Here is a 52,983-nt window from a genome sequence, read left to right on the forward strand (position 1 = left end):
GTTACCGATGTCCCCGGACTTCGACTGTTACCGAAGTCCCCGGACTTCACAGTGTGTCCCCCTCCACCGTCCGTATGACGTCCTGCGCCTACGGACGCTTGACCCGCTTCGGCTCGGTCGGGAGCTCCAACGGGGCGGGTCGTTGGTCGAGCTTGTCGAGACCCCCGGACCCTCCCGCATCGGCGTCCAGCCAGCCGTCGTACTCGTCGACCAGCAGCTCGAGCACCGGCTCCGGGGCGTCGGTCAGCACGGCCCAGGGGTGGTCCTCGTCGTCGTCCTCACCGGCCAGCCGCTCGCGCGCCGCGCGGGCGTCGTACCCGTGCCCGACCAGGCGGGCCACGGCCGCCCGGGCGTCGTCCTCGTCGAAGAAGATGCCGCGCACGGTCACGCCTCCGTCAGGGATCGCCGCCGCTTGGGTACCTCACCCGGAGGCCGGGACCCACCCGATCGCGAACAGGAGCACCTCATGGACATCACGTACGTCATCCTCCACCAGCACGGCGAGCAGCGACGGATGTTCGCGATGCTCGACGAGTGGCCGCGCGAGGACACCGAGGGGCTCGCCGCCGTCTGGAAGCGGCTGGAGATCCTGCTGGAGACGCACGCCGAGGCCGAGGAGCGGTTCTTCTACCCACGGCTGCTCGAGGTGGGCACGGGCCACGCGGACGCCGACAGCCCGCAGGACGAGGTCGAGGACTCGGTCGGCGACCACAACGAGATCCGGGACGCGATCCGCAGCGTCGGCCGGGCCGAGCCGGGCAGCTCGGAGTGGTGGGACGCGGTCACCGAGTGCCGGATCCACAACGACGACCACATGGCCGAGGAGGAGCGCCGCGACCTCGCCGACTTCCGGCTGCACGCCTCCCGGGACCTGCGGCACGAGATCGCGATCGAGTTCCTGCGGTTCGAGGCGCAGCGGGCGGCCGAGGGCGTGCCGCCGCAGGACAAGGACCCGGAGGAGTACATCAGCCAGAACAGCTGAGCACGCCGTCCCGGAGGTGGTCGAGGAACGGCCGGTCGGGCTCGAGCCAGTCGACGCTGTCGAGCTCGGCGGCGCCGAGCCAGCGGAGGGCGTCGTGCTCGTGCGGGCGCGGCTCACCGGCGACCAGCTCGGCCACCGCGACGGTGAGCACGTGCCGGTCGCCGATCGCGACCTCGCCGGGCAGCCAACCGGTCAGCGCGACGGTGCAGCCGAGCTCCTCGGCGATCTCCCGGACCAGAGCCGCCTCCGGGGTCTCACCGGGCTCGACCTTCCCACCGGGGAACTCCCAGCGCCCGGCCGCCTCGGCGGGGAAGGTGCGCCGCGCGGACAGCACCCGGCCGTCCCGGACGATCGCCGCGCCGACGACCGAGCTCACTCGATGCCCAGGACGGTGCGCAACCCGGCGTCCACCTCGTCCATCTCCGCGTGCGTCAGGTGTCCCACCAGGTCACCCAGGCGCTGGGGGTCCACGGCGGCCGTCTGCTCGACGAGCACCCGGGTCCGGTCACCGCCCAGCTCGACCTCGGGGCGGAAGCTCGCCGGGCGAGCACTTCGGGAGGTCGGGGCCACCAACCACGTCGAGAGCGGCAGCGCGTCGGACTGCACGACGACGGCGTACCGCCGGCCGCGCTGCTCGTGCCCATGCGAGCCGCGCGGCGCCCGGAGCTCGAAGACGTCACCACGCACGCAGCGACTCCATGTCCTCGAGCACGGCGCGCGCCTCCGCACGGTCCCCCTCGTCGGCGGCCAGCGCCTCGGCCTCCGCGCGGAGCCGGGCGGCCCGCTCGCGACGCGCCGCCTCGAGGATCGCCTCGCGAATCGCCCGCGAGCGGTCCCGTCCTCCTTCGACGAGGGCGGACAGCGCGGCGTCGACCTCGGGATCGGTGCGGAAGGTGATCGTCGCCATGCGATCCACGGTAACACTCCCTGTCTTACAGATCCGTGTGACACCTACGGTCGACTAGGGTCCCCTGGATGTACTTGTCCCGCACCGCCGACCTGGAAGCCGAGATCGACGCGCTCGCGGCGCGGTACGGCGAGCGGGTCGGCCTAGACGCCGTCCTGGGCGACCTGGACCGGCGGCTGCGCCGTACCCTCGCGCCGGGCCTGGCCGTGCACCGCGCGTGGGCCTGGGACCGCCGGGACCGCGCCGACGACCGGTGGTGGCCGCAGGGCATCTCCGTGACCGGGCGGCGGGTGGCGGTCTCGTGGTACGCGAAGCACGGCGGCGCCCGGATCTCGTTCCTCGACCTCGACCGGCGGCGGTACCGGCACGTCCCGCTGGTGCTGCCGACGGCTGGCGACCACGAACCGCTGCGCGTGCACGCCGGTGGCGTCGCCTGGCACGGCACGCAGCTGTACGTCGCGGCCACCCGCGCAGGCCTGTGGGTCTGCGACACCGACGACCTGCTGCGCGGGCCGGACGGCTACCTCCTGCCGGTGCGGTACCGGCTCGAGGCGTCCGAGCCGTTCCGGTTCTCCTTCGTCGGCCACGACGGCGAGCGCCTGGTCGTCGGCGAGTACGACAACACCGGCGGCACGCGACGGCTCGGCCACGTCGCGCTCGACGGCGGCCCGATGGAGGTGCACGAGGCCGGCGTGCGGCGGGCCCAGGGCGTCGTCCGCGTCGGCGGCCGGTGGTACGTCACCGCGTCGCACGGGCCCTGGAAGCCGGGCTCGATCTGGAGCGGGCCGGCGGGCGACCTGCGTGAGCACCGCTGGGCGGTGCCGATGGGCTGCGAGGACCTCGCCCACGACCCGGCCACCGACCTGCTGTGGACGGTCACCGAGCACCCGCACCGCCGGTGGGTGGTCGCCGTCCGGCGCCGTCGGCTCGGTGGTTGAGGAAGGCGCTCTGGCGCCTGTCTCGAAACCAGGACGGTCCAGACAGGCGAAAAGCGCCACCGTGGCGGTGGCGCTTCCTTACCCGGGGTGTCGAACCGGATGCCCTAGGGTGAGACAGGCGGTCCGGACCATTCTCGCGCAGCGGCAAACAGAGAATGGCCCGGACCGCGTCTGTGTGTCCCGACTTGTTGCTTCAGTTGTGCACGGGGGTTGCGGGAGCAGCGCCCCCGGGGGAGCCGGCTCCGGGACAGTCACTCAGCTGTCCCGAAGCCGACCCGTGGAGACCTAGCAGGTCACTTGATGTAGATGCTGTTGTGCGCAGCCTTCGTCGTCTCGGTCTCGGCGACGCGGACGACGTACTTCGTCGTCTTGTTGCCGTTCTTGTCCGCGAGGACGAACGCGAAGTTGCCACGCTCGTTCAGCTTGTGGCTCGCGACCTGCTTGCCGTTCACGAACACCTTGGCGACGAGGCCGGAGGCGAAGGACTTCGCGTTGGCGAAGACCCGGTCGTCACCGTTGGCCAGGTTCTTGCCCCGGACCTTCAGCGCGATGTAGCGCTGCTTCGGACCCGCGAAGGTGATCGAGTCCGACACGGTCGTGACCTGCTGACCGTCGGTGATCACCGCGTTGACGTTCGCGGTGCCCTCCGAGTTGCCGATGACCGTGTAGAAGGCCTGGCCGTTGGCGTTGGTGAACCGCTCGACGTCCGAGGTCTGGTCGCCCGGACCGTTGACGACGAACCGGACGGACAGACCCGGGATCGGGTTGCCCTCCTGGTCGACCGCGGTGACGGTCTCGGTGACGGCAGAGCCGACCGGGACCCGACCCTCGGGGTTCGAGGTGATGGTGAACGTCGACGCGGCGAAGTCCACCGCGTAGAACTCGGCGTCGGCCGAGCCCGTGACGACCTCGTTGTTCGGGGCGAACACCGGAGCACCGTTGCCCGTGGCGGTGGTGTACCGGTAGGTGTCGGTCGTCCACGAACCGGTGACGGTGTAGGTGCCGGCACGGCTCGAGGTGACGGTGAACTCACCGCGGTTGTCGAAGTCCGACTTGACCTGACCGACGTTGTTGACGCCGTTGACGTCGGCGTCGGGGTCGTCGGTCGTGATGGTCACGTCCTCGCCGCCAACGAGGTTCCCGAACTGGTCGGTCGTGAAGACGTCGTAGCGGATCTCGCCGTTGACCGGGGCCGGGTCGGTCGGACCGGTCTGGCGGTCGGCCGGGGACTCGACGATCTTGACCTCGCCACCGTTGATCGGGTTCGAGGACGTCCAGTTGGCGGTCTGCGACTTCGTCGCAGCACCGTCGGTGGCGGCGATGGTCGAGGTGACCGCGCCGTCGTCGTCGAAGCCCGTGTCACGGCCGATCGCGACGAGGACGGTCGCCTCGCCGGAACCGTCGGTGGTGACGGTCAGCTTCTGGCCGTTGTCGGTGCCCAGCTGCTTGTAGGCGCCGGCGTCGGCGCCCGAGGCCGGGGTCCCGGCCGGGGTGCCGTCGGTGAAGTAGCCGTGGTCGAGCGTCAGCGTGACCTGGCTGTTGGTCACCGGGTGCGACTCGTCGGCGCCCGTGGCCGGGTCGTCGGCGGTCTTGACGGTGAGCTTGTAGGCCTGGATGTCACCGGGCTGGAACAGGCCGTCCGAGTTGACGTCCACGTCGCTGAGCGGAACCGCCACGAAGGTGACCGTGGCCGGGGTGACGTCGGCCACGAACTGCACGCCGAGCGTCGCCGGACCCTCGTCCGGGTCGTCACCGTCGGTGGTGCCCGGGACGGTGTTGGCCGTCAGGGTGCCGGTCTCGTCGGTCGCCGGGGTGTTCGCCGGGTCCTTCACCGTCACGGTGAAGGTGCCGTCCGCGCCGGTGGTGACGGTGCGGGTGGTGCCGGTGGTGCCGTTGGCGAGGACGATGCCGGAGTTCTCCGCACCGCCGCCGTTGGCGTAGTCGACCTTGACGCTGCGGCCCGGGAGACCGGTGCCGTCGGGCAGGGTCAGCGAACCGGTGGCGTCGACCGAGGTGCCGCGCTGGGCCTGGGTCGGGTTGCCGTTCGTCCACTTGAGAGTGGAGTCGCCGGCCTTGACCGTGAGGACCTCGGACTCGGCGATGGCGCCGTTGCCGAGACCGTCGGCGTCCACACTGGCGTGCAGCACGTAGGTGCCGTTGGGGTCGGTCTGGCCGGTCGGGAAGACGATGTTGGCCTTGCCATTGACGTCGGTGACCGCGGTGCTGGTCGCCGTGCCGGCCGGGAAGCGCTGGGTGGCCGGCGAACCGTCGAACGGGGTCTCGACCCAGTAGTACCGGACCGTACGAACGCCACCGATGTTGTTGCCCTGCTGGTCCTTGACCTGCACCGTGATGTCGTCCGTGCCGACGCCGTCCGAGTCGTTCTCGTCGATGTCGAACGCGGAACCGTCACGCGAGGTGGCGGCCAGCGTGGTCGGAGCGGCCGCGTACTGCGTGACCGTGACGGTGTCCGACTTCTTGTCGCCCAGCTCGGGCTCGTAGGGGTTCGAGTCGTCGGCGTTGGCGTAGTAGTACGCGGAGCCGGCGTTCTGCGAGAAGGTCGCCTCACCGTTGGCGTCGGTGTACTCCGCCGGGCCGCCGTTGGAGCTGAAGACCTGGGCGCCCGCGATCGGCATGCCGTTCTGGTCGGTGACCTTGACCGTCACGGTGGCGGCGGAGCCCGCCGGGACGTTGGTCCGGTCGGCGGTGGCGGTGACCGTCGTGATGGCCTGCTTGTAGAGACCGAAGGCCTCCGCGTCGTCGGTCGTCTCGGTGGCCCGGACGAGGAGCTCGTCGTTGGCACCGTAGTCGTAGCCGGTGATGTCCATGACGCCGGTCCAGGTGCCGTGGGTCGGGCTGGTGCCGGTGGTGGTGGAGGTGCCGGTGCCGCCGGCCGCGAAGGCGTGGGCGGACGGGTCCCAGAACTCGAGGGCCGGGGCCGACGTGATGCTGGAGCCGGTGCCGGACACGATCACGTTCTGGTCGGTCTGACCCTCGGTGGTGTACTGCTGCTGGAAGACGCCGACACCGGTGCCGTCGGTGATGTTCACCGTCGGGTCGTTGTTGTCCACGTCGACCAGGGTGGTGGCGCTGTCGACCACGGTGGTGCCGTCGGCAGCGAGGCCCTGAGCGCGGAGGGTGACGCCGGTCGCGCCGGCGAGGCCGTTCGCGGCCCACTCGGTCGAGAACGCGCCGTTGTCGTTGCGCGAGACGGTGTCGATGGTGGTGAAGTCGACGCCGTTGAGCGAGTAGCTGTAACGGACCGTCGAGATGTTGGCGCCCGCGATCGACTCGAGGCGGACGGTGGTGTTCTGGCCGTCGTTCTGCGTGGAGACGGTGGCCGTCCCCGGCGCGGCGAGCTCGAGCGTGTTCGCGTCGGTCACCGAGCTGTTCAGAGAGACGGCCGAAGCCGAAGTGGCGAGGAACGGAACGCCCGTCACCGCCAGGGCGGAGACGGCGGCAGTCGCCAGTCCCCGCTTCATGCCGCTGCTGATCATGCTGATTTTCCTTCCGGAGTGAGTGAGCGGGGAGAGTGTCCCCCGGCTCCTTTACATGAGGCCCGAGCCTCGTGCGGGCACTCGTACACGGATCCCGAGCGCCGAGGTAGAAACTAGGGCTGTTGCCTGGGTCACGGCGTTGTTGTTGCAGCCGCCTCGGAAACCTGCAATAAATGGTCACAGGTGTCACACCTGTGGTGGGGAGGGGCGCCGCCAGATCGGGGGATCATGTCAGTGGAGAGCACCCCGCCGCCAGGCCGGCGGCGCGGGCGGCCGCAGCGGCTTCCCGAGGACCCGCACCCGCTCGCCAGCGGCGTGGTCGGGTGCGACCAGCGCATCGCCTGGCTGCTGACGGTGTCCCGGGTCCTCGGCCCGGACCCCGAGCTCGCCCGGCGGGACGGCTTCATCGCCGCGCTCAAGGCGCGCGGGATCCCGGTGGACGCCTCCCGGGTCAGCCGGTGGGCGTCCGGCCTCCAGCCGCTGCCCAACCGGGTCGCGGCGACGTACGAGGACGTGCTCGGGCTCACCGAGGGCTCCCTGGTCGCGGTCGCGGGCGGACTGCGCCGCACGTTCGGCACCGGCCCGTCCCCGCGGGACAGCGCCGCACGCGAGGAGGAGCTGTCCGACGCCGAGCTGGACCAGCTCATGCAGCTCACGGAGTCGGGCGGAGGCACCGGCGCCGACTGGCTGCGCCTGGCCGACCACTTCAACCGGTTCGACCGGGTGTTCCTGCGCGAGGCGGAGTGGACGGCGCTGTGCCGCCGCCTGGTCACCGAGCTCGGCTCCGCCGTCGGCACCGCCTACGTACGCCGGTACGAGGCCGCCGCCGCCTTCATCCGGCACCCCAACGCCCGCCGACACCTGATCATGGCCGTCGGCCAGTTCGTCACCCACCCCGACACCCAGGTCGTCGCGCCCGTGCTCAACCTGCTCAGCGAGGTGCCGGACTCGGCGGCCGCGGCGTTGACGCTGCGCATGCTGGGGGCCGACAGCGACAACAAGTACCTGCGCCGGGCGGCGTCGTCGGTCGCGGCCACCAAGCTCGCGCGCGGGCACTTCGACGAGGCCGCCCTCCCCCGGCTCGAGTCGCACGTGCTGGGCGCGCTGCGCCGCGGCGAGTCGCTCGACGGGCGCCTGGACGCCTTCGACCTCGCCGTGCGGCTCCCGGGCGAGTCGTGGCAGCGGGTGGCGCCCGGCCTCCGGACCCGCCGCGCCTTCCAGCTGGTCGAGCAGGCGCGCGCAGGCGACGAGATGATCCCCGCGGCGCGTGCCGCATCGGTGGTCGCCGAGCTCGCCCCCGCGGTCCAGCACGAGACGCAGTCGCACCAGGCGCAGGAGCCGGACCAGATGCTCCGGCGGCTGCTGCGCGAGGCGCTGTTCCACTCCCACAAGCCCCGGCGGCACCACGCGGCGCTGCTGGTGGCCGCGTCGCCGTACGCGCCGGCCGCGGCCCACCACCTGCTGCAGCTGGCCTGCGACCCCAACGACCTGCTCGCCGCACGCGCCTGGACCGTGCTGATGCGGGTCGGCGACCACAGCCTGTGCGACGCGGTGGTGCGCCGAGCCGTGGAGGACGAGCGTCCGTCGGTGCGCGCGCGGGCCCTGGTGAACGTCGGCCTCGACGGCGACCTCACGCCCGAGCACACCGGCGCCGTCGCCCAGCGCTACGACGCCGCCCGCTCGATCGAGCGACACGCCACGCTGTTCGCCCTGGGCATGGCCGGCGCACCGGAGCTGCCCGACTTCGCCAAGTCGGACGACGCGGAGACGGCCCGCGCCGCGCAGTGGTGGCTCGACCAGGGGCCGGCCATCCACGACCGCGACGTCAGCTGACGGGCCGCGGCTGGCGCGCGAGCTGGCGGCTCTGCGCGACCAGGCGGCCGGCCGAGTCCCAGACCTCGCAGTCCTCCTCGAACATGCCGCCGGCCATGTTGCGGGTCGCGTGCCGGACCTTGAGCCAGCCCGGGGCCGGCCGCGCGCGCACGTGCGCGGTGAGCTCGAGGGTCGGAGCCCACCCGGGCATGCCGAGGTCGAAGGTGACCGGCGGCAGCGCGTCCACGACCATGAGGAGGGACACCGGGTCGGGCTCGCGGTCGTCGACCAGCCGGAACCACGCGCTCAGCACGCCGTCGCCGCTGGGCTGCCCGACCGCCCATCCGATGTGGTCGGGGTGGAACCGCATGTCGAACCGGTCCATGAGCGGCGCGATCGCCCGCACCTCGGGCGGCGCCATGGTGTTCGGCACGCACTGGTCCGGCGGCGGCAGGTCCGGCTCCTCGGCCGTGGTCCGGACGTCGTCGCCGAGCCGGTCGAGGTCGGCGTACGTCGCCAGCGCGGCGATGCGCGTCTCCTCGCCCTGGCGCAGGTCCACCGCCGCCGTCGCGACGCTGCCTCCCTCGCGGCGCACGTCGACGTGCACGGTCGCCTTGCCGGGCTCGGCCGCGGACAGGTAGTACGCCGAGATCGCGATCGGGTCCGGCTTCGACGGGAAGGTCTGCCGCACCGCGTTGCCGGCCACCGCCAGCAGGTAGCCGCCGTTGAGGCCGCCGCCCACGCTCCAGCCTGCGTCGAGCTCGGCGACCCACGTGGTCTCGTCCTGGTGGCTGAGCGCGATGTGCTCGTCGAACTCGTGCGTCACGCCGCGACTCTAGAGTGGCCGCCATGACGGAGCGGCACCCCCGGTGGGTCTACGAGGCGGGCGACGAGCCCGATCCTCGGTTCTCCCTCGCGAACGAGCGGACCTTCCTCGCCTGGGTGCGCACGGCGCTCGCCCTGCTGGCCGGTGGCGTGGCGCTGCACGCGCTGAACCTTCCCGAGACGACGTGGGTGCGGACGATGCTGGCGGTCCTGCTCGTCGTCCTGGGCGGTCTGGTCACGCTCCTGGCGATGGTGCGGTGGGCCCGCGTCGAGCGGGCCATGCGCACCCGGTCGCCGCTGCCGGCGTTCAGCCTCGGCTACCTGCTGACCGGTGCCGTCGTGGTCGGCGCGCTGCTGCTCGCCGTGGCGTTCCTCTAGCCCTTGCCCTTCCCCTGGGCACCCTTGCCGCAGGTGAAGGTCGCGGCGACGTGCGGCCCGGGACCGTCCACGCCCGTCGTGTCGGCGTCGACGGCCGCCTCGGTGCCGTTGCCCGCCGCGTCGACGCCGTTGTCGGCGCCGGTCGTGTAGGTCGCACCGTCGACGGTGAGGTTCGCGCTGGTCGGGACGTCGTCCTTGCCGGCGTAGACGGTGATCTGGTTCTTGCCGTCCGCGCCGTGGTACATCGTCGGCCCGGCCTCGTTCGACGACCGGCCCTCGCCCTGCCACGACGCCGTGACGGCACCGGTCACGGTCACGTCGACCGTGCAGGTGCGCTCGAACGGCTGGTCGTCGGCCGATGGCGAGTCGGAAGCGGACGGCGAGTCGTTGCTCTCGGGGTCGTCGCTGCCGCTGCAGGCGGCGAGCGAGGTCGCGGCGAGGAGGGCGGTCACGGCCAGCATGAGTCGTCGGGATCGCATGCCGGCGAGTCAAGCACGCGGTCCGAACCACCCGTCCCCGGGGGCAACCGGATTCCGTCCTCGCACGTCTCTCCACTAGGGTCGGGCACTCCGCCTCGATCCCCGACGTTCTCGGAAAGACCTACCAACGTGCGCCGTCGACCGACTCGGAAGGCCCTCGCCGCAGTGCTCGGCGTGGTCCTCGCCGGCGTCTGCGCGGGCCTGCCGGTGAGCGCCGCGCACGACGGCGCCGACGACCGCCGAACGGGCACGTCCTCGGCGCCGTACCGCTTCGTGGCGGCCCCGGACATCTTCAACCAGGACATCGGCGACGTGCGCGGCCAGGTCGGCTGGCAGCCGGGTGACCCGAACTCGTGGACGCCGCTCTTCGCGCAGGCGTACGACACCGCGCCCGACGGCGGCCCGCGGTTCACCGACCGGCCGGTCGGGACGCAGTGGGAGGACACGGCGTACGCCGCCCAGCTCAGCCCCGACGTCCTCCTCGTCTCGCTCGACGTCTTCCACGTGACCCGGGCCCACGTGCGCACCGAGGTCGTCGGCGGCCAGCTCGCCTGGCTGCAGCGCGTCCTCGCCGACGCCCGGTCGCGCGGCGTGCCGTGGGTGATCGTCCAGGGGCACGTGCCGGTCCTGACACCCGTCCGGATCCGCAACAGCTCCGGGCTGACCCTCGAGGACGGGGAGCGCTCACCGCTGTGGCGCACCCTGTCGCGGTACGGCGTCGACCTCTACCTGTGCGGCGAGGTGCACGACACCTCGATGCGGCAGGCCGGCGGCGTCACCCAGATCGCCAGCGGCACGCCCATCTACCTGCGCAAGGCCAGCTACCTGACCGCCGACGTGTACGCCGACCGCATCGACCTGACCGTGCACGAGTTCGAGGGCGTGCGGCTGAGCGCGCACCCGATCTGGCAGGGCAGCAGCCGCAAGACGCAGGGCGACATCGCCTACCCGACCGCCAGCAGCGTGGTCGGCACGATGACGCTGACCGCCGACGGGCGGGCGGTCGCGGCCACCGGCAAGCTGGCGCCGTACCCGGGTTAGTCAGGCCAGCGCCTGCGCCGCGCGAGCGAGGTCGTCGACGCCGCGGGCGAGCTCGTCGGGACAGTCGGTGGCGAGGTCGAGGTGGAACCCGTACAGCGCAGAGTCGACCAGCGTGACGACCCTGGCCACCCGGCGCGGCGTGGCGCCGCTCCGCACGAAGTAGTCGCGGAGCGCCGCCGCCCAGCGCGCGTTGCTGGCCCGGGCCTCGCTGAGGTAGGGCTCGCTGCCGAACAGGCCCGTCGCGGCCGCCTGCACGTAGACGTCGAGGCAGCTGTCGAGCGGCGCCTCGCCGTACGCGTCCCAGAGCCGGTTGACCGCCGACCGCACCGACGGGGCCGCCGGTAGCGCCTCGATGCAGGCCATCGCGCGCTCGCTGGCCCGGACGACGACCGCGGAGACGAGCGCGTCCCGGCTGCCGAAGTGATAGATCAGCATCCGGTCACTGGTGCCGATGGCCGCCGCCAGCGGCCGCAGCGTGAGGCCGATCAGGCCGTGCTCGAGAACGTGGTCGGTGACCTGGTCCAGCAGCTCCTCGCGGCGACCCATGCGACCTAGCGTAGCGAGTGCTACAGTTGTAGCGACTGCTACATGAGGAGGACGTGTGCTGGCCGGCGTGCTGCTGATGGTCGCCATCGGCATCGAGGTCGTCTCGACGGCGCTGCTGCCCAAGGCGGACGGCTTCACCAACCCGTTCTGGAGCGGCGTCGTGCTGCTCGGGTACGCCGTCTCGATCTGGCTGCTCATGGTGGTCGTGCGCACCGTGCCGGTGTCGGTCGCCTACGCGATCTGGTCCGGCGTCGGCACCGCGATCGTCGCCGTGGTCGGCTACCTCTTCCTCAGCGAGCAGCTCGGCTGGGTCAAGGTCGTCTCGCTGGCGATGATCGTCGTCGGCGTGATCGGCCTCAACCTGGCCGGTGCGCACTGAGAGGTGGCCAGAAGTCTCGACTCGACCGTCAGAGGGCGCGGGCGGCGGCGCGGCCGGCGGTACGGCCCGAGAAGAGGCAGCCGCCGAGGAAGGTGCCCTCGAGCGCGTTGTAGCCCATCATCCCGCCGCCGCCGAAGCCGTTGACCTCGCCGGCGGCGTACAGGCCGGGCAGCGGCTCGCCGGAGGAGGTCAGGCACCGGCCGGAGAGATCGGTCTCCAGCCCTCCGAGGGTCTTGCGGGTCAGGATGTTGAGGCGTACGGCGATGAGCGGGCCGGCCTTCGGGTCCAGCAGCTTGTGCGGGGTGGCGACCCGGATCAGCTTGTCGCCGCGGTACTTGCGGGCGGCGTGGATCGCGGTGATCTGCGCGTCCTTGCTGAAGTCGTTGTCGATCTCGCGGTCGCGCTGCTCGATCAGGTCGCGCAGCTCGGCCTCGACGATGAGGGGCTCGTCGCCGATCCGGTTCATGCCGCGCACCAGCTCGGTGAGCGTGTCGGCGACCACGAAGTCCTCCCCGTGCCGCTTGAACGCCTCGATCGGACCGGGCGCACCGGACTTCACCCGCGACAGCAGCAGCTTGACGTCCTTGCCGGTGAGGTCGGGGTTCTGCTCCGATCCGGAGAGCGCGAACTCCTTCTCGATGATCTTCTGGGTCAGCACGAACCACGAGTAGTCGTAACCGGTCGTGCGCAGGTGGGTGAGCGTGCCGAGGGTGTCGAAGCCCGGGAAGTTCGGCGCGGGCAGCCGCTTGCCGGTCGCGTCCAGCCAGAGCGAGGACGGGCCGGGGAGGATCCGGATCCCGTGGTTGTCCCAGATCGGGTCCCAGTTGCGCACGCCCTCGACGTAGTGCCACATCCGGTCCGGGTTGATGAGCCGGGCACCCGCGGTCTCGGTGATGCCGAGCATCCGGCCGTCCACGTGCGCCGGCACGCCGGCGACCATCGTCCGCGGCGGCGTGCCGAGCCGCTTCGGCCAGGTCTTGCGCACCAGGTCGTGGTTGCCGCCGATGCCGCCGCTGGTGACGATCACGGCCTGCCCGCGCAGCTCGAAGTCCGCGACCTCGGCCCGGCTGCTCGCCTTGCCGCGCTCGACCGAGCTCGGCTCGAGGACCTTCCCGCGTACGCCGACGACCGTGCCGCGCTCGACGACCAGGTCGTCGACGCGGTGCCGGAAGGCGAACCGCAGGCGCCCGGCGGACGCGTGCTCGCGGCAGCGCCGCTCGAAGGGCGCGACCACGCCGGGGCCGGTGCCCCAGGTGAGGTGGAAGCGCGGCACCGAGTTGCCGTGCCCGTCCGCCCGGCCGTCGCCGCGCTCGGCCCACCCGACGATCGGGAACACCCGGTGCCCCATCTCGCGCAGCCAGGCGCGCTTCTCGCCGGCGGCGAAGTCGACGTACGCCTCGGCCCACCGGCGCGGCCAGCGGTCCTCCTCGCGGTCGAACTGCGCGCTGCCCAGCCAGTCCTGCATCGCGAGCTCGCGGGAGTCCTTGATGCCCATCCGGCGCTGCTCGGGGCTGTCGACGAGGAACAGGCCGCCCAGGCTCCAGAACGCCTGTCCGCCCAGCGACTGCTCCGGCTCCTGGTCGAGCAGGACGACCCGCTTGCCGGCGTCGGCGACCTCGGCCGCGGCGGTGAGGCCGGCGAGCCCGGCGCCGACGACGATGACATCGGTCTCCACGGGCGGAGATCCTCGCACGCCGTCACGATCCGGACTTTCGGACGTCTCAGGTCTGGACCACTTTCAACAATCTGCTGCCAACAACCATCACATTCGTCACACTGCTATCTGCTGGTGCGACTTGGGAGGGTCGCTGACGCACAGGCTCGGGAAGGAAACAGCACATGGGGAGGGAGACCGTCGCTCCGACACGGTCTGCCCTGAGGGTGCTCGTCGTCACGGCGGACACCGCGGGCGGCGCCGCGTCGACGGCCGTCCAGACGGCAGCCGACGAGCTGCTGGTGACCCGCGCGCTCACCCTCCCGTCCGCGCTCGCCACGCTCGCGACCGACGCCTTCGACTGCGTCCTGGTGGACACCGCGGCGCCGGACCTGGCCGCGGTCGAGATGACCCGCGCCGTCCGGGCCCGCTCCGGTACGGCGGTGCTCGTGGTCGCCCACGCCGACCCGGCGCTGCGGTCGGACAGCCTCGACGACCTCGCCGACCTCGTGCTCGACCCGGACGACCTGCGCGGTGACTGGCTCCGGCTGGTCCGGATGCACGCCCGGATCACGGCCGCGGAGGCCACCACGGCCCGCCTGACCGGGATCGTCGACTCCGTCGCCGACGCGGTCTACACGGTCAGCTCGGCGGGTCTCGTCACGTCGTGGAACCGCGCCGCGGAGACCCTGTACGGCTACCGGGCCGGAGAGATCATCGGGCGCGACGTGGCCGTGCTCGCGCCGCCGGCGTCCGACGAGCCCCGCCGGCTGCTCCGGGTCGCCCACGAGGGCGAGCCCGTCCGCGGCCACGACACGGTGCGACGGATGCGCGACGGCCGGCTGGCCGAGGTCAGCCTCGACGTCAGCCCGCACCCGGACGGCGTGGTCGTGGTCGCCCGCGACATCAGCGGCCGACGCGAGCTCGAGGCCGAGCTGGTCCGGCAGACCATGCACGACTCCCTGACCGGCCTGCCGAACCGCGACTACCTCACCTTCCGCCTCTCCCAGACCCTCGACGACGCGCGGCGCCGGGGCGCGCCGGTCGCGGTCCTCGTGGCCGACCTCGACCAGTTCCGCGCGGTCGACGACCTGCACGGCCACCTGGTCGGCGACCGGGTGCTCGTCGAGGTCGCCGAGCGGCTGCGCGCGCTGACCCGACCGATCGACATCGTCGCCCGCGTCGGAGGCGACGAGTTCGTGATCGTCTCCCCCGGCACCGACGTCGCCGCCGCCGCGAAGCTGGCCCGGACCATCATCGACGTGATCGCCGAGCCGATCGACGTCGAGCACCGCGCGCTGCGCGTCGGCGCCAGCGTCGGCATCGCGGTCTCCCCGCCGCTGGACGGCGACGCCGCCACCATGCTCAAGCACGCCGACGTGGCCATGTACGAGGCCAAGGCCCGCGGCCGCTCCCGCAGCCAGGTCTTCGACGCGACGTTCGCGCAGCAGGCCGGCGAGCAGCGCCGGCTCGCGGCCGAGCTGCGCGAGGCGCTGGCCCAGGACCTGCTCGACGTCCACTACCAGCCGGTGTTCGACCTGGTCCGCAACCGGATGGTCGGCGTCGAGGCGCTCACCCGCTGGCAGCACCCCGTCGGGGGCGCCGTGTCACCGGCGACGTTCGTGCCGCTGGCCGAGGCGCACGGCTTCATCGCCGACCTGGACCGGTGGGTGCTCGACCGCGCCTGCCTCGACATCGCCACGGCCCTCGACACCGGCGACCTGCCGCCCGACGTCCGCGTCGCGGTGAACCTGTCCGCCCGCTCGCTCGACGACAGCGCGCTGGTTGCGACCGTCGCCGACGCCGTGCACCGGTCCGGTCTGCCGGCCGAGGCGCTCGTGCTCGAGGTGACCGAGACCGCCGTCCTCCAGAACCGGGACGCGGCCCGCGCGTCGCTGGAGGGGCTCCGGGCGCTGGGCGCCGGCGTGCACCTCGACGACTTCGGCACCGGCTACTCGTCGCTGAGCTTCCTGCGCGAGCTCCCGGTGACCGGCGTGAAGATCGACCGGTCCTTCGTGCGCGACGCCGTCGACCGCCCCGAGGACCTGGCGATCACCGAGGCGATCGTGCGGCTCGCCCGCGGCCTCGGGCTGGAGACGGTCGCCGAGGGCATCGAGACCGTCGAGCAGCGCGACCTGCTGCGCCGGCTCGGCTGCTCGACGGCGCAGGGCTTCTGGTGGAGCGGCGCCGTACCGATCTACGAGCTGCCCGGCGCCGGGCTGTCGCGCGTCGCGAAGCGGCACGAGCCGCGGCCGGTCGCCGCGCCGCGACGGTGGAGCGTCGCGCGGCGCCCAGTCGAGCCGGCCGGTGCCCAGACCGCCTGCTGCCTGCGCGGAGGCCTCGAGGACGGCCAGGGCTGGGTCGTGGTCACCAGCCCGAGCCGGCGCGCCGAGTTCGCCCGCGCCCTGGGCTCGCTGCACACCGAGGCCGTCGCGCGCGGGCAGCTGGTCGAGCTGGACGCCTACGAGACGCTGCGGACGGTGACCGGCGCGGACGGCCGGCTGGACACCGCCCGGTTCGAGCAGGTGGTCGGCGGAGCGCTGCGCCGCGCCGGCGCGGTCGCCGACCAGGTCGGCATCCACGCCGAGCTGGGCCACGTCACCCAGCCGCTGCTCAGCCTGCGCGTCTCGACGGACCTCCGCCGCCGCCTGCACGCCGAGTCCGACCTCACCCTCGACTACGGCGACCACCCGGCCGACTGCGCCACCCACGGAGCGCCCGCGGTCGAGCGGCTGGGCGACGTCTCCGCTTCCTAGTCCGCCGTCACCGTCATACGGACGGCCCCCGCCGGGTACACCCCCGGCATGTGGTCCGGACGCCGACACCGCACACGCCGCACCTACCGGGAGCAGTTCGAGCGCTCCGCGGTGCCCCAGGCGGTGTGCGACGGGCGGGCCCGGCTCGTCGCGGTGAACGCCGCGCTGGCGCGGCTGCTCGGCCGGCGCGCCGCCGTCCTCACCGGGCGGCCGGTCAGCGAGCTCAGCCACCCGACCGACCCGGGCGACGCGGACGTCGCCCTCGCCCGCCTGCTCGCAGGCGAGGTGACGACGACCCAGGCGGAGCGCATCCTCGAGGGACCGGGTGGCCGGCCGCTGCCCACCCTGGCGAGCGTGACCGCGCTGACCGACGGGGCGAGCGTCGTGTACCAGGACCTCTCCCGGCTCCGCGCCACGCAGCTCGAGGCCAGCCGCCTCGAGGAGGAGCTCCGCGACGCCGCCCTCCACGACGCCCTGACCGGGCTCGCCAACCGGGCCCTGCTCTTCGACCGGCTCGGGCACGCGCTGACCCGCGAGACCACGTCGACGGCCGTGCTGGTCGTCGACCTCGACCACTTCCGCGGGATCAACGACGAGCGCGGGAACGCGATCGGCGACGAGGTGCTCGTCGCGGTCGCGGACCGGCTGCGCGCCGCCGTCCGACCGTCCGACACCATCGGCCGGCTGGGGGGTGACGAGTTCGTGGTGGTGTGCGAGGACGCCGACCCGGCGGCCGGGCAGGAGATCGCCCACCGCGTGCTCGCCGCCCTCGGTCCGGCGGTGCCCACGACGGCCGGCAGCGTGCGCGTCGGCGCGTCGATCGGCGTCGCGGTCACACCGACGGCGGTGGGCGGCTCGCTGCTCCGGCACGCCGAGACCGCGACGTACGCCGCCAAGGCCGCGGGACGGGGGCGGGTGCAGCTGTTCGACGCGGGCGTGGCGGAGCTGGCCCGGCAGCGGTTCGAGCTGGGCGTCGAGCTGGCCCGAGCGGTCGAGGCGGACGAGCTCCACCTGCACTACCAGCCGATCATCGACCTCGGGACCGGCGCGGTCGTCGGCGCCGAGGCGCTGGCGCGCTGGGACCACCCGCGCCTCGGTCCGGTGCCCCCGGACCGGTTCGTCGCGGTCGCGGAGGCGGAGGGCCTCACCGCGGCGCTCGACCGGTGGGTGGTGTGCCGCGCCCTCGGCGAGGCGGCGCGGCTGCTGCCGCCGACGGCGTACGTCGCCGTGAACCTCTCCGCCCGCACGCTCACCGACGGCCAGCTGCGGGACTGGATCCGCGACGCGGCGGGCCGCGCGGGGCTGCCCCCGGAGCGCGTGGTCCTCGAGGTGACCGAGAGCGCCACGATGGCCGACCCGCACACCTCGGCGCGGGTGCTGGAGGACCTGTGCGGGAACGGCTTCCGGATCGCGATCGACGACTTCGGGACCGGCCACAGCTCGCTGGCGTACCTGCGGCGGCTGCCCGTCGCGTTGCTCAAGGTCGACCGCAGCTTCGTCGCCGAGCTCACCACCGACCCCGGTGCCCGCGCGATCACGGCCTCCGTCGTGGACCTGGCCCGGACGATCGGGCTCACCGTGGTCGCCGAAGGCGTGGAGACCGTCGAGCAACGCGCCGTCCTGCAGGCGCTCGGCGCGACCAGCGGTCAGGGCTGGCTGTGGAGCCGCGCGGTGGCGCCGGCGGAGGCCGGCGACACGTTCAGCCGCCGGTACGACGTCTGAGGCTCGCTGCCTACGCGACGCCGACCCGGCCGCCGCCGGCCTGCTTGGCCCGGTACATCGCCTCGTCGGCGCGGCGGACGACCTCCTCGAACGGGTACGGCGGGGTGAGCGCGATGCCGACGCTGACGCTGACCTGGTGCTCGGTGCCGTCGACCACGATCGGCGGCGCGAACGCGGCGATGATGCGGTCGGCGACCACCCCGGCCTCGTCGCCGCCGGTGTCCTCGCAGATGACCGCGAACTCGTCGCCGCCGAGCCGGCTCACGGTGTCGGTGGAGCGGATCGACGCGAGCAGCCGCGAGCCGATCTCGCGCAGCAGGCTGTCGCCGGCCTCGTGCCCGAACCCGTCGTTGACCCGCTTGAACCGGTCGACGTCGAGGAACAGCACGGCGGTGCCGCTACCGGGGCTGCGCTCGTGGCGGGCCGCGGCGGTCTCGAGCCGGTCGGTGAACAGGTAGCGGTTCGGCAGCCCGGTCAGCGGGTCGTGCAGCGCCCGGCTGCGCAGCACGGACTCGGCGTGCCGGGCGTCGGTGACGTCGGCGACCGAGACCAGCGAGCCGAGCCGGTCGTTGCGGCTGTTCAGCGGCCGGCGGGACACCCGCAGGGTGCGCTCCACGCCGTCGGGACGCCGATAGACCACCTCGTGCACCTCGAGCCCGGACTCGGCGTCGACCCGGGTCTCGGGGTGCAGGCCGAGCAGCCGCACCGGGTCCTCCCCGTACAGCCGGTCGACGGGGCCGCCGAGCACGTGCGCCGCGGTCTCGTTCGCGAAGATGACCAGCCCGTCCGGCGCGGTGGCCAGGATGCCCTCCTGCGTGCTCTCGACCATCGCGCGGTGCAGCGCCTCGGAGAGCCGCAGCTCCTCCTCGCCGCGGACCCGCTCGGTGACGTCGCGCAGGTCCGCGACGTACCCCTGGACGTCGGGGTCGGCGAGGCGGTTGGTCGCGGTCACCAGCACCGAGCGCCAGTGCCCCTCGGCGTCGCGGACCCGGACGACGACGTCCTGGCTGCGGCGCGGGTCCTGCTGGAGCCGGTCGAGCAGCCCGATGACGATGTCGGCGTCCGCGGGGTGGACGTACTGCGATACCTGGTGCTGGAGCAGGTCGTCGCGGCCGTAGCCGAGCATCCGGCTGACCGCGCTCGCCACGAAGGTGATCGTCAGCTCGGCGTCGAGCACCATCGCGGTGTCCCAGGCGCGCAGGCTGAGCACCTCGCTCAGCTCGAGCTGGGTGGGGTCCTCGGCACCGGCCCAGGCGGCGATGGCGTACGGCGTGCCGCTGCCGTCGCGCAGCAGGCTCGCGTCGAGCAGCAGCGGCAGGTCCCGGCCGTCGGCGTCGCGGAACAGCCCGCGGTAGCTGATCGAGTCGACCTCGCCGCCCTGCAGCCGGGCCAGCCGGGCGACGACCTGCTCGCTGTCGACGGGGTGCACGAGGTCGAGCAGGTCGCAGTCGGCGAACCAGGCCTCGCCGTGGCCGAACAGCTCGCACCAGGCGGGGTTGACCGACTCCAGGTGACCCTCGAGGTCGAGGATCGCCTGCGGCGTGGTGGCCTGGTCGAAGTGCGCGCGCGACATCTCGAGGGCCTGGGTGAGCTCACGCTGCTCGCTGAGCTGGGCGGTGACGTCGCGGAGCACGACGATCACGCCGGTGATGCCGTCCGGCCCGTGCACCGGGCCGAGGGTGAGCTGGGCCTTGACCGTCGAGCCGTCGCGGCGGACCCCGGCCTCGACGAAGGGCTCGACCCGCTCGCCGGCGAGCAGCCGCTGGATCGCGCCCTCGAGCAGCGTGCCGCCGCCCCCCGGGAACACGACGGCGACGTCGTTGCCGGCCAGGTCCTGCGGCGCCCAGCCGAGCACGGCCTCGGTCGCCGGGCTCGCCCACTGCACGGAACCGTCGGCGTCGAGCGAGAGGATGCAGTCGTGCAGGGTGGCAGCGATGCTGGCGAGCAGCTGCCCCTGATCGATCTCGCGCATGATCCCCCCGAGAGCCGTCCCCTGGGCGCTCATGCTAGGTGGTCCCCCATGATCTCGTCATCGGCACGATCGGGTGGTGACTTGATAGTCACCCGAGGCCCACGAGCGCCAGGTACGCCGAGGCGAGGGGCCCGCCCCCGAACATACCGAGAGCGGCTCCGGTGAGCAGGAAAGGTCCGTGCGGAACCCGCGACTTCGCGCCGGCCGAGCCGGCCGCGATCAGCGCGACGCCGACGACGGCGCCCACGACGAAGCCCGCCCCGAGGCCGACCAGCGCCGGGCCCCAGCCCAGCCAGCCGAGCACCAGGCCGAGCACGGGCGCCAGTGCCACGTCGCCGAGGCCCATCCCGCGACCGGCGGTGACCAGCCAGATCCCGCCGTACACGGCGAGCCAGGTGGCGGCCGCGGCGAGCGCGACCGGGACCGGGCCGGCGCCGTGGCGGACCACGTCGATGCCGAGCGCGAGGACCGCCCCGATCGCCATGGCGCCGGTGATGGCGAACGGCAGCCGGCGGTGGTCGAGGTCGATCATGAACAGCGCGACGCCCGCGGCCGCGACGACGAGCCCGGCGGCGGCGTACGGCGTCCCGCCGAACCGCCACGCGACGACGACGAACAGCACGCCGGTGGCCAGCTCGACCAGCGGGTAGCGGGCCGAGATCGGAGCGGCGCAGTCGCGGCACCGCCCGTGGAGCGCCAGCCAGGAGAGCACCGGGACGTTGTCGTAGGGCCGCACGGGGTGGGCGCACGCCGGGCACGCCGAGCCCGGCGAGACGAGCGACAGCCCGGCCGGCACCCGGTGGATCACGACGTTGAGGAACGACCCGACGAGCAGGCCGAGGAGGCCCGCCAGGGTCAGGAGGACCGGGGTCACGGCGTCTCGACCGGCTCGAGGACCAGGTGGAGGGCGGCGTGCTCGGCCGAGCCGACCGCGCTGGCGAAGCGTTCGCGCCCGGCCTGCTCGGCGACCAGGTCCCAGCGCAGGTCGACGGTCGCGAGCGTGTGGTCGCCGCTGCGGAGCGCGGCCAGCACGAGGTAGGCCTCGAACGCCGCGGCGTCGGCCTGGCGGCCCAGCCGCGCGGCGGCCTGGTCCTCGCCGCCGACGCCGAGCAGGGTCGCCATCGTGGCGCAGTCCGCGGCGGCGGTCCGCAGCTCGGCGGCGAGCTCCGCCGGGGTGCGGCCGTCCAGCCGCTCGGCGGTGCGACCCGTGGCGGGGTCCCGGGGCTCGACGTGGTCGAGGTGCTCGAGGTCGCCGAGCCGGTCGGACAGCAGACCGTGCACGGACTCGTCGAACGTCGTCACCATCGCCTCGCGGGCGGCGTCGAGCAGCGCGCGGGCGGTCACCGGCCCGTCGGGCAGCGTGCGGGCGAGCTCCTCGACCGACGCCGCGACCGAGTCGCCGATCGAGGCCAGCTGGGCTCCCGGGTCGGGCGCGTGGCCGAGCCCGTTCTCCCAGAGCAGCTCCTCGAGGGTGTGCACGTCGGCCGCCCACGCGGCCAGCTGGGCCATCCGCAGGTCGCCGGCCTCGGCGTACCGTTGCGACAGGCCGGTGAAGTCCGTGACGCTCATGCCGCGGACCTCCGGAGCCGGCGCCGGGTCCGCCGCGTCTCGGCGGGCGCGGGCGGCGGGACCGGCAGCACGACCTCCTCGGCGACGGCGACAGCGACAGCGACGTCGACGGCCTCGTCGGCGAGCACCGGCTCCGCGACGGGCTCCCGCTCGGGCCTCGGCTCCGGGAGCACCGGAGCGACGACGGCGGGGCGGCGCGCCGGCGCCGGCAGGACCACCCGGCCGGACGGGTCCGCGTCGAGGCGGGCGACCGCGGCAGCGACCCTCACGACCACCGCGCGGGCGTCGGCGTCGGCGGGCGTACGGCGGGCGACCGCCTCCACCGCGACCCGCACCTGGGCGCGGTACGCCGCCAGCTCGGGCTGCTCGACCGTCGACTCGGCCGCGCGCTGGAGCGCCTCCTCGAGGACCCGCACCTGCACCCGGAGGGCGCGGACGTCGGGGTGCACGTCGTCGGGATGCACCTCGTCGGCGTCCGCGGCGATCGGCTCGACACTCGCGGGCTCGTCCACCGGCCCCGCGGCACGCCGCTTGCGCCGCAGCACGACCAGCAGGGCGACCATCGACAACAGCACCAGGCCGAGCCCGGCGACGTACATCGGAAGGTTGACGCTCATGGGCCCTCCTGGGTCGTGGTGCTCGAGACGTCGACGGTCTTGCCGGGGTCCGGGACCGGCGGCATCACGAACATGTCTCCGGTGATCGAGGTGGTGTAGGCGCCGTTCTCGGCGTCGCCCGCCAGCGAGACCGAGGTGATCAGGTAGGCCCGCTCCATGTGCTCGAGGTTCACCAGCAGCTGCCGGGTCTGGTCGTAGCTGCCGGTCACCGAGACGGTCACGGTCTGCCGGGCCAGCTGGCCGCCGGACGGCGCCGGCGTACCCGCCTGGGCGCTGCCGGCGGTGCCGTCCGCCGTTCCGCCGGCGGTGCCGCCGACGGTGCCGTCCGCGGTGCCGTCCGCGGTGCCGACGACCGGCGGGGTCGGCGTCAGCGTCGTGACGCCCTGGGCCCCGATGCCGGCGTCGACCGCGGCGGCGGTGACGATCTCGAAGAGGCCCGGCTGGTCGGCCGTCGGGGGGAACTTCGCCGCGAGGACGCGTGCGGTGCGCCGGGTGGCGCCGAGGTCCTGCTGCTGCTTCGTCAGCAGCGCGAGCTGGGTGGTCAGCAGGGCGTTCTGGTCCTGGACGGCCGTCACCTCGTCGCGCGCCTCGGCGAGGTGGGCGGACTGCGGACCGACGCCGAACGTCCAGCCGAGGGCGGCGACGGCGAGCAGGCCGAGCGCCCCGGTGACCTTGGTGGCGGTGGGGGTGCCGAGGTCCATCAGGAGTCACCGCCCTCGTCGGCGTACCGGCCGCTGTAGACCTTCTCGGAGAGCCCGACGGACCCGCTGAACGCCACCTGGTCGGAGTCGCCGGTCGTCGTGGTCGAGATGAACGGCTCGACGAACAGCCGGGAGCGGCCGAGCGCGACGACCATGTCGCCGACCTCCGCACGGCTCCCCGCCGTCCCGGCGAGCTGCACGCAGCCGACGGCCACGCGGGTGTTGAACGGGTCGGGCCCCGGGCAGGCGCTGGTCGCGTCCGCGGCGGCGCCCGGGACCGGCGGCGGCGCGAGGGTCACGTCCACGGTGACCAGGCGGGCTCCCGGCGGCGTCGCGTCCTGGATGCCGGTCAGCACGTCGGAGAAGAACACCTCGTTCGCCATCGCCTCGTCGACCGTGCGCTGCTGCACGGCGACCCCGTTCACGAAGGCCCGCACCGGCGCGAGCACCTGGGTCTGCGCGGTGAGCCGGCTGGTCTCGGCCTGCTCGACGGCCGCGAGCTTGTGAGCCTCGCCGACCCGCATCCGGAGGACCGCCCCGTAGGCACCGAGCCCCACCACCAGCACCAGGCCGGCCGCGATGAAGCGGCGGCGCAGCCGGCGGGCGGCCATCCGGTCGAACTCGGACTGCGAGAGCAGGTTGACCGACGGCATCGTCGGCACGATCGCGGGGGCACGTCGCCTCATCGCCATCACCGCGCCGCCCCCGCGCAGAGGCCGGCCGGTACGGCGAGCGCGGCCGGGTCCAGGCCGGCGACGTGGGCGCGGCCGGGCGTGCGCAACGTGCGGGCGACGTCGAGCCGCTCGACCGGGAGGTCGAGGCGCGCCGCGAGGTGCTCGGCGAACCCGGAGAGCAGCGACCCGGAGCCGGCCAGCAGCACCCGGCCGACCGGGCTGTCGCCGCTGTCGGCCGCGGAGTCGCGGTAGAAGTCGAGCGTGGTGCCGATCTCGCCGGCCAGCTGCGTGGCCGCGAGGGCGACCACCTGCTGCGCGGCGTGGTCGAGACCGTCGGTGCGCGGCGCGACGGTCGCGAGCTGGCTCGGCTCCAGGTGGGCGTGGCCGGGGAGCCCGACGTACACCTTGGTGCGCTCGGCGTCGTCCCACGTCCAGTCGTAGCGCTCCTGGACGGCGTGGGTGACGGTGTCGCCGCCGACGCCGGGGATCATCCGGACGTAGCGCGGGACGCCGCCGGTGTGCACGACGACCGACACCACGTCGGCCCCGATGTCGACGAGCGCCTCGGTCACGTCGGCGTCGTCGAGGGCCGGGGTGCGGGCGCGCAGCAGCGCGAACGGGAGCAGGTCGACGCCGAGCGTGCGCAGGCCGGCGCCGCGGGCGGCCGCGACGAACGCGTCGACGACCTCGCGGGCGGCCGCGACCAGCAGGATCCGGGCCACGCGGCGCGGCTCGCCGTCCTCGCCGGGCACCTGGAGGTCGTCGAGCAGGTGGTAGTCGAGGTTCGCCTCGTCGACCGAGAACGGCAGCACGTCCTGGACCTGGTAGCGCAGCGCCTTGCGGAAGTCCGCGGGCGGCATCCAGTCGAGGTCCATCTGCCGCACCAGGACGCCGGAGTTCGCGATGCCGATCACGACCTCCCGGGTGCTGAACCTGCCCTTGCTCCAGAGCTGGCGGAGCGCCTGGGTCAGGGCGGGCCCGTCGACGACGGTGCCGTTGCGGACGACCCCCGGGGCGAGCGGGACGCGGTGGTGACGGCGCACGGTGGCCCGTCGACGGCCGGGGACGAACTCGGCGGCCCGGACACCGGAGCTGCCGATGTCGAGTCCGACCAGGGTGCGTGCCATGTGGTGTTCTCCGAGAGGTCTGCGTGGGAGCGGGCGCAGTGCGACACCGGTGTTGTCGGACCCGGAAGGCCCCGACTTGAGGGTCACCCCGAGAATTTCCGCGGTGGTCCAGATGCGGCGGAGTGGTCCACTCGGACGCCTTCGGGAAGCGTGGTACACAAGGTCGCGTGACCACCTCTCGGGAGACCGCGGCGACCCTGCAGATCGCGCCGTTCCTCCACGCCGTGGTCGTCAACCACGGCTCCGACCTCCACCTCAAGGTGGGCAGCCCGCCGCGGGTGCGGATCTCCGGCTCCCTGGTGCCGCTCGAGGTCGAGCCGCTGACCGCCGCGGGCGTCGAGGCGCTGGTGCGAGAGACGATGCCGGCCGACGTCGAGGCGACGTTCGACAACACCAACGAGGCCGACTACGCGCTCTCGGTCCCCGGCATCGGGCGGTTCCGGGTGAACGCGTTCCGCTCGCGCGGCGCCGTCGGCTGCGTGCTGCGGCTGGTCGGCGACGAGCCGCAGCCGCTGGCCGCGCTCGGGATGCCCGACGTGATCCGCCGGCTGGCGCTGGAGCCGCGGGGGCTGGTGCTGGTCACCGGCCCGACCGGCTCCGGCAAGACCACGACGCTCGCGGCCATGGTCGACGCCGTCAACGAGACCCGGCCGGTGCACATCCTCACCATCGAGGACCCGATCGAGGTCATCCACCGCGACAAGGTCGCCAGCGTGAACCAGCGCGAGCTGGGTACAGACACCGCGGACTGGGGGGTCGCGCTGCGGGCTGCGATGCGGCAGGACCCGGACGTGATCCTGATCGGCGAGATGCGCGACGCGGACACCGTCCGCGCGGCGCTGTCGGCGGCCGAGACCGGCCACTTCGTGATGTCGACGCTGCACACCACCGACGCGAAGGAGACCGTGAACCGGGTGATCGACTTCTTCCCGCCGTTCGAGCAGAAGCAGGTGCGGCTCGCCCTGGCCGCCTCGCTGCGCGGCATCGTGTGCCAGCGGCTGGTGCCCCGCGCCGACGGCACCGGCCGGGTCGTCGCGATGGAGGTCGCGGTGAACACCCCGCGGCTGGCCGAGGCGATCGCGGACCCCGAGCGCACCGACACCGTGCCCGACATCGTCGCCGACGGCGGCTACTCGGGCATGCAGACCTTCGACCAGCACCTGGTCCGCCTGGTGCTCGACGGGATCGTCTCGGTCCCGGACGCGAAGATCGTCAGCAGCAACACCCACGACTTCGGCGTGATGCTCAAGCGCGCCGGCGTGGACCCCGCTCTGGTCGACGCGGAGCCGGCCCGATGACGGCCGTGCCGGAGTCGATGCAGCCGGAGACCGCGGACATCCACGCGCTGGCCCTCCCGGCGCTCCGCGAGTACCGGCAGCGCCTGGAGGCCGAGGAGGACCGGGTGTCCTACTGGCGCCGCCTGGTCCACGCGCGCCTCGACCTGCTCGCCGCGGAGTCCGCGAGCGACCACGCGCTCACGCTGACCGACCTGGTCCGGGTGCTCGGCGACACGGGCACCGGCCAGACCCGGCAGGCGCTGGTGAGCGTGCGCGCCGGGGAGCCGTTGCCCGAGCTCCCCGAGCTGACGGAGATGTGGGCGACCGACGTGGACCCGCACGACGACGGGCAGGTGGCCGACGCCGTCGACCGGCTGACGCGGGCGGAGCGGCAGCTCACGGCGTACCGGCGCGCGCTCCACCAGCGGATCGACGAGGCGACCGCCGAGCTGATCGCGCGCTACCGCGAGGACCCGCGGGCCGCCCTCGCGATCATCCCGGAGGACTGAGCATGCGCGCGCGCCGGTCGGGCGACACCGTTCGCGCCCTCGTCGAGGGTGGCCTGGTCACCCGGGACCAGGTCGAGGAGGCCACCCGTACGGCGGGCGAGCGGTCCCAGACGGTCCTCGAGGTGCTGCTGGACAGCGGCTGGGTGGACCGCTCGGCGGTGGTCCGCACCGCCGCGGTCTCGGCGGGGCTGGACTACGTGGAGCTGTCGGACTTCACCGTCGACATGGCCGCGGTCAGCATGCTGCCCGCGGAGTTCGCCCGCCGCGCCGGCGTGCTGCCGCTGGCCAGCGAGGACGGCGAGCTGGTGGTGGCGGTCAGCATCCGGCAGGCCGGCGACATCGAGCTCAAGGACGACCTGAGCCGGCTGACCCGCAGCCGGATCCGGTTCGCGATCGCCAACCGCGCGGACATCGAGGCGCGGATCAACCAGGTGTACCGGGCCGAGGGCGAGCTGCACGACCTGACCTCCGACCTCACCCCCGAGGAGGAGGGCGAGGACCTCGCCAGCCTCACCGAGGTCACCGACGAGGCGCCGGTGGTCCGGTTCGTGAACCTGCTCATCAACCAGGCGATCAACGACCGCGCCTCCGACATCCACATCGAGCCGACCGAGCGGGACATGCGGGTCCGCTACCGGATCGACGGGGTGCTGCACGACGCCCACCGGTCGCCGAAGAACATCCAGAACGGCGTGATCTCGCGGCTGAAGATCATGGCCGACATGAACATCGCCGAGCGGCGGGTCCCGCAGGACGGCCGGATGTCGGTGAACCACCAGGGCCGCCGGGTCGACCTGCGGATCGCGACGCTGCCGACGGTGTGGGGCGAGAAGATCGTCGCCCGGATCCTCGACACCTCCAACACCCAGCTGGGGCTGGACGACCTCGGCTTCAGCGACGACAACTTCGACCGCTACCGGGCGTCGTACACCAAGCCCTACGGGATGATCCTGGCCACCGGGCCGACCGGCTCCGGCAAGTCCACGACGCTCTACGCGACGCTGAACATCCTCAACCGGTCCGACGTCAACGTGATCACGGTCGAGGACCCGGTCGAATACCGGCTGCCCGGGATCAACCAGGTGCAGACCAACCCCAAGGCGGGGCTCACCTTCGCCTCCGCGCTGCGGTCGATCCTGCGGTCGGACCCCGACATCGTGCTGATCGGCGAGATCCGGGACCACGAGACCGCGCAGATCGCCGTCGAGGCGGCGCTCACCGGCCACCTGGTGCTCTCCACGCTGCACACCAACGACGCGCCCTCGGCGGTCAGCCGGCTCATCGAGATGGGGATCGAGCCGTTCCTGGTCGGGTCGGCGCTCGACGCCGTACTCGCGCAGCGGCTGTGCCGCTCGCTCTGCGAGCGTTGCAAGGAGGCCTACGTCCCCGACGCGGCCGAGCTCCAGCGCGTCGGCTTCGACTGGGACCCCGAGGCCGGCCTGCCGACGATCTACCGTGCGGTCGGCTGCTCCGCCTGCTCGCAGACCGGCTTCCGCGGCCGGATGGCCCTGCACGAGGTGATGACCGTCACCGAGGACATCTCGCGGCTCGCGGTCTCGCGCGCCTCGACCGACGAGATCGCTCGGGTCGCCCGCGACCAGGGCATGACCACGCTGAAGAACGACGGCTGGCGCAAGGTGCTGCAGGGGCGGACGTCGATCGAGGAGATCCTCCGAGTGGTGGCGTAGGGGGCGCGACACGTCGGGTTTCACCGGCTGACCGGAGAAACCCGACCGACACGCCGGGGACTCACGGCGTGTCGGTCGGGTTTCCCACGACAGGTTCGAGCTCCAGCGACTGGTGAGACGGACGGGACCGCTGGTACTCCGACGGCGGGGCGGCCGGGTAGCGGGGCGCGACACGTCGGGTTTCACCGGCTGACCGGAGAAACCCGACGGACACGCCGGCGCACATCGGCGTGTCGGTCGGGTTTCCCACGACAGGTTCGAGTTCCAGCGACTGGTGAGACGGACGGGACCGCTGGTACTCCGACGGCGGGGCGGCCGCGTAGCGGGGCGCGACACGTCGGGTTTCACCGGCTGACCGGAGAAACCCGACGGACACGCCGGCGCGCATCGGCGTGTCGGTCGGGTTTCGGCGGACAGGTAGGGCGCGGGGAGCTTGATCGGCGGGGCGCCGGCTCCGGTGGGGTGTCTCGCGTCACGCCCTCAAGTCGGGCAGCGGAGACTCCGAAGTTCCAGTCGTGACCGACGCCCCCACCTTCGGCCTCCCCCTGGCCACCCCCGTCCCCCGGCCCGTGCCGGCGGCCGCGCCGGTGGCACCCCTCGCGGCCGCGCCCGCACCGGCATCGCACCCGGCCCCCGCCCCGGCGACCGCCGACGGGTCCGCGCCCGCCGGCCGCATCGACCTCGACGAGCTCCTCCTGCACGTGCTGCGCGAGGGCGGCTCCGACCTGCACCTGACCGCAGGTGCACCCCCGACCGTGCGGCTCCGCGGAGAGATGCAGGCGATCGAGGGCCAGCCCGAGCTCTCCGGCGACCAGCTCCGCGCCGCGCTGTACGGCGTGCTGACCGAGCGCCAGCGCAAGGTGTTCGAGGAGGAGCTCGAGCTCGACTTCGCCTACCAGGTGCCGGGCCACGCCCGGTTCCGGGTCAACGTGTTCCAGCAGCGCGAGCACCTCGGCGCCGTCATGCGGCTGATCCCGTGGGAGATCGTGCCGCTCGAGGACCTCGGCATGCCGGAGGCGGTCGTGCGGTTCACGACGCTCAAGCGCGGCCTGGTGCTGGTCACCGGACCGACCGGGTCCGGCAAGTCGACCACGCTGGCCGCGGTCATCGACCGCATCAACCGCAGCCGACGCGGCCACATCGTCACGATCGAGGACCCGATCGAGTTCCTGCACGAGCACCGCGGCTGCATCGTCAACCAGCGCGAGGTCGGCAGCGACACCCACGACTTCCGGGCCGCGCTCAAGCACGTGCTGCGCCAGGACCCGGACGTGATCCTGGTCGGCGAGCTCCGCGACCTCGAGACCATCTCGGTGGCGCTCACCGCCGCCGAGACCGGGCACCTGGTCTTCGCCACCCTGCACACGCAGTCGGCCCAGGACACCATCACCCGCGTCGTCGACGTCTTCCCCGCCGACCAGCAGCAGCAGGTGCGCACCCAGCTCGCCGCCGCCCTCCAGGGCGTCGTCTGCCAGACGCTGGTCAAGACCGTGGACGGCACCGGCCGGGTGGCCGGGGTCGAGGTGATGGTCTGCAACCCCGGCATCCGCGCGATGATCCGCGACGACAAGCTCCAGCAGATCCAGGGCGCGCTGCAGGCCGGCGCCCGCGACGGCATGCAGACGCTGAACGCGCACCTGGCCGGGCTGGTGAGGAGCGGCCGGATCACCTACGAGGCGGGCCTCGAGCACTGCACCGACCGCAACGACTTCGAGACCCTCGTCGGCTCGAGCGTCACCCGCGCGACGTCCGAGTGGCGGTGACCGTGTCCACCGCCACCCAGTACAGCTACAAGGTCCGCGACGCCCACGGGAAGTTCAGCGAGGGCAAGGTCGAGGCGGTGTCCGAGGCCGCGGTCGCCGACCGGCTCCGCTCGATGGGGTACGTGCCGCTCGAGGTCCGGCCCGCGAACACCGGCATGCAGCGCGAGATCCACCTCGGCTTCAAGAAGCGGGTCAAGACCAAGGACCTCGCGGTGTTCGCCCGCCAGTTCGCGACGATGATCGACGCCGGGCTGACCATGCTCCGCGCCCTGACCATCATGGCCGAGCAGGTGGACAACCCCGAGCTCCGCAGGGTGCTGCGCGGGGTGAAGCAGGACGTCGAGGCCGGCCACAGCCTCTCCGCGGCGTTCGAGCGGGAGCCCCAGGTCTTCCCGCCGCTGATGATCAGCATGGTCCGTGCCGGCGAGGCCGGCGGCTTCCTGGACACCTCGATGCGGCAGATCGCCGACAACTTCGAGGCCGACGTGAAGCTGCGCTCGAAGATCAAGGCCGCGCTGACGTACCCGGCCGTGGTCTTCGTCCTCGCGATCCTGATGTGCATCGCGCTGCTGACGTTCGTCGTCCCGGTCTTCGAGTCGATGTTCGAGAACCTCGGGGGCACCCTGCCGCTGCCGACCCGGATCCTCGTGGTCCTCTCGCACGCGATGAAGTTCCTGGTCCCCCTGTTCGTCGTCCTCGGGATCGCCGCGACCTGGGCGTGGCGGAAGTACGGCAGGACCGAGCGGGTCCGGAACGTCGTGGACCCGCTCAAGCTGCGGCTGCCGGTGTTCGGCAAGCTGTTCCAGAAGCTCGCGCTGGCCCGGTTCTCCCGCAACCTGAGCACGTTGCTCGGCTCCGGCGTCCCGATCCTGCAGTCCCTCGACATCGTCGGCGAGACCTCCGGCTCGGTGGTGATCACCCGGGCGCTCACCGACGTCCGGGAGTCGGTGCGGCGGGGCGAGTCGATGGCCGGTCCGCTGTCCGAGCACGGCGTGTTCCCGGCGATGGTCGTGCAGATGATCTCCTCGGGCGAGGAGTCCGGAGCGGTCGACCAGATGCTCGCCAAGATCGCGGAGTTCTACGACGCCGAGGTCGAGTCCACGACCGAGGCCCTGACCGCCCTGATCGAGCCGCTGATGATCGCCTTCCTGGGCGGCCTGGTCGGGTCGATGATCGTGGCGCTCTACCTGCCGATGTTCAAGATCTACGACATGATCGGGTGACCGACGTGGAGCAGGCGAGTTCTCGGGACGCCGGCATGACCCTCATCGAGGTCATCGTGGCGCTCGGCCTGTTCGCCGTCATGAGCACCGCCGTCCTGTCCGTGCTCACCTCGGCCATCCACGCCACCACCGACGACAAGTCGCGGATCGAGGCGGTCAACCTCGCGTCGCGCGAGCTCGAGATCGTGCGCGACACGTTCTCCTCGGTGACCCGCGGCCCGGACAAGGTGGTCCAGAACGTCGTCGTCAACGCGAACCCGCTGCCGGGCGGCACGGCGGGCCAGCCGATCGTCGTCGACGGCGTCCCGTACACCGTGACCCGGACCGCCCGCTGGGAACAGATCGGCGCGGCGGACGCCCAGCTGTCGCCGTGCGACCAGGGCTCCTCCAGCGAGCTGGTCGTGCTGCACGTCTCCGTGGACGTGACGTGGCCCGCGCTCGGGTCCCGGCCACCGGTCACGATGGACACGATCATGACCCCGCCCAAGGGGACCTACTCGACGCTGGACGGCCACCTCGGGCTGCGGGTGCTCGACAGCGAGGGCCACCCTCGGCCGAACGTCACCGTGACCGCGGTCAACGGCGGCCTGAGCGCCATGGGCGTGACCGCCGCCGACGGCTGCGTGCTCCTCGCCCACCTCCCGGCCGGCGACTGGACGCTGACGGCGTCCAACCCGAACTTCGTGAACCGCGCGGGCGACCCGACGGCGAGCATCGTCGCGCACCTGCAGGCGGGTCAGCTCTGGCGCGGGTCGATCGAGTACGACGCCGCGGCCGCGATCACGGCGACCATCGGCGCGCCGTCCGGCTTCGACGTCCCTGCCGACGTCACCGCGCTGCCGATGACCCTCGGCAACAGCGCGCTCCAGCCGATCGGCGTCAAGACCGTGCCCGGCACCGGGTCGACCCGGCTCATCGAGCACCTGTGGCCCTATCCCGACGGGTACGGCGTGTGGCTCGGCGGCTGCGAGGACGGCAACCCGTCGGTGACCGGCGACGGCCTTCCGGTCGCGGTGACCCGAGGCACCACCACCGTCGCCTCGGTCCAGCTGGGGGGTGTCGAGATCCACACCGCGCCCGGGACCCAGCTCACCGCCGTCCACGCCGCGGACCGCTCGTGCACGGCACCCCTGACCATCCAGCTCGGCACGGCCCAGGCCGCGGCCCCCGACCCCAGCCCGAGCGCGACCGCGGAGACCACGACCGGGGCGACGGACGGACCGGTCCCCGGCCCCAGCGCGGCCGCGACCGACACGGCCTCGCCGACCGCCTCGCCGACGGACTCGCCCACCGCCTCGCCGACCGAGGTCGCGAGCGGGCCCGCGGACCCGGGGGGCGTGCTGCGCGTCGCGCTCCCCTACGGCACGTGGACCATCGGCGACGCCACCGTCCGCATCGGACCCGGCAACCCCATGGTGTTGCTGCTGTGACCGCGCGACGCCGGCCCCCGACAGCCAGCGACGAGGGCATGTCCGTGGTGGAGATGCTGGTCGCCTGCGGCCTGTTCGTCGTGCTCACGACGATGATCTCGGCCATCGCGATCCTGAGCCTGCGCACCGCCACCGGCATGGAGGCCCGCCTCGACAACTCGATCCAGGGCAACGCCGGCATGGCGGCGGCGGGGAAGATCCTGCGCACCGCGGTGCTGCCCGACCAGCTCGACAACCAGGCGTGCACGAACTGCGCCGATACCGCGATCGTGCAGGCGAGCACCACGCTCATCACGTTCTACGCGAACCTCGACAACACCGGCCAGGGGCCGAGCCTGGTCACCCTCGAGGTGCTCCAGGACCCGCACACGCCGGGCAGCGGCATCCTGCGGCAGACCCGGATCCCGCCGACTCCCGTCGCGGGCGGCGGCTACCGCTTCTGCACCCGCGCGACCGACGCGACGTGCACGGTGGACCCCGACGTCCGGACCCTCGCCCGCGGACTGGTCTGGCCGACGGCCGCCGTCTTCGGCTACTACGACTTCGACGGGGCCCTGATCACCGGCACGACGCTGACCACCGACAACCTGCCCCGGATCTCCAGCATCGACGTGGTCGTCCGGACGCGCACCCAGCCCGGGCGGACCGACGTGCCCACCGTCACGACCGTGCAGCGGGTACGCCTCCCCAACGCCGACATCAACCTCCTGGTGCAGCCGACATGACCCGCCCACCACGAGCCCGGTCCCGGGACGAGGGCTCCGCCCTGATCATGGTGATGGGTGCGATGACGGTCGCGGTCCTCATGGTCTCGGTGGCGCTCAGCTACGCGATGCAGACGAGCGGGACGGCCCAGCACGCCACGGCCTGGAACCAGGCCTTCGCGGCGGCCGAGGCGGGCGTCGACGACTTCCTCGCGCGGCTCAACAAGGACGACAACTACTGGCAGGACACGCCCGCGAAGGGCCACGTACACCTGGGCGACGTGCACTGGGACGCCCGGTGGGACTGCGCCAACGACGCGCTCCAGCGCGCGTTCGACGTACCGCACGCCCCCTGCGGCTGGGGAGCGGGCACCGAGCCCGGCTGGGCTCCGGTCAACGGATCGCCGACGTCGCGGTTCCACTACGACGTGGACGTCAGCAGCACGCCGGTGAACGGCACGATCGGCCTGGTCTCCACCGGACGGGTGGGCACCGTGACCCGCACCATCCAGGTCACCCTGCGCCGCGGCGGCTTCGGCGAGTTCCTGTACGCCACCACCTACGAGACGACCGACCCCGCGGACTACGCCGACCCCGTCGCCAAGTACGCGCAGTGCGCGAAGTACTACTGGGCCGGCCGGAGGGGCTGCGAGGACATCACGTTCATCGGCGGCGACAAGCTCAACGGCCCGGTGCACTCCAACGACTCGATCCTGATGACCGACGGGTCGGGCACCAGCCCCAAGGGGCCCTGGTTCACCGGCACCGTGACGACCTCCGATCCGTCGTGCAAGCCCGTGCAAGGCGTCCCGCGCGACCCGAAGTACTGCTTCCGCAACGGCAACTCGACCGGCACGGCCAGCCCGCGGTTCGACAAGGGCATCGCGTACCGCAGCGAGGTGGACCTGCCCGAAAGCACCGGCGACCTGCGCCAGTACGTCGCGGCGCCGGATCCGATGCCGCCGGGCTGGAGCACCGCGGGCTGCCTGTACACGGGCGCGACCCGGATCCAGTTCAAGCAGACCGCCACCGGGGCCGGGACCATGAAGGTGTGGAGCCCCGGTTCGACCGGGGCGAACGTCGGGGCCCCGGGCTGCGGTGATCCCAGCAAGCCGTGGCCGCAGGACAACCTGACGGTGCCGCCGAACGGCCTGATCTACGTGCAGAGCACGCCGACCGCGCAGACCTTCCCGGCCGCGGGTGCCTGCGCTCCCGGTGTCTTCGGCACGGTGTCCGGCGGCGCGAGCCTGCCGAGCGCCACCGACTACAACCAGACGCTGGCGGCGGCCGACTGCCGGCTCGGCACGGCCTACGTGGACGGCACCCTGAAGGGCCGGGTGACGGTGTCGGCCCAGAACGACATCGTGATCACCGGCAACCTGACCTACCAGGGCGGCGAGAACGGCACCGACGCGCTCGGCCTGATCGCCGACAACAGCGTGCAGATCTACCACCCGGTGAGCTCGGTCGAGCACTGCACCACGCAGACGACCTGGGACCGGAGCACGCGGAAGTGGGTGACGACCAAGACGTGCACCTACACCCGCGGCACCAGCAACCTCCCGGGGTCGATCACGAACCCGGTCGTGAACGCGTCCATCCTCACCCTCAACCACAGCTTCGAGGTCCAGCAGTTCGACGTCGGCGGGAACGGTTGCGTGCCCGGCCCGTCCTGCCTCGGCAAGCTGCGGGTCTTCGGCTCGATCGCACAGAAGTTCCGCGGCGCCGTCGGCCGCGGGAGCGCCGGCTACCTCAAGGACTACAACTACGACAGCCGGCTCCGGTACGCCCCGCCGCCGTACTTCCTGGACCCGGTGCGCTCGTCCTGGGGCCAGAAGACCTTCGGCGAGATCGCCCCCCTCTACGGAGGGTGAAGAAGTCGGCAAAAAAGTTGCCGATTTCCCTCAAGTACGGCGGTTTCGCCGACCGATGTTCCCCGTGGCAAGAGCGTCGGGCCCCCCGGAGTCCGGGGTGACCGCGCTCCCCGCGATTCGCACGACCCCCACCCCCCAGGAGAACCCCATGCTTGCTCGGATGCAGAAGTCCCTGAAGGAGAAGGACCAGGGCTTCACCCTGATCGAGCTCCTCGTCGTCATCGTCATCATCGGCATCCTCGCCGCCATCGCCATCCCGATCTTCCTCAACCAGCAGAAGAAGGGCGTCGACGCCGGCGTCAAGTCCGACCTCAAGCAGCTCGCCAACCTCCAGGAGAGCTACTACGTGGACAAGGCCGCCTACTTCGCCGCCGCCGACACCGTCACGAACGGCGTCGCATCCGGCCTCGAGTCCGCGGCCGACGGGGCGAACGTGAAGCCGTTCGGAGACTTCAAGCGCAGCAACGACAAGAGCGCCTACACGGTCGTGTTGGGTGCGTCTGGTGTCGGTGGCTACTGCATCACCGGCTACAACCCGGATGGCACCACCTCGGACGCCGCCGGGAAGCGGTTCTACTACGACTCCGTCAACGGTGGTCTCTCCACCTCCAACAAGCAGGGCGGCGCCTGCGCCGACACTCTCTGATCCACCCCCGTACCCGTGTCGGGCGGCTTGTCCCCCCAAGCCGCCCGGCACGGCCGCTTCCTGAACCACCGCGACACAGCCACCCGGAGGACCCGATGAAGATCGTGAACGGCGACCAGGCGCCGGTCCTGGAGCACACGGAGGCCGTCGGCCTGCTCCAGGAGATGGCGGCCGTGGTCCGCACGATCTTCGCGGTCGACGTGGCCCCGTACGCGGCCCAGGAGGCGCCGCAGGAGATCCACCCCACGACGGCGGGCGCCGGTGGCGTCCCGGGCTCGGGCGGGGCGGCACCCGCGCCCGCCGTCGTACCCTCCGCTTCCCCCGCACCTCCCGCGACTCCCCTGGCGGCCCCGCCGGCGTCCATCCCCGTGCCGGGGGTGACGCTCCTCCAGGAGATCGCCTTCCTCGACGACTGACCGATGGTCCGTCGACTCGGTGCAGCGCTCGCCGTCCTCGCGGCCCTGACGCTGGCACCCCTCTCCCCCGCGACCGCGGCTCCCGTCCACCGGGCGGCGGCGCAGGACGCCGTCGATGCCGCCCGCGCGGCGTACGACGACGCCCGTGCCCGCGTCACCACCCTCAGCGAGCAGAGTGAGCGGGTCACCGCGACCGCGGAGACCGCCGAGGCCGAGGCCACCCGGCTCCGCGAGCGGGTCGGCGACGACGACGGCGGCCTGACCGACGCGATCGGCGCGCTGCTCGGGCACACCTCCGACCTGGACCGGGCCGCCGAGGCCGCCGCGGACGCCGAGTCCGCCCGCGCATTAGCCGACATGGTGCAGGCCGCGCTCGCCGACCAGATCGCCGCCGCCGAGCAGGCCCGGCAGGCCTGGGAGCGTGCCGAGCGCCGCCGGGTGCGGGCCGAGGCGGCGTTCACCGCCGGGGAGTACGCCGACGCGGCGATCCGCCGCGCCCACTTCCTGCCGGCGTACGACGCCACGGGCGCCGAGGACCGGCGCAACCAACGCGCGCTGCGTGCGTGGCACGACTACCTGCGCGGTCTCGCCCGGGCCGCGGTCGTGCCGCCGGCCGTGGCCGACCTCGCCGACCCCACCCACCTCCCGCGCGGCCTGCGACCCGCCCGCGACGCGCGCAACGACCTCGCCCCCGGCATCGCGACCGCAGGCCCCACCACGGTGGTGTCCGCGGAGGCGGTCCGCGCGGTGACCGAGGCGTTCCGCCGGGTCGGGCTCCCGGAGGTGCCGGGGGCCATCGCGCCGTCCGCGTACGCCTGCGGCGGCCTGGTCGCCGGTGCCTGGGCCGGACCCGAGCTCGCGCCTCCGGCCGACGCCGCCGGGCAGTACCGGGAGCTGCGCGGCGTCCCCACCTCGTCGGTGCAGCCGGGCGACGTGGTCGTCCTCGGCAGCCGCCGTGCGGGGCTGGCCGAGACCGGCGTGTACGTCGGGGGCCACCAGGTCGTGCTCGCCGACCCGGCCACCGGCGTGGCCGCCGTCCGCCCGCTCACCGGCGACGTGCTCGGCGTCCGGCGGGTCGGCATCGGCGCCGGCCGCCACGCCCCCGCCCCCGCCGGCGGCGGCTGTGGGGCCGCGATCGCCACCGACACCGCCACGTCCGGGCCGTTCGGGTTCCCGGTCGCGCTGGGCAGCTACCACCTGACCGCCGGGTTCGGGGACGCCGGCTCGCGCTGGTCGTCCGGCGAGCACACCGGCCTCGACTTCGCCGCTCCGGTCGGCACGCCGGTCGTCGCGGTCGGCGCCGGCACGGTCACCGTGGAGCACCCCGCCTGGGCCGGCAACCTGGTCCGCATCGACCACGGCGGCGGCGTCGAGACGCTGTACGCGCACCTGTCCCGCGTGGACGTCACCGACGGGCAGGCGGTCGCCGCCGGGGAGCAGGTCGGCCTGGTCGGCGAGGAGGGCAACACCAGCGGACCGCACGTGCACCTCGAGGTGCGCCTGGACGGCGCGCCGTACGACCCCGCCCCGGTGCTGGGCATCACCGCCGGTCCGCCGTGCCCGGCCACCGTCGACGGGCTGGTGCTGCTGCGCTGCGACGCGGCCGTCGCGTTCCGGCTGCTGGGCGCCGAGTACGCCGCCCAGCTCGGCACGCCGCCGTGCGTGGTCCAGGGCGACGACGTCGCGCTCGACCTGTGCGGCGGCGCCGAGCGGGCCGGCAGCGCCGAGAGCGCGTGGCTGCTCGCGCATGCGCCGGCGTACGGCTGGGCGCATCCCGCCACCCGGGCGGAGCCGTGGCACTTCGAGTACTCCGGAGGCTAGGTTGGGCCAGATGGAGACCGACCACTCTGTCGACACCCTCTGGCAGCGCTACAAGCAGGAGGGCGATCGCGACGCGCGCGACCGCCTGGTCGTCCACTACTCGCCGCTGGTGAAGTTCGTGGCCGGTCGTGTCCGCTCCGGCCTCCCCTCCTCGGTCGACCAGAACGACCTGGTCTCCGACGGCGTGCTCGGGCTGATGGACGCGGTCGACAAGTTCGAGCCCGAGCGCGGGCTGCAGTTCCAGACGTACGCCGTCACCCGGATCCGCGGCGCGATCGTCGACGGGCTCCGGTCGACCGACTGGGTGCCGCGCTCCATCCGCGAGAAGATCCGCGACGTCGACGCCGCGACCACCCGGCTCGAGGCCGAGCTGGGCCGGCCGCCGAAGGACAAGGAGCTCGCCGCCGAGCTCGGCCTGACCGTGGGCGAGCTGCGCAAGGTCTACTCCCAGACCGCGCACACCAGCGTGGTCAGCTTCGAGACCGTCGTCGACGAGGAGGCGCCGCGTGCGACCGTCGCCCAGCCCGGCGGCGACGACAACCTGCCGCCCGGCTTCCTGGCGGCCGTGCGTGAGCTGGCCGAGCGCGACCAGATCGTGGTCGCCCTCTACTACTGGGAGCGGCTCACCCTCGCCGAGATCGGCCAGGTGCTCGGCGTGACCGAGTCCCGGGTCAGCCAGCTGCACAGCCGGGCGACCATGGCCCTGCGCCGCAAGCTGGTGCAGAACCTCAACTGAGCGCGGCCGCCGTCGGTTCGCAGCGACCGTCCCGGCCCATCCCGTGCCGAGCCTCCAGTCGGCCACGACCGCGCAATTGCTCGACGAGACTGCCGTACCCGCGAGTAGCGGCAGGCTGACCGTTCAATTGCGCGCCCAGACTGCCCGGAGACCACGCCGAGCCTCCGGTCGGCCACGACCGCGCAATTGCTCGACGAGACTGCCGTACCCGCGGGTAGCGGCAGGCTGATCGTTCAATTGCGCGCCCAGCCTGCCCGGAGACTGCCCGAAGACTGCCCGAAGGCCGAGACTGCCCGGAGGCCGAGCTCCCTAGCTGAGCGCGGCCCGCTGCGAGGCGACGACCGCCTCCATCGCCGGCCGGGAGCCCTTGCTGAAGTGCGGGAAGCTGACGAACCCGTGCGGCATCCGGTGGAAGTCCTCCACCGTCACGTGGTTGCCGGCGTCGGCGAGTGCCTGGGCGTACCGGACCCCGCTGTCGTGCAGCGGGTCCAGGCCCGCGACCACGACGACCGCCGGCGGCAGGTGGGACAGGTCGGCCGCCCGGATCGGCGAGAGCCGGTAGTCGGTGAGATCGGCCCCGTCGGGCACGTAGTGCCCGTGGAAGACCTCCATGTCGGAGTTCGACAGCACGATCCCGCGGACGTTGCCGACGTACGACGGGTCCTGCTCGATCGCGTCGGTCATGTCGGTCACCGGGTAGATCAGCGCCTGGTGCGCGACGGCCGGGCCGCCCTCGTCGCGGGCGATGATCGCGACGACCGTCGCGAGGTTGCCGCCGGCACTGTCGCCCATCACGCCGATCCGGGACGGGTCGCCGCCGAGGTCACCGGCGTGGGCGGCCGTCCAGAGCAGGGCGTCGTAGCAGTCCTCGACGCCGGCCGGGAACGGGTGGGTCGGCGCGAGCCGGTAGTCCACCGACACCACCACGGCGTCCAGCTCGCGGGCCACGATCCCGCAGGCCCAGTCCTGCTGCCGCGCGCTGCCGAGCACGAAGCCGCCGCCGTGGAAGTTCAGCACCACCGGGCGGGGCGCGCGCGACCAGGACTCCGGCGTGTAGATCCGGAGCGGCAGCTCGCCGTGCCGCGCGGGGAAGGTCGTGGTGCGGACGTCGACGCCCTTCGCGAGCCGGCCGAGGAAGAGGCCCGCCACGCCGCCGTCCGGGATGGCCGTGCGCTGCGCCCGCTCCAGCTGCTCGGGGGTCATCCGCGCGACCGAGAACGACGGGGTCGCCTTCATGATCCGGTCGAGAACCCGCACGCCGGGGTGCAGGTGGGCGTCGCCCGTGCCGATCATGTAAACGGAGTGTAGATGTGGGCTACGCTCCGGCAGACGAGACCGTGGGGGTGATCGCGCCGTGAGCCGACGATCGGCTGTCCTCGCTGCCTTCTGGGCGGCCGAGCTGGCGTTGGTCGTCGTCCACCTGGTCTCGCCGCTCACCTCGTTCGGCGACATCACGTACCTCGTGGGCGTGTGGCTCGGGCCGGCGCTCGCGATCTACGGCGTGGCCACGGCACCCGCCGTCCGGCGCCTCGTGCCGATCCTGGTCGGCGCCGGCGTGACGGCCTCGGCCGTCGGCGACCTGATCTGGTCGATCGAGTACTGGACCGGTCCGGAGCCCGAGGTCTCCGCCGCCGACGTGCCCTACCTGCTCAGCTACCTCGGGCTCGGCGCCGCGGTGGTCGTCGTCACGACCGTGCGTCGCGGCCGCAGCTGGCGGGTCGACGTCGACGCCGTCATCGACGCCCTCACCGTCATCGTCGTCAGCGTGCTGCTGTTCTGGACGTTCTCGATCCACGACATCGCCGCCGACCAGAGCGCCTCGCCGTTCGTCCGGCTCGTCTGGGCCACCTACCCGGTGCTGGACGCGGTCCTGCTCGCCCTCGTGCTGCGCGCCATGTTGAGCCGCACCTCCCGCGAGGCGATCGGCATCCCGTTCGCGGCCGGCGTCGGCTGCTGGCTCGCCTCCGACATCGGCTACCTCGTCCTCGAGGCCGACGGCCTCGTCGCCGCGGTCCTCGACGTCGGCTGGATGCTCGGCAGCCTCCTGCTGGCGAGCGCCACGCTGCGCGCAGCCGCGCCGCCGGAGGACGTCGACGCCGAGGACGCCCCGGCGCATCCCCTCCGCAAGCTCGGCATCGCGATCGGCCCCCTGCTCGTGCCGCCGGTGCTGCTGCTGACCAACGCCGTCCTGAGCCGCGACCCGAAGGCCGTGGCCGTGCTGGTGAGCATGTTCGCGCTCGTCGCGCTGGCGTTCGTGCGGACCGCCCGGCTGCTGAGGTCGGAGGCACGCGCCCGGGCGGAGCTGGCCGCGGCGCGCGACGCGGCGCTGGAGGGATCGCGCGCGAAGTCGGCGTTCCTGGCCACCATGAGCCACGAGATCCGGACGCCGATGAACGGGGTCATCGGCCTCACCGACCTGCTGCTCACCACCCAGCTGGACGAGCGCCAGCGGCAGTACGCCGACGGCGTCCAGACCGCCGGCCGTGCGCTGCTCTCGATCATCAACGACATCCTCGACTTCTCGAAGGTGGAGGCCGGCCGGGTCGAGCTCGAGGAGATCGACTTCGACCTGGTTCGGCTGGTCGAGGACGTCGCCGAGCTGGTCGCCGAGCCGGCGCGCGAGAAGGGGCTGGAGCTGCTGGCCTACTGCTCCCCCGAGGTCCCCGCGGCGCTGCGCGGCGACCCCGCTCGGATCCGGCAGGTCCTGCTCAACCTGGCCGGCAACGCGGTGAAGTTCACGCCCTCCGGCGAGGTCGTCGTCCGGGCTCAGCTCGAGAGCCGCCCGGACGCCCGCCTCGTGGTGCGGTTCGAGGTCGTCGACACCGGTGTCGGGGTGCCCGAGGAGCACCGGGCGTACCTGTTCGAGCCGTTCTCCCAGGCCGACACCTCGACCACCCGCGAGTACGGCGGCACCGGGCTCGGCCTGGCGATCAGCCGGCAGCTGGTCGAGGCGATGGGCGGGGAGATGGGGGTCACGAGCACCGTCGGGCAGGGCAGCACGTTCTGGGCGACCGTGCCGCTGCAGGCCGCCGTCGATCCCGCGAGCCTGCCGCCGTCCACGACCGAGGGCCTCGACGGGCTCCGGGTCCTGGTGGTCGACGACAACCACACCAACCGGGTGATCCTGCACGACCAGCTCGCGGCCTGGGGCATGACCGTCGACACGGTCGACGGCGGCCCGGCCGCGCTCGCCGCGCTGCTCGCCGCCGTCCGGGAGAGGCGGCCCTACGACCTGGGCGTGCTCGACCTGTGCATGCCCGGGATGGACGGGCTCGAGCTCGGCCGGCGCATCGCGGCCTCCCCCGAGCTGGCCGGAACCCCGCTGGTGCTGCTCACCTCCGGACCGGACATCGGGCTCACCGAGGCGCAGGCGGCCGGCATCGGCGCGGCGCTCACCAAGCCGGTGGCCCTCAGCCGGCTGCGCACCACCCTCGGCGGGCTGGTCGCGGTGCAGGCCGCCCGGCCGCGCGCGGCCGCCGCGGAGCCCACGCCGTCGCCCTGCCGGGGCCGCGTCCTCGTGGTCGAGGACGGCGAGATCAACCAGCTGGTCGCGACCGGCATCCTCGAGAGCCTCGGCTACCAGGCCGAGTGCGCCGACGACGGGTACGGCGCCCTCGAGGCGCTGGCGAGCACCGCGTACGACGCGGTGCTGATGGACGTGCAGATGCCGAACATGGACGGCTACGAGGCGACCGCGGAGATCCGGCGCCGCGAGGGCACCGATCGGCACACGCCGATCATCGCGATGACCGCGAGCGCCATCGAGGGCGACCGGGAACGGTGCCTGGCCGCGGGCATGGACGACTACGTGTCCAAGCCCGTCGACCGGGCGTCCGTCGACGCCGCCCTCGCGCGGTGGGTGGCCACCAGCTAGGAGCGGCCGGGCAGCACCTTCGAGACCGCGTCGCGGGCGTGGTCGACGAGCGAGGCGATCGGGCCGACGGCGTACTGCGCCACCGGCGAGCCGGCCGTCGACGGGTGCGGCCGGGTCGGCGCGATCGTCTCGACGACCCGGAACATCCGGCCCATGCCGAGACGCTGCTCCTCGCTGCACGACTTCTCGAGCAGCGGGAACTCGTCGCTCTCCTCGGCCTCGGCGTGCGCGTCGACCGACGCCTCGAGCGAGGCCAGCAGCCGGTCGAAGTCGGCGTCCGACACGTCCAGGCCGTCGAGCTCGTCGAGCACCTCGGTGGCCTCGGCCTCCTCCGCGTTGCGGGCGTCGGCGACGTCCTTGCCGCCGGCGTCGGTCACGATCGGCCGGACGATCATCTCCTCGGCGGTCTCGTGGGCCACCAGCAGCGCGCGCAGCTCGGCGAACAGCTCGGCGCGCTCGTCGCCGGCGGCCTCCTTGACCTCCGCGAACAGGTCCCGGATCCGGGCGTGCTGGGCGTACAGGATGCCCAGCACGTCACCCTCGGCGTAGTTCTGCGCCTTCTTGCGGTCCTCGGTTGCGTCACCCATGGCCCCCAGGTAACCGGGCTACCGCCGCCGCATTCCTGCCCCCACCGCCGTCGTGGTCGCCGTGGTGCCGGCCCGTGTCTAGCCGAGCATCCTCCGCCGCTGCTCGACCGCTGTCGGCACCACGCGGCGGCGGCGCAGCGCGCCGGGCGCGCGGCGCAGGCCCCGCAGGGTGCCGAGCCGCTCCGCGGGACCGGCAGCCACGCCCCGGCGGGCGGTGTCCCACACGGCGGGCCAGGGCAGCCGCATCACCGCGGTGAGCAGCTCGTTGCGCGCCAGCAGCGCGCGGCGGCCGTCCTGCGGGCCCCGTCGCGCGGACGGGTGGTGGTGCGCGACGACGTCGTCGGCGTACGCCAGGCCCCAGCCTGCGGCGGCCAGGTCGAGCGCGAGCCGCTGCTCCTCGCCGCCGAACTCGACGACACCGTCGAAGCCGCCGGCGAGCAGGAACGGCTCCCGGCGCACCACGGCGCCGCACGCGACGAAGCCGAGCACCGGCGGTCCCGGGAGGTCGGGCTCGGCGGGCAGCGGTGACCGCGCCATCTCGGTGCTCATGGGGTCGAGCCGCTCCTCCGGGCCGACGAGGATCCGGGCGGCGACCAGCGCCAGCCGCGGGTGGTCGTCGAGGAGCTCGGCGGCGCAGGCGAGCGCACCGGGTGCCCACCACGAGTCGTCGTCGGCGAACGCGACGTACGGCGTGCGCGCCTCCACGACGCCCAGGTTGCGCGCGACCGCGCCGATGTTCTCCGACAGCGTGAGGACCCGGACGTCGGGAAACGCGGCCCGGACCAGCTCCGGCGTCCCGTCGGTCGAGCCGTTGTCGACGAGGACCACCGGCGGCCGGTGGTGCGGCAGCGACCGCGTCAGGTCGTCCCAGCGGTCCCTCGTCACGACGACGGTCGTCACCTGGTCGGTCACCGGGCCTCCGCGAGCAGGGCGTCCCAGTCCCGCAGGAACCGCTTCAGGCCGAACCGGTCGAGCGCGTGCTGCCGGGCGGCGCGGCCGGCTGCGGCCGCACGGTGCGGGTCGCCGACGAAGGCGGCGACCGCCTCGAGGAGGACGTCGCGCCGGGTCGTCACCACGCCGGCGTCCGGCGGGACCGCGAACGGCGCCTCGGTCGCCCCGATCGCGACCACCGGCATGCCGAGCAGCATGGCCTCGATCAGCGACAGCCCCAGCGACGTCCACCGCGCGGTGTGCACGTAGACCCGCCGCCGGGGCAGCTCCGCGTGCATCGCATCCTGGGGCAGGTCCTCGAACGCCGTGAGCCGCGGGGTGCGGTCGAGCAGCGACACCCGCATGCCGAACACGTCCACCGGCGCCACGGAGGCGATCGGCGCGAGCAGGTCGGTGCCGACGAACCGGCCGCGGCGCACCGGGTCGTTGACGACGACGGCGGCGTGCGGGAGCTCACCGGTGTAGCGATGGCCCGGGTCGACGACGCCGTGCTCGACGATCGTGGTCGGCGCCGAGCCGCAGTCCCAGAACAGCTCGTTGAACCCGGTCACGTGGGCGACCGGGATCGCCCGCTGCCCGGCCATCGGGTGGCGGGTGTCCGGGACGTCGCCGGCGGGCGTGTTGTGCTCGACGTAGACCGCGGGCAGGTCCCGGCCGGGGCGGCGGCCCAGCCACCGCTCGGCGAGCTCCGGCTCGTGGGGCCGCTGGAGCACCACGACGTCGACGTCCAGGTCCCGCATCTGCTCCGGGGTCACCTCGCGGACGCTCGCCGGCCAGTCCCAGGTCCGGGCGCGGCCCAGGCCGTCGGGCCCGCGATCGGGCGTGACCGGCAGGAGGTAGTCGTGGCCGCCCTGGACGAACGACGTGGTCCAGGAGCCGTGCACGTGCCACAGCAGCACGCGCATCAGGCGCTCCTGCCGAGCGCGCGGAAGTCCCACCCGGCCCCGACCCACTTCTCCGGGTCGAGCACCAGGCGGGCGTCCAGGACGGTACGCCGGCAGACCAGCTCGCCGACCTCGTACGGGTCGAGCGCGGCGAACTGCGGCCACTCGGTGAGGACCAGCACCAGGTCGGCGCCGCGACAGGTGGTCGCGACGTCGTCGACCACCGTCAGCTCCGGGCACGCCCGGCGGACGTTCGCGCCGGCGAACGGGTCGTGCAGCCGCACCGTCGCGCCGCTGCGGTGCAGCCGGCCGGCGACGTCGAGCGCGGGCGAGTCGCGGATGTCGTCCGACTCCGCCTTGAACGCCCCGCCCAGGATCGCGACGGTGCCGCCGCCGGCGGGGAGCAGCGACCGGGCGAGCTCGGCGGTCCGGGACCGCTGGTGCAGGTTGACCCGGTCGACGGCGTCGAACAGGGCGGCCGACTCCCCCACCCCGAGCTCGCGGGCCCGGGCGACGAACGCCCGGGTGTCCTTGGGCAGGCAGCCGCCGCCGTACCCCAGACCCGGTGCCAGGAAGTCGCGTCCGATGCGGGGGTCGGCGCCGAGGATCGTGGTGAGGTCGCCGACGTCGGCGCCGGACGCCTCGCACACCTCGGCGAGCAGGTTGACCGTCGAGATCCGGGTCGCCAGCATCGCGTTCGCCGACACCTTCGCGAGCTCGGCGGTGGCCAGGTCGGTGCGGATGACCGGAACCCCGGCGGCCACCAGGTCGGCGTACACGAGCAGCAGGGTGCGGTGGTCGTCGTCGTCGTCGACGCCGAGCACCAGCCGGTCGGGGCGCAGCGTGTCGCGCACCGCGCGGCCCTCGCGCAGGAACTCCGGGTTCCAGGCGACGCGCGCGCCCAGGCGGTCGCGGAGCCGGGCGCCGGTGCCGACCGGCACCGTCGACTTGCCCACGACCAGCGAGTGCTCGCCGAGGTACGGCGCGAGCGCGTCCGCGACCGACCAGAGCGCCGAGAGGTCGGCGCCGTCGCCGTCGCCCACCTGGGGCGTGCCGACGCAGAGGAAGTGCACGTCGGCGCCGGCGACGTCGGCCAGGTCGTCGGTGAACCGCAGCCGACCGGCCGCGACGCCCTCGGCGATGAGCTCGTCGAGGCCCGCCTCGTGGAACGGCGCCCGTCCCCCGCGCAGCACCTCGAGGCGGCCCGGATCGCGGTCGACACCGACCACCTCGTGGCCCGCGGCAGCCAGGCAGGCGGCGTGGGTCGCGCCGAGGTAGCCGGTGCCGAGGACGGAGATCAGCATGCGCCCCGGTTCCCGCGGCGGCCCCACTCATGCGGAGCGCCGGGGCGCGTTTGGGAAGCGTCGACCGGGACACCGGACTGCCATTCCGAACCCGTCCGGAAGGAGTCCACGGTGGCGAAGGTCCTGGGCATCAACGCTCTCTTCCACGACCCGGCGGCCGCCCTCGTCGTCGACGGCGAGACCGTCGCCGCCGCCGAGGAGGAGCGCTTCTCGCGCCGCAAGCACGGCCACCGGCCGGTGCCGTTCGCGGCCTGGGAGCTGCCCGAGCTGGCGGCGCGCTGGTGCCTGGCCGAGGCCGGGCTGGACGTCGCGGACCTGGACGCCGTCACCTACTCCTTCGACCCCGGGCTCGCGGAGCCGGCCGACGAGCTCGGCCTCGACGACCCGTGGGACCACCTGCGCCAGACCTATGCGCGCGAGGCGCGCGGCTTCCTCGGGACCGCGCTGCCCGGGCTCGACCCGGCGGCCGTCCGGCACGTGCCGCACCACGTCGCGCACGGCGCCTCCAGCGCGCTCGCCTCACCCTTCGTCGGCGGCGACGTGGACGTGCTCGTGCTCGACGGCCGCGGCGAGTGCGGCAGCCACCTGGCCGGCACCTACCGCGGCCCCGACCTCACCGTGCACGCCGCGCAGCGGCTGCCCCACTCGCTCGGCCTCCTCTACGAGGACCTGACCGCGCACCTCGGCTTCCTGCGCTCGTCGGACGAGTACAAGGTGATGGCGATGGCGTCGTACGGCACGCCCCGCTTCCTCGGCGAGCTGCGCGAGCGCGTGCACCACGACGGAGCGGGCGGCTTCCGCACGCTGCCGGTCGACTGGCAGGCGCTGGCCAAGCGGCTGCGGCCCGGCGAGGAGTGGACCGAGGACCACGCCGACCTCGCCGCCAGCGTGCAGGCGCGGCTCGAGGAGGTGCTCGTCGAGCTGGCCTCGTGGCTGCGCGAGCGCTCCGGCGGCACCCGGCTCGCGATGGCCGGCGGCGTGGCGCTCAACTGCGTCGCCAACACGCGGGTCCTGGAGCGCAGCGGGTACGACGAGGTCTGGGTGCAGCCCGCGGCCGGCGACGCCGGCACCGCACTGGGCGGCGCCCTCCACGTGGCCGGACAGCTCGGCGACGAGCTGCGCCCGATGCCCGGCGCCGACCTCGGCCGCGGCTGGACCGACGACGAGGTCGAGGCCTACCTGCGCACCGCCCAGGTGCCCTACGAGCGCCCGGCCGACGTGGCGGAGGAGGTCGCCGAGTGCCTGGCCGCCGACGGCGTCGTCGCCTGGTTCCAGGGGCGGAGCGAGTTCGGGCCCCGGGCCCTCGGCCACCGGTCGCTGCTCGCCCACCCCGGCCGGCGCGAGAACCTCGAGCGGCTCAACGACGTCAAGGGCCGGGAGCAGTTCCGGCCGGTCGCGCCGATGGTGCTCGCCGACCGCGCGCCGACCGTGTTCTCGCGAGGACCGCTGCCCTCGCCGTACATGCTCTTCGTGCACGACGTCGCCCCGGAGTGGCGCGACCGGATCCCGGCCGTCGTGCACGTCGACGGCACCGCGCGGGTCCAGACGGTCGACCGCGCCGACGAGCCGCTGGTCGCCCGGATGCTCGAGGGCTTCGAGCGCCGCACCGGGCTCCCGGTCGTGGTCAACACCAGCCTCAACACCGCGGGACGGCCGATGGTCGACGACCCGCGCGACGCCCTGGAGTGCTTCGGATCGGCACCGGTGACGCTGCTGGCGATCGGGCCCTTCCTCGTCCGGAGGCGGGGCCGGCCATGACCCCGGTCCCCACGTCCATCGTCGTGCCGACGGTGGGCCGCGCCAGTCTCTCCGCGTTGGGTGCCGCACTGGCGCAGCAGACGCGGGCCGTCGACGTGCCGGTGGTCGTCGTGGACGACCGGCCCGGTGGCGCGGACCTGGATCTGGACGCCCACGGCCTCGACCTGCGCGTCGTCCGGTCCGGCGGCGGCGGCCCGGCGCGGGCACGCAACGTCGGCTGGCGGCACACCCGGTCGGAGTGGGTCTCGTTCCTCGACGACGACGTGCTGCCCGACCCGGACTGGTTCGAGGTGCTCGCCGGCGACCTCGAGCTCGCCGGCGCCGCGGTCGGCAGCGCCGGACGGGTCCGGGTCCCGCTGCCCGCGGACCGGCGGCCCACCGACTGGGAGCGGGGGACCGCCGGGCTCGAGCACGCCCGCTGGATCACCGCCGACCTGACCTACCGGCGCGATGCGTTGTCGGCGGTGGGCGGGTTCGACGAGCGCTTCCCGCGGGCGTTCCGCGAGGACGCCGACCTGGCGCTGCGGCTGGGCGCGGACCGGGGCACCGTGGTCGCGGGGGCCCGCGGGGTGACGCACCCGGTGCGCCCCGCCGACGACTGGGCGAGCCTGCGCCAGCAGGCCGGGAACGCCGACGACCGGCTGATGCGCACGCTCCACGGCCCGGACTGGTGGACCCGCGCCCAGGCGCCGCGCGGCCGGATCCGCCGCCACGCCGCCACCACGGCGGCCGGCCTGCTGGCCCTGGCCGGTCTGGCGACCCGTCGCCGGGCCCTCGCCGCCCTCGGCGCCGCCGGGTGGCTCGCGGGCACCGCCGAGCTCGCCTGGGCCCGGATCGCCCCCGGCCCCCGCGACGCCGCGGAGGTACGCCGGATGCTGCTCACCAGCGCCGCGATCCCGGCCGCGGCGTGCTGGCACGCGCTGCGCGGCGAGCTCGCCCACCGGCGGGCGGCGCCGTGGCGCGGTCTCCCGGACCTGGTCCTGCTCGACCGGGACGGCACCCTCGTCCACGACGTCCCGTACAACGGCGACCCGGAGCTCGTCGCCCCCGTCCCGGGCGCGCGGGCCGCGCTGAACGCGCTGCGCGAACGCGGGGTGCGCCTGGCGGTGGTGACCAACCAGTCCGCGATCGGGACCGGCCGCCTCGACCGCGGCCAGGTGGACGCGGTCAACGCCAGGGTCGAGGAGCTGCTCGGCCCGTTCGAGGCGTTCTACGTGTGCCCGCACGCCCCCGGTCAGGGCTGCTCGTGCCGCAAGCCCGCGCCCGGCCTCGTCAAGCAGGCCTGCGGCGAGCTCGGCGTGGACCCGGCCCGGTGCGTCCTGGTCGGCGACATCGGCTCCGACATCGCGGCGGCGGAGGCGGCCGGCGTCCCGGCGTACCTGGTGCCCACCCCGCAGACCCGGCCGGAGGAGATCGCGGCGGCGCCACGGGTCGCGGCGAGCCTGGCCGAAGCCGTGGAGACGATCCTGCGGGGCGACGGGTGATGCGCACCCTCGCGGTCCGTCTCGACAGCCTGGGCGACGTGCTCGTCACGGGCCCGGCGATCCGGGCCCTCGCCGCCGGGTCCGCGTCCCTCACCCTGCTGTGCGGGCCCCGGGGCCGGGCGGCCGCCGAGCTGCTGCCGGGCGTCGACGACCTGCTCTGCTGGCGCAGCCCGTGGATCGACCCCGAGCCCGACGCGGTCGACCCCGGCGACGTGCGCGCCCTGATCGCCGACCTGGCCGGGAGACGCTTCGACCGGGCGGTGGTCTTCACGTCCTTCCACCAGTCGCCGCTGCCGACCGCGCTGGTGTGCCGGATGGCCGGCATCCCCTGGGTCGGCGCGATCAGCGAGGACTACCCCGGCTCGCTGCTGGACGTCCGGCACCGGGTCGGCGACGACCTGCCGGAGCCGGAGCGCGCGCTGTCGCTGGCTGCGGCCTGCGGCGCTTCGCTGCCCGGGTCCGACGACGGCCGGCTGGCCGTGCGGCCCGGCGCGGTGCCGCCGACCGAGCTCGGTGAGGACTACGTCGTGCTCCACCCCGGCACCTCGGTGCCGGCCCGGGCCTGGCCGGCCGCGGGCTACCGCCGCACGGCCGAGCGGCTCGAGGACGACGGCCACCGCGTCGTCGTCACCGGTGCGCCGCAGGAGCAGGAGCTCACGGCGTACGTCGCGGGCCGCTCCGGCGCCTGCGACCTCGGCGGCCGCACCGACCTGGCCGGCCTCGCCGGCGTCCTCGCGGGTGCCCGCGCGGTCGTCGTCGGCAACACCGGGCCGGCCCACCTGGCGGCGGCCGTCGGCACGCCGATCGTCTCGCTGTTCGCGCCGACCGTGCCCCGCACGCGCTGGGCGCCGTACGGCGTCCCGCTCGTCGTGCTCGGCGACCAGGACGCCCCCTGCCGCGACACCCGCGCCACCCGGTGCCCGGTGCCCGGCCATCCCTGTCTCGCGTCGGTCACTCCGGACGACGTGGTCGCGGCCGTCGCGACGCTGAGCGGGCCCGCCCTCCGGCGGCCCGCATGACCACAAGGAGGACCCGATGAGACTGGCCCTGGTCTCCGAGCACGCGAACCCCCTCGCCGCCCTCGGCGGCGCCGACGCGGGCGGACAGAACGTGCACGTCGCGGCCCTGGCGGCGGGGCTGGCGCGGCGCGGCCACGACGTCACCGTCTTCACCCGGCGCGACACCCCGTCCGGACCGGACCGGATCGAGACGCCCGACGGGTACGCCGTCGAGCTGGTCGCCGCCGGGCCGCGTGCGGAGGTGCCGAAGGACGAGCTGCTGCCGCACGTCGCCGAGCTCGGCGACCGCCTCCGCGAGCGCTGGCGGCACGCGCCGCCCGACCTCGTGCACGCGCACTTCTGGATGAGCGGGCTGGCCTCGCTGCGGGCGACCCGCGGCACGTCGGTGCCGGTCGCGCAGACCTTCCACGCGCTCGGATCGGTGAAGCGCCGCCAGCAGGGGCTGGCCGACACCAGCCCCCGCAGCCGGATCGACCACGAGCGTCGACTCTGCCGCGACGTCGACCACGTGATCGCCACCTGCTCCGACGAGGTGGCCGAGCTGCGCTCGCTGGGGCTGGCCCCGGGGCGCGCGAGCGTGATCCCCTGCGGGGTCGACACGGACCTGTTCCGGCCCGCCGACCGCCGTGACCCCGGCGGCCCGGCCCGGCTGCTCGTCCTCGGCCGCGTGGTCGTGCGCAAGGGGATCGGCAACGTCGTGGAGGCGCTGACGCAGCTGCCGGGAGTCGAGCTCGTCGTCGCCGGCGGCCCGGCGGCCGACGCTCTGGACGCCGACCCCCACGTGCACCGGTTGCGCGAGGTGGCCGCCGACGCCGGGGTCGCCGACCGGGTCCGCTTCCGCGGCGGCGTCCGCCGCGACGAGGTGCCCGGGCTGATCACCGACAGCGACGTGGTCGTGACCGTGCCGTGGTACGAGCCGTTCGGCATCGTGCCGCTCGAGGCGATGGCCTGCGGCCGCCCGGTGGTGGGCGCCGCGGTCGGCGGCCTCCTGGACACCGTCGTGCCCGGCCGCACCGGCGAGCTGGTGCCACCCCGGGACCCGGACGCGCTCGCCGCGGCCGTGCGCGGGCTCCTGGACGACCCGGAGCGCCGCGCGGCGTACGGGGCGGCGGGCCGCGAGCGCGCGGTCACCCGCTACGACTGGCGGCAGGTGGTCGACCAGACCGACGCCGCCTACCACGCCCTGGCGAGCAGCACCGACCGAGCGACGGAGGTGGCCCGATGACCGCGGCGCCGCAACACCTGCACACGCCCTGCGACCACGTGCACCTGGCCGAGCTCCGCAACGCGCTCGACGGCTTCGCGTCGTGCGTGGACGTCGCCGACGAGTGGGGCGTGCGGCTGGCCGCGGTGCTCGACCGCGGCGGCCGGCTGCTGGCCGCGGGCAACGGCGGCAGCGCGGCCCAGGCGCAGCACCTCACCGCGGAGCTGGTCGGCCGCTACCGCGAGGACCGGCCGCCGTTCTCCGCCATCTGCCTCACCGCGGAGACGTCCAGCCTCACCGCGATCTGCAACGACTACCCCGCGAGCGAGCTCTTCGCGCGGCAGGTCGAGGCGCACGGCCGCCCCGGTGACGTGCTCGTGCTGATGTCGACGAGCGGCACGAGCGAGAACGTCGTCGCCGCGGCCCGCCGCGGCCGCGAGTGCGGGCTGGAGGTCTGGGCGATGACCGGGCCGGCGCCGAACCCGCTGGCGAGCGCGTCCACCGAGAGTTGCGCGGTGGAGGCGCCGTACACCGCGACCGTGCAGGAGCTGCACCTGGTCGCCCTGCACATCCTCTGCGCGGCCCTGGACCGCACCCTGGACGTCGGGGTCTCGCGGACCCACCGGCTGCGAGGAGCCTGACGTGGCCCGACCGCTCGTCGTCGTCGGCGACGCCCTGCTCGACGCGGACCTCTGCGGCCGCGCGGGCCGGCTCGCGCCGGACGCCCCGGTGCCGGTCCTCGACAACCTCCAGGAGCACCAGCGCCCCGGCGGCGCGGCGCTGGCGGCCGCACTCGCCGCGCGCGACGGAGCCGACGTCGTCCTCGTGGCCGCCGTCGGCGACGACGAGGCGGGTACGGCGCTGCGCCGGCTGGTCGCCGACGCCGGCGTCGAGCTGGTCGCGCTGCCGCTGCACGGCGAGACCCCGGTGAAGCGCCGGGTCCGCGTCGCCGGGCAGTCGCTCCTGCGCCTGGACTCCGGCGGCGGCACGCCGGGCGCCCCCGCGCTCGGCGCGCTCGACGTCCTCGGCGACGCGTCCGCCGTGCTCGTCTCCGACTACGGACGCGGGACCACCGCCCTGCCGGCCGTGCGCGACGCGCTGGCCCGGACGCCGCACGTCGTGTGGGACCCGCACCCGCGGGGAGCCGACCCGGTGCCCGGCGTCCGGCTGGCCACCCCGAACCGCGAGGAGGCCGCGCTGCTCGCGGGCCGCCGCCGCGGCGCCTCGCCGCGCTCGGGCCTCGGCGCGGTCGACG

Annotated in this window: 48 protein-coding genes; 27 read left to right on the top strand and 21 right to left on the bottom strand. The window is 73.9% G+C overall.

The window, feature by feature from the left end:
* Positions 1–88: 88 nt before the first annotated feature.
* A complete protein-coding gene (locus ABD086_RS19180) occupies positions 89–382 on the bottom strand; it encodes a hypothetical protein (RefSeq protein WP_343909217.1) in 294 nt (97 codons plus the stop codon).
* A gap of 84 nt (positions 383–466) precedes the next feature.
* On the opposite strand from ABD086_RS19180, the gene ABD086_RS19185 reads away from it, so the two are divergent.
* The gene (locus ABD086_RS19185; protein ID WP_343909218.1) at positions 467–982 is read left to right on the top strand and encodes a hemerythrin domain-containing protein; all 516 of its coding nucleotides are present in this window, start codon (positions 467–469) and stop codon (positions 980–982) included.
* Here the strand turns inward: ABD086_RS19185 and ABD086_RS19190 are convergent.
* Genes ABD086_RS19190 through ABD086_RS19200 form a run of 3 tightly spaced genes read right to left on the bottom strand, consistent with a single transcriptional unit; the run spans position 966 to position 1,889 of the window.
* The gene (locus ABD086_RS19190) at positions 966–1,358 is read right to left on the bottom strand and encodes a (deoxy)nucleoside triphosphate pyrophosphohydrolase (protein ID WP_343909219.1); all 393 of its coding nucleotides are present in this window, start codon (positions 1,356–1,358) and stop codon (positions 966–968) included. The genes ABD086_RS19185 and ABD086_RS19190 overlap by 17 nt on opposite strands.
* Positions 1,355–1,669 (bottom strand): type II toxin-antitoxin system PemK/MazF family toxin, encoded by a 315-nt coding sequence (locus ABD086_RS19195; RefSeq protein WP_343909220.1) that lies wholly within the window; start codon positions 1,667–1,669, stop codon positions 1,355–1,357. Before ABD086_RS19195 ends, ABD086_RS19190 begins: the two co-directional genes overlap by 4 nt.
* Complete coding sequence (locus ABD086_RS19200; protein WP_343909221.1) at positions 1,659–1,889, bottom strand: hypothetical protein; 231 nt, start codon at positions 1,887–1,889, stop codon at positions 1,659–1,661. The genes ABD086_RS19195 and ABD086_RS19200 overlap by 11 nt, the downstream gene beginning before the upstream one ends.
* A gap of 68 nt (positions 1,890–1,957) precedes the next feature.
* On the opposite strand from ABD086_RS19200, the gene ABD086_RS19205 reads away from it, so the two are divergent.
* Positions 1,958–2,827 (top strand): hypothetical protein, encoded by an 870-nt coding sequence (locus ABD086_RS19205; protein WP_343909222.1) that lies wholly within the window; start codon positions 1,958–1,960, stop codon positions 2,825–2,827.
* A 293-nt stretch (positions 2,828–3,120) separates the two neighbouring features.
* Here the strand turns inward: ABD086_RS19205 and ABD086_RS19210 are convergent, their stop codons facing one another.
* Positions 3,121–6,324 carry a beta strand repeat-containing protein gene (locus ABD086_RS19210; protein ID WP_343909223.1) on the bottom strand — a complete coding sequence of 1,068 codons (3,204 nt, stop codon included), beginning with the start codon at positions 6,322–6,324 and terminating at the stop codon, positions 3,121–3,123.
* Between the two features lie 234 nt (positions 6,325–6,558).
* Between ABD086_RS19210 and ABD086_RS19215 the strand changes: the two genes are divergently transcribed.
* Positions 6,559–8,157, top strand: a complete 1,599-nt coding sequence (locus tag ABD086_RS19215; RefSeq protein ID WP_343909224.1) for a hypothetical protein — start codon at positions 6,559–6,561, stop codon at positions 8,155–8,157.
* Here the strand turns inward: ABD086_RS19215 and ABD086_RS19220 are convergent.
* Entirely contained in the window at positions 8,150–8,962 is an 813-nt protein-coding gene (locus tag ABD086_RS19220) for a thioesterase family protein (protein ID WP_343909225.1), read from the bottom strand. The two genes, ABD086_RS19215 and ABD086_RS19220, sit on opposite strands and share 8 nt — an antisense overlap.
* A 23-nt stretch (positions 8,963–8,985) precedes the next feature.
* On the opposite strand from ABD086_RS19220, the gene ABD086_RS19225 reads away from it, so the two are divergent.
* Complete coding sequence (locus ABD086_RS19225) at positions 8,986–9,339, top strand: YidH family protein (RefSeq protein WP_343909226.1); 354 nt, start codon at positions 8,986–8,988, stop codon at positions 9,337–9,339.
* On the opposite strand, the gene ABD086_RS19230 is transcribed toward ABD086_RS19225, so the two are convergent.
* Complete coding sequence (locus ABD086_RS19230) at positions 9,336–9,818, bottom strand: hypothetical protein (protein ID WP_343909227.1); 483 nt, start codon at positions 9,816–9,818, stop codon at positions 9,336–9,338. The genes ABD086_RS19225 and ABD086_RS19230 overlap by 4 nt on opposite strands.
* Before the next feature lie 129 nt (positions 9,819–9,947).
* Here ABD086_RS19230 and ABD086_RS19235 point away from each other — a divergent pair, with 129 nt between their 5' ends.
* Positions 9,948–10,859: a metallophosphoesterase family protein gene (locus ABD086_RS19235; protein WP_343909228.1), complete on the top strand. Its 912-nt coding sequence runs from the start codon at positions 9,948–9,950 to the stop codon at positions 10,857–10,859.
* On the opposite strand, the gene ABD086_RS19240 is transcribed toward ABD086_RS19235, so the two are convergent.
* Positions 10,860–11,405, bottom strand: a complete 546-nt coding sequence (locus ABD086_RS19240) for a TetR/AcrR family transcriptional regulator (protein ID WP_343909229.1) — start codon at positions 11,403–11,405, stop codon at positions 10,860–10,862. It abuts the gene before it with no gap.
* Between the two features lie 55 nt (positions 11,406–11,460).
* On the opposite strand from ABD086_RS19240, the gene ABD086_RS19245 reads away from it, so the two are divergent.
* Positions 11,461–11,784 carry a DMT family transporter gene (locus tag ABD086_RS19245; protein ID WP_343909230.1) on the top strand — a complete coding sequence of 108 codons (324 nt, stop codon included), beginning with the start codon at positions 11,461–11,463 and terminating at the stop codon, positions 11,782–11,784.
* A 28-nt stretch (positions 11,785–11,812) separates the two neighbouring features.
* On the opposite strand, the gene ABD086_RS19250 is transcribed toward ABD086_RS19245, so the two are convergent.
* The gene (locus ABD086_RS19250; protein ID WP_343909231.1) at positions 11,813–13,459 is read right to left on the bottom strand and encodes an FAD-binding dehydrogenase; all 1,647 of its coding nucleotides are present in this window, start codon (positions 13,457–13,459) and stop codon (positions 11,813–11,815) included.
* 164 nt (positions 13,460–13,623) lie between these two features.
* Here ABD086_RS19250 and ABD086_RS19255 point away from each other — a divergent pair, with 164 nt between their 5' ends.
* Together ABD086_RS19255 and ABD086_RS19260 are read left to right on the top strand one after the other, a co-directional pair.
* Positions 13,624–16,194, top strand: coding sequence for a putative bifunctional diguanylate cyclase/phosphodiesterase (locus tag ABD086_RS19255; RefSeq protein WP_343909232.1), 2,571 nt, complete (start codon positions 13,624–13,626; stop codon positions 16,192–16,194).
* 48 nt (positions 16,195–16,242) lie between these two features.
* The gene (locus ABD086_RS19260) at positions 16,243–17,916 is read left to right on the top strand and encodes a putative bifunctional diguanylate cyclase/phosphodiesterase (RefSeq protein WP_343909233.1); all 1,674 of its coding nucleotides are present in this window, start codon (positions 16,243–16,245) and stop codon (positions 17,914–17,916) included.
* A gap of 10 nt (positions 17,917–17,926) precedes the next feature.
* Here the strand turns inward: ABD086_RS19260 and ABD086_RS19265 are convergent, their stop codons facing one another.
* The 7 genes from ABD086_RS19265 to pilM form a co-directional block, all read right to left on the bottom strand.
* Positions 17,927–19,888: a sensor domain-containing protein gene (locus ABD086_RS19265; RefSeq protein ID WP_343909234.1), complete on the bottom strand. Its 1,962-nt coding sequence runs from the start codon at positions 19,886–19,888 to the stop codon at positions 17,927–17,929.
* A gap of 88 nt (positions 19,889–19,976) precedes the next feature.
* Positions 19,977–20,762, bottom strand: a complete 786-nt coding sequence (locus ABD086_RS19270) for a prepilin peptidase (protein WP_343909235.1) — start codon at positions 20,760–20,762, stop codon at positions 19,977–19,979.
* Positions 20,759–21,457, bottom strand: a complete 699-nt coding sequence (locus ABD086_RS19275; protein ID WP_343909236.1) for a hypothetical protein — start codon at positions 21,455–21,457, stop codon at positions 20,759–20,761. The genes ABD086_RS19270 and ABD086_RS19275 overlap by 4 nt, the downstream gene beginning before the upstream one ends.
* Entirely contained in the window at positions 21,454–22,074 is a 621-nt protein-coding gene (locus ABD086_RS19280; protein ID WP_343909237.1) for a hypothetical protein, read from the bottom strand. Before ABD086_RS19280 ends, ABD086_RS19275 begins: the two co-directional genes overlap by 4 nt.
* Complete coding sequence (locus tag ABD086_RS19285) at positions 22,071–22,775, bottom strand: hypothetical protein (protein ID WP_343909238.1); 705 nt, start codon at positions 22,773–22,775, stop codon at positions 22,071–22,073. Before ABD086_RS19285 ends, ABD086_RS19280 begins: the two co-directional genes overlap by 4 nt.
* The gene (locus tag ABD086_RS19290; RefSeq protein ID WP_343909239.1) at positions 22,775–23,461 is read right to left on the bottom strand and encodes a hypothetical protein; all 687 of its coding nucleotides are present in this window, start codon (positions 23,459–23,461) and stop codon (positions 22,775–22,777) included. Before ABD086_RS19290 ends, ABD086_RS19285 begins: the two co-directional genes overlap by 1 nt.
* 5 nt (positions 23,462–23,466) lie before the next feature.
* Positions 23,467–24,576, bottom strand: a complete 1,110-nt coding sequence (gene pilM / locus ABD086_RS19295) for a type IV pilus assembly protein PilM (protein WP_343909240.1) — start codon at positions 24,574–24,576, stop codon at positions 23,467–23,469.
* Between the two features lie 167 nt (positions 24,577–24,743).
* Between pilM and ABD086_RS19300 the strand changes: the two genes are divergently transcribed.
* The 12 genes from ABD086_RS19300 to ABD086_RS19355 all read left to right on the top strand — a co-directional run bounded on the left by ABD086_RS19300 (position 24,744) and on the right by ABD086_RS19355 (position 38,663).
* Positions 24,744–25,874: a type IV pilus twitching motility protein PilT gene (locus ABD086_RS19300; protein ID WP_343909241.1), complete on the top strand. Its 1,131-nt coding sequence runs from the start codon at positions 24,744–24,746 to the stop codon at positions 25,872–25,874.
* Positions 25,871–26,362 carry an RsiG family protein gene (locus ABD086_RS19305; protein WP_343909242.1) on the top strand — a complete coding sequence of 164 codons (492 nt, stop codon included), beginning with the start codon at positions 25,871–25,873 and terminating at the stop codon, positions 26,360–26,362. Before ABD086_RS19300 ends, ABD086_RS19305 begins: the two co-directional genes overlap by 4 nt.
* A 2-nt stretch (positions 26,363–26,364) precedes the next feature.
* On the top strand, positions 26,365–28,050 hold the full coding sequence (locus tag ABD086_RS19310) for a GspE/PulE family protein (RefSeq protein WP_343909243.1): 1,686 nt from the start codon (positions 26,365–26,367) through the stop codon (positions 28,048–28,050).
* A 515-nt stretch (positions 28,051–28,565) separates the two neighbouring features.
* Positions 28,566–29,813, top strand: coding sequence for a type IV pilus twitching motility protein PilT (locus ABD086_RS19315; protein ID WP_343909244.1), 1,248 nt, complete (start codon positions 28,566–28,568; stop codon positions 29,811–29,813).
* A 2-nt stretch (positions 29,814–29,815) separates the two neighbouring features.
* Positions 29,816–31,036 (top strand): type II secretion system F family protein, encoded by a 1,221-nt coding sequence (locus tag ABD086_RS19320; protein WP_343909245.1) that lies wholly within the window; start codon positions 29,816–29,818, stop codon positions 31,034–31,036.
* Positions 31,033–32,466, top strand: coding sequence for a prepilin-type N-terminal cleavage/methylation domain-containing protein (locus ABD086_RS19325; RefSeq protein WP_343909246.1), 1,434 nt, complete (start codon positions 31,033–31,035; stop codon positions 32,464–32,466). The genes ABD086_RS19320 and ABD086_RS19325 overlap by 4 nt, the downstream gene beginning before the upstream one ends.
* The gene (locus ABD086_RS19330) at positions 32,463–33,191 is read left to right on the top strand and encodes a hypothetical protein (RefSeq protein ID WP_343909247.1); all 729 of its coding nucleotides are present in this window, start codon (positions 32,463–32,465) and stop codon (positions 33,189–33,191) included. The genes ABD086_RS19325 and ABD086_RS19330 overlap by 4 nt, the downstream gene beginning before the upstream one ends.
* Positions 33,188–35,044 (top strand): pilus assembly PilX N-terminal domain-containing protein, encoded by a 1,857-nt coding sequence (locus tag ABD086_RS19335; RefSeq protein WP_343909248.1) that lies wholly within the window; start codon positions 33,188–33,190, stop codon positions 35,042–35,044. Before ABD086_RS19330 ends, ABD086_RS19335 begins: the two co-directional genes overlap by 4 nt.
* A gap of 160 nt (positions 35,045–35,204) precedes the next feature.
* Positions 35,205–35,690, top strand: coding sequence for a type IV pilin protein (locus tag ABD086_RS19340; protein ID WP_343909249.1), 486 nt, complete (start codon positions 35,205–35,207; stop codon positions 35,688–35,690).
* Positions 35,691–35,785: 95 nt separating this feature from the next.
* A complete protein-coding gene (locus ABD086_RS19345; protein ID WP_343909250.1) occupies positions 35,786–36,106 on the top strand; it encodes a hypothetical protein in 321 nt (106 codons plus the stop codon).
* 3 nt (positions 36,107–36,109) lie between these two features.
* Positions 36,110–37,927, top strand: a complete 1,818-nt coding sequence (locus tag ABD086_RS19350; protein WP_343909251.1) for a peptidoglycan DD-metalloendopeptidase family protein — start codon at positions 36,110–36,112, stop codon at positions 37,925–37,927.
* Positions 37,928–37,937: 10 nt separating this feature from the next.
* Positions 37,938–38,663, top strand: coding sequence for a FliA/WhiG family RNA polymerase sigma factor (locus tag ABD086_RS19355; RefSeq protein WP_343909252.1), 726 nt, complete (start codon positions 37,938–37,940; stop codon positions 38,661–38,663).
* 309 nt (positions 38,664–38,972) lie between these two features.
* On the opposite strand, the gene ABD086_RS19360 is transcribed toward ABD086_RS19355, so the two are convergent.
* Positions 38,973–39,956 carry an alpha/beta hydrolase gene (locus tag ABD086_RS19360; RefSeq protein WP_343909253.1) on the bottom strand — a complete coding sequence of 328 codons (984 nt, stop codon included), beginning with the start codon at positions 39,954–39,956 and terminating at the stop codon, positions 38,973–38,975.
* 61 nt (positions 39,957–40,017) lie between these two features.
* Here ABD086_RS19360 and ABD086_RS19365 point away from each other — a divergent pair, with 61 nt between their 5' ends.
* The gene (locus ABD086_RS19365) at positions 40,018–42,537 is read left to right on the top strand and encodes a response regulator (RefSeq protein WP_343909254.1); all 2,520 of its coding nucleotides are present in this window, start codon (positions 40,018–40,020) and stop codon (positions 42,535–42,537) included.
* Here the strand turns inward: ABD086_RS19365 and ABD086_RS19370 are convergent.
* The 4 genes from ABD086_RS19370 to ABD086_RS19385 all read right to left on the bottom strand — a co-directional run bounded on the left by ABD086_RS19370 (position 42,534) and on the right by ABD086_RS19385 (position 46,263).
* Positions 42,534–43,124: a hemerythrin domain-containing protein gene (locus ABD086_RS19370; protein ID WP_343909255.1), complete on the bottom strand. Its 591-nt coding sequence runs from the start codon at positions 43,122–43,124 to the stop codon at positions 42,534–42,536. The genes ABD086_RS19365 and ABD086_RS19370 overlap by 4 nt on opposite strands.
* 78 nt (positions 43,125–43,202) lie before the next feature.
* Positions 43,203–44,036, bottom strand: coding sequence for a glycosyltransferase family 2 protein (locus ABD086_RS19375; protein WP_343909256.1), 834 nt, complete (start codon positions 44,034–44,036; stop codon positions 43,203–43,205).
* Positions 44,033–44,980: a glycosyltransferase gene (locus ABD086_RS19380; protein ID WP_343909257.1), complete on the bottom strand. Its 948-nt coding sequence runs from the start codon at positions 44,978–44,980 to the stop codon at positions 44,033–44,035. The genes ABD086_RS19375 and ABD086_RS19380 overlap by 4 nt, the downstream gene beginning before the upstream one ends.
* Positions 44,980–46,263: a UDP-glucose dehydrogenase family protein gene (locus ABD086_RS19385; protein WP_343909258.1), complete on the bottom strand. Its 1,284-nt coding sequence runs from the start codon at positions 46,261–46,263 to the stop codon at positions 44,980–44,982. The genes ABD086_RS19380 and ABD086_RS19385 overlap by 1 nt, the downstream gene beginning before the upstream one ends.
* A gap of 111 nt (positions 46,264–46,374) precedes the next feature.
* Between ABD086_RS19385 and ABD086_RS19390 the strand changes: the two genes are divergently transcribed.
* From ABD086_RS19390 to ABD086_RS19415, 6 genes are all read left to right on the top strand, one after another.
* Complete coding sequence (locus ABD086_RS19390) at positions 46,375–48,021, top strand: carbamoyltransferase family protein (protein WP_343909259.1); 1,647 nt, start codon at positions 46,375–46,377, stop codon at positions 48,019–48,021.
* Positions 48,018–49,505: an HAD-IIIA family hydrolase gene (locus tag ABD086_RS19395; RefSeq protein WP_343909260.1), complete on the top strand. Its 1,488-nt coding sequence runs from the start codon at positions 48,018–48,020 to the stop codon at positions 49,503–49,505. The genes ABD086_RS19390 and ABD086_RS19395 overlap by 4 nt, the downstream gene beginning before the upstream one ends.
* Positions 49,505–50,524, top strand: a complete 1,020-nt coding sequence (locus tag ABD086_RS19400; protein ID WP_343909261.1) for a glycosyltransferase family 9 protein — start codon at positions 49,505–49,507, stop codon at positions 50,522–50,524. Before ABD086_RS19395 ends, ABD086_RS19400 begins: the two co-directional genes overlap by 1 nt.
* 16 nt (positions 50,525–50,540) lie before the next feature.
* A complete protein-coding gene (locus ABD086_RS19405) occupies positions 50,541–51,749 on the top strand; it encodes a glycosyltransferase (RefSeq protein ID WP_343909263.1) in 1,209 nt (402 codons plus the stop codon).
* Positions 51,746–52,369, top strand: a complete 624-nt coding sequence (locus tag ABD086_RS19410; RefSeq protein ID WP_343909265.1) for a D-sedoheptulose-7-phosphate isomerase — start codon at positions 51,746–51,748, stop codon at positions 52,367–52,369. Before ABD086_RS19405 ends, ABD086_RS19410 begins: the two co-directional genes overlap by 4 nt.
* A 1-nt stretch (position 52,370) precedes the next feature.
* On the top strand, positions 52,371–52,983 hold a 613-nt coding region (locus ABD086_RS19415), incomplete at its 3' end, for a PfkB family carbohydrate kinase (RefSeq protein WP_343909267.1).

The organism is Nocardioides aquiterrae (assembly GCF_039526625.1).
Classification (GTDB): domain Bacteria; phylum Actinomycetota; class Actinomycetes; order Propionibacteriales; family Nocardioidaceae; genus Nocardioides; species Nocardioides aquiterrae.

Bases quoted from the DNA above. Each gene is read 5' to 3' on its own strand.
- ABD086_RS19275 (WP_343909236.1), bottom strand. From the start codon at position 21,457: ATGAGCGTCACGGACTTCACCGGCCTGTCGCAACGGTACGCCGAGGCC.
- ABD086_RS19305 (WP_343909242.1), top strand. From the start codon at position 25,871: ATGACGGCCGTGCCGGAGTCGATGCAGCCGGAGACCGCGGACATCCAC.
- ABD086_RS19225 (WP_343909226.1), top strand. From the start codon at position 8,986: ATGACGGAGCGGCACCCCCGGTGGGTCTACGAGGCGGGCGACGAGCCC.
- ABD086_RS19370 (WP_343909255.1), bottom strand. From the start codon at position 43,124: ATGGGTGACGCAACCGAGGACCGCAAGAAGGCGCAGAACTACGCCGAG.
- ABD086_RS19200 (WP_343909221.1), bottom strand. From the start codon at position 1,889: ATGGCGACGATCACCTTCCGCACCGATCCCGAGGTCGACGCCGCGCTG.
- ABD086_RS19405 (WP_343909263.1), top strand. From the start codon at position 50,541: ATGAGACTGGCCCTGGTCTCCGAGCACGCGAACCCCCTCGCCGCCCTC.
- ABD086_RS19355 (WP_343909252.1), top strand. From the start codon at position 37,938: ATGGAGACCGACCACTCTGTCGACACCCTCTGGCAGCGCTACAAGCAG.
- pilM (WP_343909240.1), bottom strand. From the start codon at position 24,576: ATGGCACGCACCCTGGTCGGACTCGACATCGGCAGCTCCGGTGTCCGG.
- ABD086_RS19285 (WP_343909238.1), bottom strand. From the start codon at position 22,775: ATGGACCTCGGCACCCCCACCGCCACCAAGGTCACCGGGGCGCTCGGC.
- ABD086_RS19240 (WP_343909229.1), bottom strand. From the start codon at position 11,405: ATGGGTCGCCGCGAGGAGCTGCTGGACCAGGTCACCGACCACGTTCTC.
- ABD086_RS19400 (WP_343909261.1), top strand. From the start codon at position 49,505: ATGCGCACCCTCGCGGTCCGTCTCGACAGCCTGGGCGACGTGCTCGTC.
- ABD086_RS19265 (WP_343909234.1), bottom strand. From the start codon at position 19,888: ATGCGCGAGATCGATCAGGGGCAGCTGCTCGCCAGCATCGCTGCCACC.
- ABD086_RS19205 (WP_343909222.1), top strand. From the start codon at position 1,958: ATGTACTTGTCCCGCACCGCCGACCTGGAAGCCGAGATCGACGCGCTC.
- ABD086_RS19280 (WP_343909237.1), bottom strand. From the start codon at position 22,074: ATGAGCGTCAACCTTCCGATGTACGTCGCCGGGCTCGGCCTGGTGCTG.
- ABD086_RS19210 (WP_343909223.1), bottom strand. From the start codon at position 6,324: ATGATCAGCAGCGGCATGAAGCGGGGACTGGCGACTGCCGCCGTCTCC.
- ABD086_RS19255 (WP_343909232.1), top strand. From the start codon at position 13,624: ATGGGGAGGGAGACCGTCGCTCCGACACGGTCTGCCCTGAGGGTGCTC.
- ABD086_RS19260 (WP_343909233.1), top strand. From the start codon at position 16,243: ATGTGGTCCGGACGCCGACACCGCACACGCCGCACCTACCGGGAGCAG.
- ABD086_RS19410 (WP_343909265.1), top strand. From the start codon at position 51,746: ATGACCGCGGCGCCGCAACACCTGCACACGCCCTGCGACCACGTGCAC.
- ABD086_RS19350 (WP_343909251.1), top strand. From the start codon at position 36,110: ATGGTCCGTCGACTCGGTGCAGCGCTCGCCGTCCTCGCGGCCCTGACG.
- ABD086_RS19310 (WP_343909243.1), top strand. From the start codon at position 26,365: ATGCGCGCGCGCCGGTCGGGCGACACCGTTCGCGCCCTCGTCGAGGGT.
- ABD086_RS19360 (WP_343909253.1), bottom strand. From the start codon at position 39,956: ATGATCGGCACGGGCGACGCCCACCTGCACCCCGGCGTGCGGGTTCTC.
- ABD086_RS19335 (WP_343909248.1), top strand. From the start codon at position 33,188: ATGACCCGCCCACCACGAGCCCGGTCCCGGGACGAGGGCTCCGCCCTG.
- ABD086_RS19385 (WP_343909258.1), bottom strand. From the start codon at position 46,263: ATGCTGATCTCCGTCCTCGGCACCGGCTACCTCGGCGCGACCCACGCC.
- ABD086_RS19185 (WP_343909218.1), top strand. From the start codon at position 467: ATGGACATCACGTACGTCATCCTCCACCAGCACGGCGAGCAGCGACGG.
- ABD086_RS19340 (WP_343909249.1), top strand. From the start codon at position 35,205: ATGCAGAAGTCCCTGAAGGAGAAGGACCAGGGCTTCACCCTGATCGAG.
- ABD086_RS19380 (WP_343909257.1), bottom strand. From the start codon at position 44,980: ATGCGCGTGCTGCTGTGGCACGTGCACGGCTCCTGGACCACGTCGTTC.
- ABD086_RS19395 (WP_343909260.1), top strand. From the start codon at position 48,018: ATGACCCCGGTCCCCACGTCCATCGTCGTGCCGACGGTGGGCCGCGCC.
- ABD086_RS19230 (WP_343909227.1), bottom strand. From the start codon at position 9,818: ATGCGATCCCGACGACTCATGCTGGCCGTGACCGCCCTCCTCGCCGCG.
- ABD086_RS19345 (WP_343909250.1), top strand. From the start codon at position 35,786: ATGAAGATCGTGAACGGCGACCAGGCGCCGGTCCTGGAGCACACGGAG.
- ABD086_RS19290 (WP_343909239.1), bottom strand. From the start codon at position 23,461: ATGAGGCGACGTGCCCCCGCGATCGTGCCGACGATGCCGTCGGTCAAC.